Genomic DNA, 57,671 nt, shown 5'->3' on the forward strand with positions numbered 1-57,671 from the left:
AGGGCTACCGGCTGACCATTGGCCGGGCAGAAGATCTGCCTGGTCGCGGCCGAGCTGGCCGGGCCAAAGCTGCCGTCGATGAACAGCGTTTCGCCGCTGTGCAAGCGCGGATTCTGGTTGCTTTGAAGGCTCTTGGCTAATTGAGGTTGCAGGTTCATGTGTTCTCCAGAGAAAGTTTCGAAGGTTGTCGGTAGCGGCAGCGCCGGGTGCGGCAGTTGCCCTAGCGCTCGGGGTCAGTGATGGTTCCGTATTTCAGCGCGTTCCAGAAATCGCCGCGCACGTAGCGCTGTTCGGGCTCCGGATTGTAGTCCCAATGGTGCACCTTGCCCTGCTGCAGCGAGTTGGCGACCACCCGGCGGCTTGACTGGCTGGCCAGGATCTTGGACTCCAGCCGGGGCAGGTCGTACCGGGATTCCAACGCGCCGCGCATTGCCGCGACGACCTCGGCATGCTGCGGGTCGGTGGCTGCATTGCGCAGCTCATCGGGGTCGGCCGCCAGATCGAAGAGCTGCTCCGGGTCTCCCGGGCAGAGCACGAACTTGTAGTTCCCGCGGACGATGGTCAGCTGCGGACGCAAGGTCCCTTCGGCCAGGTATTCGATGACCACATCGCGGTCCCCGGCTCCGGCTTCGCCGCGCTGCGCGCGGCGCATCGATTCTGTCAAGGAGCTGCCCGGAAGCTGCGCCGCTTCCATGCCGGCCAAGTCCAGGAGCGTCGGCGCGAGATCGAGCAGGGACACCGGCTCGGCGAAGCGGCCGGTGGGCACCAGATGCGCCGGCCCGTGCATGATCAGCGGGACCCGCGAAGACTGCTCATAGGGGGACATCTTGAACCACAACCCCTTTTCGCCCAGCATGTCGCCATGGTCGCTGATCACGATGATCACCGTGTTGTCGTCGAGATCCAGTGCTTGCAGCTGGGCGCGGATGCGCCCGATCTGGTCATCGATGTAGCTCACCGCCGCGTAGTAGGCGCGGCGCGCCCGGCGCACGCCGTCGAGATCCGGATAGCGCTGGTCGAAGCCGCTCATCGCGCGCAGGCGATGGCTATGCGGATCCTGGGCGGGGTCGGGAACCTCGGGGTGCGCCGGGTCGGGAATCTCGCCGTCGGCAAACCGGTCCCAGTGCTCGCGCGGCGGCTCATAGGGATCGTGCGGGTGGATGAAGGAGGTGACCATCAAGAACGGCAGGTCCTCGCCCGCGGCCTGGTTGGCCCGCACCCGGTCGTTGAGATGGCGCAAGGAACGGAACGTGACCTCATCGTCGAAGTCCTGCTGCACACTTGCCTTGGACACCCCGGCCTCGAAGACCGCGGCGGCATCGTGGTACCACTGCAAGCGCTGCTCCAGCGGGCGGGTCCAATCCGGGATCATGTCCAGATCCGCCGGGTAGACATCCGTGGTGAGCCGCTGCTCGAATCCATGCTGCTGGTCCGGGCCGATGAAGTGCATCCGGCCAATGAGGGCCGTGTGGTATCCGGCCCCGCGCAGCCGGTGGGCGAAGGTGGGAATCGAGGCGGCGAAGTCGTCGCCGTTGTCGAAGCAGCCCAGATCCGAAGGCATCTGTCCGGTCATCATCGAGGCGCGTGACGGGGCGCACAGCGGGGTGTTACAGTAGGCGCGGTCGAAAACCGCCCCGGATTCGGCCAATGCGTCGATATGCGGCGTCTTGGCTGCCTGATCTCCGTAGGCGCCAAGCGCTTGGGCGGCCATCTGGTCGGCTTGGATAACAATGATGTTAGGTCGTTTGATTGACATCGTTTTTCCTTTCGTAGTAACTGAAATTGGAGCTAGTTGATGAGTGCATGCTGTGGAGCCCAGCGATCGGGGAATACCCCTCCTGCGCGGCCGGTGCCGGCTGCGGCCCAGCAGGCAAGCCAGCTGGAGACCCTTGCGGCCCGGGCTCCGGAACAGCTGCGCCTGCTCGGATTGGCCGGCGGCAGCTTCCTGATGGGCAGCGAGGACGAACTGGCCTACCGGGCAGATGGCGAAGGCCCGGTGCGTGAAGTCGCCGTGGCGCCCTTCGCCATCGCCGCCACCGCGGTAACCGTCGCGGAATTCGCCGTTTTCGTCTTGGCCACCGGATACCGCAGCGATGCGGAAGTCCACGGGGATTCCCTGGTCTTCGACGGGAACTTGTCGAACGAAACACGCAGGCTTGCAACGCCCGACGAGCATGCCCCGTGGTGGTACACGGTCGCCGGGGCCAACTGGCAGCGACCCGAAGGTCCGGACTCGGATGCCCTGAAGCGGGCAAGCCATCCGGTGACCCACGTATCCCTGCGCGATGCCCGAAGCTACGCGCAGTGGGTCGGCGCCCGGCTGCCCAGCGAGGCGGAGTGGGAATTCGCCGCCCGGGGCGGGCTGGAGCAGCAGCCTTATCCCTGGGGCGCCGAATTCGAGCCCGGGGGACAGGCCCGGATGAAGACCTTCGCCGGAGAATTCCCGCATGGCCCCACCAGCCCGGTCGGCACCGTGGAGGTGGCCGCATATCCGCCCAACGGATTCGGCCTCTACAACATGACCGGCAACGTGTGGGAGTGGACCTCGGGGACCTTCTCCGCTGAGGATCCGCGTCCCGCCGTGCGCGGTGGTTCGCACATGTGCCACGCCTCGTATTGCCGGCGATACCGGACCTCGGCACGCACCGCCGTCACCGCCGACACCTCGCTGGCCCATACGGGATTTCGCTTGGCCGCCGACGTGAATTGAGCTGCGCCGCCGGCAATCGGCTCAACGCCGCGGTTCGCCGCCGGGTTTTTCCGGGGAGTCCACCACCGGCTGCAGTGAAATCTCCCCGGTTTTCGGATCCCAGCCGTCGGCCCACTCGCCCGTGGCGTAGCTGTACCCCACCGGCTGTCCGTTCTCGTCCGTGCGCTGATACCACTCGGTGTATTCCTCGCTGGTGGAATCCACATCGGCACCGGCTCCTTCGCCGGGCGTCGTGGCGACCACGTGCAGGGCGAAGTCGTCCCCGTAGCGGTCGACACCTTCGAATACCGCGTTGTTGATCGCATTTTCGGCGTAGTGGTGCCGCAGCGCGAACGGATCGGTCCGCAAATCGCGGAACCAGGCGACGATGATCAGCAGCATGATGAAGGCAAATGGGACCGCGCTGACGATGACCAGTTGCTGGAGCCCTGCCAAGGCGGAGGAATCACCGAGCAAGAGCATGACGACGGCGATCCCGGACATCACCAGGCCCCAGAAGACCACGATCCACCGGCTGGGTTCCTGATTGCCCCGGGAGGTCAAGATGCCCATCACCACCGAGGCCGAGTCAGCGGAGGTGATGAAGAAGATCGCCAGCACCACGATGGCCACGTACGGCAGCCACTGCAGGTACGGCAGATTCTCGATCATGGTGAAGAACACCTGCGGGGCGGGCATATCGGCGCTGAACCCCGGCATTCCCTGCTGGTACATCCAGATCGAGGTGCCGCCCATGATGCCGTAGGCGACAAAGAGCAGCGACGAGGGAATCAGGATCGTGCCCAGCAGGAACTGCCGGATGGTCCGCCCCCGCGAGATGCGTGCGATGAACGAGCCGACGAATGGCGACCAGGAGATCCACCAGGCCCAGTAGTACACGGTCCAGACGGACTGGAACTCCTGGGTTTCTGCGCCCCAGGACAGCGAACGCCCCATCAGCTCGAACATCGAACCGAGATATTCCATCAATGACGAGGGCAGCAGATTGAGCAGAAACAGCGTGGGGCCAAGGAACAGCACCAGCCCGACGATGCCCACGGTGAGGATGATGTTGATGCTCGACAGATACCGGATGCCCCGCGAAACCCCGGAAACCGCCGAGATGATGAAGGCAACCGTCAGCAGGAGAATCAGGATGACCAGCATGTTATTGGTCAGTTCACCCGCGCCGGTGACGATGGTGATGCCGGTGCCGATTTGCATCGCCGCAATGCCAAGGGCCGCCGCGGTGCCAAACAGGGTGGCCACGATCGCGAACACATCGATGAGCTTGCCGGCGAAGCCTTCCGAATATCGCTGGCCGAATAAGGTGCGGAAGATGGAGGACATGAGCAGTGCCCGGCCGCGGCGGTACGCCGCGTAGGCGATGGCACCGCCAACCAGCGCGTACATGGCCCAGGCATGGAAGCCCCAGTGGAAGTAGGTCTGCGCCATGGCGCCGTGCATGGCCTCGGTAGTTTCCGCTTGGTGCGTCAACGGCGGAGGGGCAATGAAATGCGTCAGCGGCTCGGACGGGCCGAAAAACAGTACTCCGATGCCGATGCCGGCCGCAAAGAGCATCGCGACCCAGGAGAATGTGCTGAATTCCGGCTTTTCACCGTCCTTGCCGAGGCATATTTTTCCATAGGGAGAGATCGCCAGGCCTATCAGGGAGACCAGGGTGATGATGGCGACGGTATTGAACAGCCAGCCCAGGTTGAGCGTGGACCAGGAGAACGCGGCGGAAGCTATATTGGCAACGCCGGCCGGATCGAGGATTCCCCACACGACGAATCCAATGGTCAGTGCCCCGGTGAGGCAGAGGACAAACTTGCTGACCTGGTAGCGACGACGCTGTTCGTCGATTCCGATACCCGGAACAAGCGCCGGGTGGATATTATGCGGATATCCGGGTCGGCGAAAATCGAGATTGGGCAACCGCCGCCGAGACTTTTTCCGTTTTCGGTCCTGCGCAGTTTCCGCCCCAGGGGTGGGCCGGGTTTCATCGGTTTTGGACATGGAAATTCTACCTTTGGTGATGCAGGGGCACCCCGGCGGCGTGGGAACAGGCATGGCGGATGAGAGAGCGAACGACATGACTGATCGGCCAACGGGGGCGCGGTGCGATTAAGGAGCTGGGATGAGTGAGCCGGCATCGAAGCCATGCTCAAGTGGAACCAAGCCATCGAGGCCTGGTTCTAAAGTGCCTACACGGGTGCCGTGTGGCTACGGCTCGCAGCCCCACCAGCCAATGGCATTGGATTCCCAGGAATCATTCTCGTAGCCTGCGGTTCGCCGAGGAGAGTTTATGCGAAGCTTCTCAGCTGCATTGATGCTGGACAGATTGCGCGCAACAGAGATCGACCAGTCCGTGGACTGTGTGTGGAAATCGACGTGGCGCATGACACAAGACCCTAGACGTGGCGCATCACGGAGTCAAGGAAGCCCGGAAAAATCTTCGTACCAAGAAGCCGCGTCCGGCCCTCGATCGGTTCCTGCGCCAGCGGATGTTCCGGCGCGGTGCCCGATCGGACGCACTTATCCACAGATTTTTCTGGCGCATCCCGGCAGGCCGCGCATCGGGGCACACTGGTCTGCATGGACACCACCGACCTGGATCAGGCCCTCGACGGGTACGGCCAGCTGCTGGAGACGCTGCAACCGGCCGACGCCGAGGCGTGCCGCCGGATCGACGGGGCCGCGCTGCGGGCGGTCATCGAACAAGAGACCCAGGTGCTCATCGGATTGCGGCGGGCGTTGCAGGACACCGCAGACCCACGCCTGGCCCTGGAACTTCTGGCCGCCGCGAAGCGGATCCAGGATGAATGCACCCGGATGAGCCTGGTGGCCGCGGATCGGCTGGCCGCCACCAACGCGCACCAGCTGGAAGCCGAAGAGCTCAGCGAACTGCGCGTCCAGCCCGCCGACACCACCCGCGCCGCACGCCGCGCTTCCGGGCGCTCCTGCTTCAAAGACCCTGCAGAGCTGCTGGCCAGCTGGCTGAAGATCAGCTACGCCAGGGCCAGGCGGATGATGCTCGACGCCAGCGACCTGATCGGGCGTCGTGATCCCGCAGGGCAACCGGTGCCGCCGCGCTTCCCGCATCTGGGCCAGCTGCTCGATGATCCGAAGGTCAGCCCCGAGGCGGTCTGCGAGACCAGCAAGAAGATCTCGCGCCGCGAACCGGAAGACACCACCTTTGAAGGCACCCCGACCGAGCCGACGCTGCTGGACAACTCCGGAATCGCGGTTGAAGAACGTGCGGCACAGATCCTGCACGATGAGCTGACCGAGAAGGAAGCCGAGAAGAAGATCGGCAGCCTGATCACGATCGCCAGCTCTCATCCCGAGACCTCCACCGCTGCGGCGCTGTGCCGGGGCATGTATCGGCGGCAAACCAGCAACCCACAGGTCGTTGAATTCGTTTTGCGCGTCGGGTTGCTCGAAGCCGAAATGCTCGACTCGCTGATCGCCCAGGCGAACAACCCGAAAACCCAGGCCGGCCAGCGCGCACGGCAAAACCCGGGTCATTCCGGGACGGCGCAGGGATCGGACTCCCTGCCCGAACAGCCCCAGCTGCCGGACTTCCTGCCTCCCGAGGCGGCCGGTGCCCGGTGGGAACCGGAGGCGCCGCAGATGCGGGTGAGCCCACCGGAACGAGCGTTGAATGCGCTCCTGGAACTGCTGGGCACCTCCGGAGAGGACGCCGGGAGACGCCGCATCGAACCCGAGGTCATCGTCCACATGAAGCTCGATGATCTGCGAAACCTGGCCGGGGCCCACGGGCGAACGGCCCATGGAATGGATCTTCCGCCGGGGGAGCTGAGAAAGCTCCTATGCGATGCGAAGATCATTCCGGCGGTGTTCGGCGGGCGCGGTGAACTTCTGGACTTCGGCCGAGCTAAGCGGCTGGTTCCGCCGAGCCTGCGCAAGGCGGTGCTGGCGCGGGACCGTGGATGCCTGGTGCCTGGCTGCACCACGCCTCCGGAACGGGTGGAAATCCACCACATCAAATCCCACGCCGACGGCGGGGATACGAGCCTGGAAAATTCCGGGCCAGGCTGCGACGCGCACCATACGGCCTATGACCTCGGAATTATCAAGGTCATCTTCCAGGACGGGCTGCCGTGGGTGATCCTGCCCAAGCACATCGACCCGGAGCAAAAGCCGCGGCGCAATACCTACTGGGGCGAGGACGGCTAGCCGGAGTTCCCTTGCGCCGAACCGCGGCCTGGTCAATACGAGACCGAGCCCCACGAGCCGGCCGGCTGAGGCAAGGCAACGTCCGCCCGCTGCACCCTGATCTATGCGGAACTGCTACGATGAGGCACCCCAAAGCAAAGGAGCCTCCCGTGGGCAAGGTGGTCATGTACGGCTCGGTGTCGGTGGACGGTTTTATCGCGGATGCGAACGACCAGCCCGGAGCGCTGTTCGACTGGTTGACCGGCGGCGAAGTCCCGTTGGACGAGAGCGGCGCATTGAAGGTGTCGCAGGCATCCTACGACTACACCCGGCCATACTGGGACCGGATCGGGGTGACGATCGTCGGCCGCCACGTCTTCGACATGACGGATGGCTGGGACGGGAAGCCGCCGAGCGGGGTCGAGCACATGGTCGTCGTGACGCACCGGCCGAAGCCCGAGGGCTGGGATCCCGAGGCGCCTTTTCACTTCGCCGACGGCGTCGCCGCAGCCGTGGCCAAGGCGCAGGAGCTCGCCGGTGAGCGCATCGTCGAGGTCTCCGCTGGCGATGTTGGCGGCCAGGCGCTGGCCGCGGGCCTGGTCGACGAGGTGCGCATGGACGTCGTTCCCGTCGTGTTCGGCTCCGGCAAGCGCTACTTCGGGCCGGCCCACGCCCAGCACCCGCTGGAGGATCCCGACGCGGTGATTCAGGGCGACCGGGTGCTCCACCTGTGCTACCCGGTGCGCCGTTAACCGAGCGTGCTGCAACGACAAAATCCCGGGGCGCTGGCGAATTCAATCGCTAGCGCCCCGGGATTTGCACGGAGTAGCGCAGGCAAGCTGCGCCGGCTAGGTGCCTAAGGTACCCAGGTTCTGGAACTTCTGCTGCCGGCGCTCCAACCTGTATTCGTCGGGAATCACCCGGGCCAAGGAAACCTCGGCGGCGATCGCCGCACAGAGCTTCTGCGCGAATTCACGCGGGTGCCCGGCGGCCTCATCGAGCTCGTCGACCACGTGGTCGACCAGCCCGAAAGCGCACAGCGAGCCGACTCCGATGCGTTGCGCGCGGGCCATCTGCGGGGCCTGCTCGATGCTGCGGTGGATGATGGCGCTCGCGCCTTCCGGCGGCAGCGGCGAGAGCCACGAATTCTGCGCGGCAATGGTCCGGTCGGCCGGGAGCAGCGCCAGCGCGGCCCCGCCGGTGCCTTGGCCAAGCAGCACCGATACCGAGGGGGAGCGAAGCCCGATCAGCTCGCTCAGCGACCGGGCGATCTCGCCGGCCAGCCCGCCTTCTTCGGCCTCGGCCGAAAGCTCGGCCCCGGTGGTGTCGATGATGGTCACCAGGGCCAGGCCGAGCTCCTGGGCCAATTGCATGCCGCGGCGTGCCTCGCGCAAGGACGCTGGGCCCATGCTGGAGGTGCTCAGGTGGCGTGGACGCTGCTGGCCAAGTACCACGCATCGCTGGTCGCCGAAGCGCGCCAGCGCGAGAATCAGGCCGGGGTCCTTTTCGCCCTGCCCGGTCCCGTTCAGCGGCAGTGCGTCATCGGCGGAGGCGAGAACCATGCGGGTATCCGGGCGGCGCGGATTGCGGCTGATCTGCACCGATTCCCACACATCAGGCGTGCTGCCGGGCACCGTCCGGCCCAGCGGCGCGGGCAACGAAGTGCTCACCTCGGTCGGCTGCAGGATCCGCAACGCCCGCAGCACCAGCTCGGGCAGTTCCTGCGGGGCGACCACCGCGTCGATCAGCCCCTTGCGGAAGAGGTTCTCGGAGACCTGCACTCCTTCGGGGAACTTTTCCCCAGATAGCGCCTCATAGACGCGGGGTCCCAAGAAGCCGAGCAGCGCTTCGGGTTCGGCCACGGTGATATGTCCCAGCGAACCCCAGGAAGCCATCACCCCGCCGGTGGTCGGATGGCGCAAATACACCAAATAGGCCAGACCGGCTTCCTTATGCCGGCGCACCGCATCGGTGATCGCAACCATGCCGAGGAAGGCCAGGGTGCCTTCCTGCATCCGAGTGCCGCCCGAGGCGGGTCCGGCGAGCAGGGGCAGCCCTTCGCTGGTGGCCCGCGTGATCGCGGCGACGATGCGTTTCACCGCGGCTTGCCCGATGGACCCGGCCAGGAATTTGAACTCCGAGACGATCACCGCCACCGGCCGCCCTTGGATCATTCCCTTGCCGGTGAGCACCGATTCATCGGCACCGCTCTTGAGCCGCGCGGCGTCCAGATCCGCCGCGTAGCTTTCGCTGAGCTCGGGCTGGTGCGGGGTGCTGTCCCAGGATTCAAAGGAGCCTTCGTCCAGCACGATGCCGAGCAGTTCGGCCGCGCCGAGGCGAGCGGTTTTGGTGTTCATGACCGTTCTTCCCTTCCGGCGTCCAGCCATTGTTCGATGTCCGCGGCGTCGGCGTTCAGCAACGGTGGGGCGCTATGCCTGGTTTTGGTGGTTTCCGCGCTGGTGGCGGGGTCGAAGAAACGCAATGGCGGGCCGGGGAGGCTGATCTTGCCCAGCACCTCATGCTCGACCTCGACGATGAGCCCCTGGGATTTGACCTGTTCCCATTCGTAGACTTCCTCGATGCTCCGCACCTTGCCCGAGGGGATGCCGGCCGAGTCGAGCAGGGCCAGAAGTTCGGTTGCCCCGTAGCCGGAGAAGGCCTGCTCGATGAGCGGGTTCAGCTGCGACCGGTGCTCCACGCGGGCGGCATTGCTGGCGAAGCGGGCATCGTCGGGTGCCAGGCCGAAGGTCGCCGCGAATTTCTGCCAGAGTTTTTCGCTGCCGACGCTGATCTGCACCTTGCCTCCGTTGCAGGGGTAGAGGCCATAGGGGGCGATGGACGGGTGGTGGTTGCCGATGGCGTGGGGGTTCTGGCCGGCTACGGTGGCCCGGGTTCCTTGGAATGCGTGCACCCCAACGATCGAGGCGAGCAGCGAGGTGCGCACCACCTGTCCGCGTCCGGTCTGCTCGCGTTCCAGCAGTGCCGCCAGGGCGCCAAAGGCGCCGTACATCCCGGAGAGCAGATCCGCGATGGGCACCCCGACCTTCTGCGGATCCTCGGGGCCGGAACCGGTAATCGACATCAGCCCGGCCTCGCCCTGCAGGATCTGGTCGTAGCCGCTGCGGTGGGCCTCGGGCCCGTCGTGGCCGAAGCCGGTGATGGACATGATCACCAGCCGCGGATTGAGCTCGTGCAGCACCGCGGTGCTGAATCCGAGCCGCTCCAGCACCCCGGTGCGGAAGTTCTCCATCAGCACGTCGGCGTGCTTGATCAGCTCAACGAGCTTTTCCTTGTCCGCCGCGGCTTTCAGGTTCAGCGACAGCGACTGCTTATTGCGGTTGCAGGAGAGGAAATAGGTGGCTTGCGGGTTGTCCTCCGGTCCGGCAAAGGGCGGACCCCAGCCTCGGGTGTCGTCCCCGGTTTCGACGGATTCCACCTTGATCACCTTGGCGCCAAGGTCGCCCATCATCATTCCCGCATGGGGCCCGGCCAGCGCCCGGGTCAGGTCGAGCACCACGTATCCGTTTAAGGGACCGGCGGTGGTTGACTGCATTTTCTCGGCAACGGCCGTCGTAGAGCTCAAGGCTCCTCCTAGCAAATCTTGGATTGAATGGGGAGTGCGGGCTTAGAGCCAGCCCGGCAGCACCAGCGTGGCCCAGGCCAGCAGCGGTCCGACGAGGACAACGATGCCGCCGTAGCCGAGGACCTGCTTGTAGAAGCGGTCCTTGTCCGTGCCTTCCGGCGCATTGGCCAGCACCAGCGCACCGTTGGTGGAGAACGGGGAAACATCCACCACGGTGGAGGCGATGGCCAGCGCGCAGATCAGGCCGATAGCGCTGATGGATCCGGTGTTGAGGAAGGGGATGGCCAGCGGGATCAGCGCCGCCAGGATGGCGGTGGAGGAGGCGAAGGCCGAAACGAGTGCGCCGATGTAGCAGATCAGCAGGCCCGCCAGCAGCGGTGCGCCCAGGGTGGCCACGGCGTTGGAGGCATATTCGATGGTTCCGGCTTCTTGGAGCACACCGACGAAGGTGAGCATGCCGCAGATGAGCAGCACCGTGGACCAGCTGATCTTGTTGACCGCGCCCTTTTGCCCGGCCGGGTTGACCAGGGCGAGGAAGACCGCGATGGTGATGGATACGAATCCGACATCGACCTTGAAGCCCAGGGCGATCACGGCCAGGGCGATCAGCCCGATGATCGTCATGGTCTGTCCGAAACGCTGGCCGGGCGCCTTGGGCGCTGCGCCGTCTCCGGCCGGATCGCGTGGCCCGTAGGTGCCCGATCCGCTGCCCTTGAAATCGACGTCGGCCCCGCGGGTGCCCACGGATACCGACAGGCGTGCCTCCGCGACGCGTTCGGCAATGGCGCCGGCGCGCTGTCCGGCGAGCTTCTTGCCGCCGAGCACCAGGAAGAGCACGACCGCGATGACGAGGTTGAATACGAAGCTGGTCAGGAACAATGCGGTGGGGCTGAAGGGGAAGCCGGCTTCTTCGATGAGTCCGTTGACGATGACGCCGTAGACGGCGATCGGGGAGAAGCCGCCGGCCTGCGCGCCGTGCACGATGAGCATGCCCATCATCAGCGGGTTGATCTTGTATTTCTGGGCGAAGGTCAGACCGATCGGCGCGATGATCGCTACCGCCGCCGGGCCCAGGGCGCCGATGGAGGTGATGGCCGCGGTGATGGCGAACATGACCCAGGGGATCAGCGAGATTCGATTGTCGACGAGCTTCACCGCCTTGTCCACCAGGACGTCGATGGTGCCGTTATTCTGCGCGATGGCAAACAGATAGGTGACGCCGACCAGGGTCAGGAACAATCCTCCGGGGAAGTTCGCGAGGATGTCCTTGGCATCCATGCCGAGAAAAACCGTGCCGAGCAGAAATGCTCCGACGAAGGCCAAAGCCCCCATGTTGATCGGGAACATCGTGGCAATTATGAACATCACCGCCAGCACGATGATGGAAACAAGCGCGACAGACATGGGAATTCCTTTTATTGAAGGTTGCGTGGTCGTTGATTTGCCTGTGATGGGCATCACTGGCTCACTGGCCTAGCCTCCTAGACTCTCGGTGTCTTGTCAAGCGAATTTTCGGTGTAGGTTTGAGCTATAACGCATTCGTGAGGAAGGAATCAAGGTGGCTGAAGCCAAGAAGCCCAGGCAGTTTGCAAAGGTGCAACGCCCGCGGCTCTATGAGCAACTGATGCAGCAGATCCTGACTTTTGTGGAAGAAGAGCAGCTCGGCCCCGGCGACCATCTGCCGGCGGAACGCGAATTGGCGGAGCAGCTGGGCGTTTCGCGGGCGACTCTCGCCCAAGCGCTGGTGGCTTTGGAAGTTCTCGGAGTCATCGATGTGCAGCATGGCACCGGAGCGGTGCTGATGTACCGGCCCAGCGTCGCCACCGTGCTGCGCGATCTGCGGGCGCACAAAAACCGCTTGCCGGATATCGTCGAGGCGCGCAGCACCTTGGAGGTCAAGCTGGCCGCGCTGGCCGCCGAGCGCCGCACGGAGGCCGACCTGCAGAAAATTGACCAGGCGCTGGAGGTGATGGCCGCAGAAATCGGCGATGGCGGACGCGGCGCGCGCGGGGATGAGCTGTTCCATGAGGCGATCACGGGAGCGGCGAAGTCATCAGTGCTGCAGAAGCTGATGACGTTCATCGCCGAGATGGTCCTTGAAACCCGCATCGAATCCCTCGGGCAGCCCGGTCGTCCCGAGCGTTCGCTGGAGTCCCACCACAAGATCGCCGACGCCATCCGCGCTGGTGATGCCCAAGGCGCCGCCGATGCCATGGGTGAGCATATTGAGATGGTGTCCGATGTGGCATTGCTGAAGGACGATAACTAGTCGCATCACAGGTGCCTTCGGCCCGTGGGACGGACGTGCCCCGGTGCCTCGGCTCTAGTATTCCTGCATGTGCGCGGCGATCTGCTGAATTAAGGCGCTGACCAGGGCAGGTTGTCGCCGCCTTGGCATCGTGAGGATCTGCGCGGTGCGTTCGGCCAACGCCGGATGGTCGATCGGGATGAATTTCAGGCCGTGGCTCAGGCCGTCGCGGCGGGCGAAATGGCTCAATAGAGTCACCCCGGCTCCGGAGCGCGCAAACTCCATTGCCGGGTTGATGTGATCCGTGGTCAGCACGATTTTAGGTGTGAGGCCTGCCATGGACGTGGCTATGTCGAAGAGCTCGCGTTGGGTGATGCCTTTCGCGGGCATGGACATCGGATAGTCGCATAGCTCGGCCAGCGACACCTCGGTGCGAACCGCCAGGGGATGCCCGGTGCTGACGACGGCATATGCCGGCGCAGGGCAGGAATGCTCGACGTTGACGCCGCGCTGCGGCCCCAGCGCAAAAATTGTGGCGAGGTCCGCCGTTCCTTCGATGACTTGCCGGGTGGCCTCCGCGGAGGGCAAGACGCTCAGGTGAACCGAAACCTCGGGGTGCTCCTTGCAAAAGGCCGACACCGCCCGCGGTGTCAGCGATGCCGCCAGCCCCTCCGAGCTGACCACCTCGATGATCCGCGATGCCCCGATGGACAGTTCGCTCAGATCATGGGTCAGCTGCTCGCCCTCGGCCAGCATGCGACGGGTATGCGCCAGCAACAGGACTCCCGCATCCGTCAATTCCATTCCACGGGCGTGGCGGCGGAAAACCGCGGACCCGACTTGATGCTCGAGCTGGGTGATCTGGCGGCTAATGGCCGAAGCGGAAACATGCTGGGCTTCGGCCGCTTCGGAGATGGAGCCGGTGCTGGCCACTTCGTGGAAATAGCGCAGCGCGGTCGGCAACGTTTGCATTCCTGGGAACTCCGCTCGACTAGCATTTTGCGTTTAACTCAAACCTCATGCAGGAAACGGCACTGGTGCGCACGTAATTCATCTCCTACTGTGATCTACAGTACCTCACTGGGATAAGGGAGAAACCATGCAGAATAGACGAGATTTACTGGCTACTGCGGATCAATATGTCGACTCGGGCCAGCTGTTCGAGGATCTGTCCGAACTAGTTGCCTGCCCTACCGTCAGCACCGACGCAGCCATGAGAGTTGCAATGAACTCATATCTTGATGAGGTATTGCGCGCCAGGCTGGAGCGCATGGGTTTCACGGTGCAGTTGGATCTCGACTGGCAAGGTTCGGGCAATTCCTTCCTTCGCGCGGTGCGCACCGAACACCATCAGCACCCAACGGTGCTCTGCTATGGGCACGCCGATGTGGTTGATGGCCAAGCCGGCCAGTGGGACGAAGGACGCGAGCCCTTCGTCCTGAGCGCCGAGGGCGACAGATGGTACGGACGCGGAACCGCAGATAACAAGGGCCAGCATTTGGTGAACCTCAAGGCACTGGAGATGGTCCTGGCCCAGCGTGGCGCGCTCGGGTTCAACCTCGTCTTCCTCTTCGAAGCCGGCGAGGAAATCGGTTCGCCGCACCTGCAGGAATACGCCGCCGCCCATCGTGGTCAATTGGCCGCAGACGTGTTCATCGCCTCCGACGGTCCCAGGCTGTCCGCCGAGCGGCCCACGATATTTCTCGGCGCGCGCGGTGGAGCCACCTTCGAACTCAGCGTTCCGCTGCGTCCGGGCGGCTACCATTCGGGCAATTGGGGCGGGCTCTTGCGCAACCCCGCGACCACCCTCGCAGGTGCCATCGGAGTGCTCGTCGATGGCCATGGGCGCATCCAGGTGCCGGAGTTGCTTCCTAGCCAATTGCCTTCCTCGGTGCGCCAGTCGCTCGAAATGGTCAAGGTGGGCGGTGGCGCGCAGGATCCTGAACTGGATCCCCATTGGGGCGACACCAGCCTGAGCCCCGCTGAGCGGCTCTATGGCTGGAATACCTTGGAGGTACTCGCCCTTCGCTCCGCCGATATTTCCCGGCCGGTTAATGCCATTCCCGGCGAAGCGCGCGCGGTATTGCAGCTGCGCTTTGTGGTTGGCACAGATATGCATGAGCTGGAGGGAGCGATTCGCCGGGCGTTGAACGAGGCCGGGTATCCAATGGTGCAGCTGAAAATGGGCCAGTGCTTCGCGGCGAGCCGAATCGACCCCGATAACCCATGGGTGCGCTGGGCCAGCGATTCTGTCCAGCAGACCACGGGCATGCCCACCGTGGTGCTGCCGAATATCGGAGGCTCGCTGCCCAATGAGGTCTTTGAAGCAACTCTGGGCCTGCCGACGTTGTGGATCCCGCACTCCTATCCGGGGTGCCAGCAGCACGGGCCCAATGAGCACGCCCTGGAATCGGTGCTGCGGCAGGGATTGAAAATGATGTGCGGACTCTTCCATGACCTGGGAACTCGCAATGACCTGCCACGCACGGTGGCGTTGACCAATGAGAAGATTTAGGACCCAGCATGGAAAATCACCAGCAATCACCAGTTGAGGAACAAGCCGGCCTGCATCAACGGCCGGAGCGTGCCGCCTCCGGCGCGCCGCAACGCCGCCAGTCAGCAGCCCGCGGGATTGCCGCGGCCACCGTTGGAAATGCGCTGGAATGGTACGACATGTCCATCTACGCGCTGCTGGCCATCTATATCGGCCACAATTTCTTCCCCTCGGATAATCCGGCGGTAGAAGTCATCCAGGCCTTTGCGGTCTTCGGCGTCTCCTATCTGATTCGTCCGCTGGGCGGGCTGGTGCTGGGGTCGTATGCGGACCGCAAGGGGCTGAAAAAGGGGCTGATCCTGACCATCAGGCTCATGGTGCTGGGCACGGCGATCATTGCCCTGATGCCGGGCTATGACACGATCGGGATGCTGGCCCCGCTGGGACTCATCGTGGGCCGGCTCGTTCAGGGATTCTCCGCCGGCGGAGAGTTCGGCGCGGCCACCTCCTACCTGCTGGCGCAGAACAAGGAGCGCAAGGGATTCCTCGGCAGCTTTCAATTCGCCAGCCAGGGGTTGGGTGCCTTGATGGCCGCGATCACGGTGGTCGTCTTGACGAGCATTTTCACCACCGAGCAAATGAACGAGTGGGCCTGGCGCATCCCGTTCTTCATCGGCCTGCTGGTGGGACCAGCCGGCTGGTGGATACGGCGTCACGTCGACGAAGCACCGTTGCCGGAACGCCCTGCCACCGGCCCGCAGGGCGCAGTGCCCGCGGTGCATGCTCCGGTACGCGAGCTCTTTCGCTCCAATAAGGTCTCGGTGCTCATGGCCGGCGGCGGGCTCGCCATTTCCACGGCGCTGAACTTTGTGCTGCAGTACATGCCGACCTTCGGCATCAACCACCTGGGGATGAGCCCTACGATCTCGTTCTCCTCGCTGATTATTTCCGGGGTCATCCTGACCTTCGCCACCCCGGTGGTCGGGCACCTTTCGGATCGCTTCGGCAGGCTGCGCATCATGGTTCCGGCGGCGCTGGCGATCATGGTGCTGACTATCCCGTTGTTCCTCTGGCTGATCGCGGGCCAGACCTTCCTGGTGCTCGCGGTCGTCATGACGATCCTGGGGCTGCTGAAGGCGTTGTATTTCGGTGCGCTGCCCTCGGTGATGGCGGACGTCTTCAGCGATTCCACGCGGGCTACGGGACTTTCGTTCAGCTATAACGCGGCGGTGGCGGTATTCGGCGGATTCACCCCGATGATTTGCGCTTTCCTCATCGAGGCCACCGGGCAGCCGATCGCACCAGGTTATTACCTGGCGGTGCTGTCCATCGTCAGCATCGTGGCGCTGGGCTCGGCATTCCGTTTCCGGGCGGTGCGGTAGGGCGGGTGGCGCACGAACCCCTGTGTGGCGCCCCGGCAGCCTGAAGGGGAATGAGGGGCAACGGCAAAACCCCGGGGCGCCAGCGAATCTAATCGCTAGCGCCCCGGGGTTTTCACGTAGTAGCTCAGGGAAGCTACGTCGGTGGGTTCCTAGACCTGGTTTCCGAGCTTGAAGCCCTTGGAAGCCTGGCCGCGGTAGGTGCCGGTCTCGTCCTTCTCGCGGGTGTAGGAGAAGCCGTCGGCGCCGACGGTCACCGCCATTTCCGAATTATCGGTGCGCTCGATGATTTCCTGCACGTTGCCGTCCAGGTCCAGCACCTTCGAGGCTTCGGTGTACCACGATGGAACTACTGGGTTGCCCCACCAGTCGCGGCGCTGGTTGTCGTGCACATCCCAGGTGATGACCGGGTTGTCCGGGTCGCCGGTGTAGTAATCCTGGGTGTAGATCTCGATGCGGTGGTCATCTGGATCCAGGATGTAGAGGTAGAACGCGTTGGACACACCGTGGCGGCCCGGGCCGCGCTCGATGCGGTCCGAGATGCGCAGCGCGCCCATCTTGTCGCAGATCTGGATGATGTTGTGCTTCTCGTGGGTGGAGAAGGCCACGTGGTGCAGGCGCGGGCCGTTGCCGCCGGTCAGCGCGGTGTCGTGCACGGTGCCCTTGCGGTGCATCCAGGCGGCGTAGGTGGTGCCTTCTTCGTCCTGGATGTCCTCGGTGACGCGGAAGCCCAGGTCTTCGAGGTACTTGCGGCCGCGCGGCACATCCGGGGTGACCTGGTTGAAGTGGTCCAGGCGGACCAGCTCGCCGGCGGAGTACAGGTCATAGCGCATGTGCAGGCGCTCGACGTGCTCGGTCTCGAAGAAGAACTCGTACGGGAAGCCCAGCGGATCCTCGACGCGCACGGCATCGCCGATGCCGCGCACGAAGCCTTCGCTGCGGCGCTCGGTGCGGCAGCCCAATTCCTTGTAGTACGCCTCGGCGGCGTCGACCTCGGCGGTGGAACGCACACGGAAGGCCATGGCCTTCAGCGCGGCCACCGGGCCGAGGGTCAGCACCAGGTTGTGGTGGATGAACTCCTCGAAGGAACGCAGGTAGATCTGCGTGTCGTCCTCGTAGGACACGTGCAGGCCGAGCACGTCCACGTAGAACTTGCGCGAGGCGGCCAGGTCGGTGACGACCAGTTCGGCGTAGGCGCAGCGCAGGATGTCCGGCGCTGGAACCGAGGGGGTGGCGATGGGGTTGGAAATCTCTTTGCTCATTGTGTTGCTCCTTTGCGAATGGGCAGGGTAAGTAATTAGGCGCCGAACTTCGGGGTGTGCACGTCTCCCAGGGTGATGTGCACGGCCTGCTGGTCGGTGTAGAAGTCGATCGAGCGGTAGCCGCCCTCGTGGCCCAGGCCCGAGGCCTTCACTCCGCCGAAAGGCGAACGCAGGTCGCGCACGTTGTGCGAGTTCAGCCACACCATGCCGGCCTCGATGTCCTGCGCGAAGTTGTGGGCACGCTTCAGGTCGTTGGTCCACAGGTAGGCGGCCAGGCCGTACTTGGTGTTGTTCGCCAGCTCCAGGGCTTCTTCCTCGGTGTCGAAGGGGGTGATTCCCACGACCGGGCCGAAGATCTCTTCCTGGAAGATGCGTGCATCGGGTGCGACATCGGCGAACACGGTCGGGGCGACGTAGGAGCCGTTTTCCTGGCCTTCGGGCAGGTTCTCCGGGCGGCCGCCGCCGGCGACCAGGCGGCCTTCGGACTTGCCGATTTCCACGTAGCTCATGACCTTGTTGTAGTGCTCCGGGTGGACCAGCGCGCCGACCTGGGTGGTTGGATCGTGCGGATCGCCGACCTTGATGTTCTTCGCCCGGGCCGCGTAGGCCTCGACGAACTTCTCGTAGATGCCGCGCTGGACCAGGATGCGCGAGCCTGCGGTGCAGCGCTCGCCGTTCAGCGAGAACACGCCGAACAGGGTGGAGTCGATGGCCGCGTCGAAGTCTGCATCGTCGAACACGATGGCCGGGGACTTGCCGCCCAGCTCCATGGACATGCCCTTGAGGTTCTCCGCGCAGTTGCGGAAGATCAGCTGGCCGGTGGAGGATTCGCCGGTGAAGGAGATCAGCGGGACCTTCGGGTGCTTGACCAGTGCGTCGCCGGCTTCCTCGCCGATGCCGTTGACCAGGTTGAAGACACCGGCGGGCAGGCCGGCCTCTTCGAAGATGGTGGCCCACAGCGAAGCGGAGAGCGGGGTGAACTCCGCCGGCTTGAGCACCACGGTGCAGCCGGAGGCGATCGACGGGGCGAGCTTCCAGGATTCGAGCATGAACGGGGTGTTCCAGGGGGTGATCAGCCCGGCGACGCCGATGGGTTTGCGGTTCACGTAGTTCAGCTGCGAGCCCGGGACCTTGAGCGCATTGTCGTGCTGGGCGACGATCAGGTCGGCGAAGAAGCGGAAGTTCTCCGCGGCGCGCTGGGCCTGGCCCTTGGCCTGGGTGATCGGCAGGCCGGTGTCGAAGGTTTCCATCTCGGCCAGGCGGTCCTGCTGGGCAACGACCGCGTCGGCGATCTTGTACAGCACGTTGGCGCGTTCGCGTGGCTTCATCTTCGGCCATGGGCCGTTGTTGAAGGCCTCGGTGGCGGCGGCGACCGCTGCGTCGATATCGGCCTGCTGGCCGGCGGCGGCGGTGGCGTAGTCCTGGTTGGTGACCGGGTCCAGGACGCCGAAGGTTTCCCCGCCGATGGAATCGACGAACTTGCCGCCGATGTAGTGCTGCAGGTGGGTCGGCAGGTTTTCCGGAACGAAGTGCTTGCTCATGGATGTTTTCCTTTCGCGTGGCTTTCAACTGTGAAAGTCATGAAATTGTGAAATCTTTTTCGGTGGCTGGGCGGAGGCTAGATGACCGAGGGGGCCATTCCGGCCTGGTCCAGATAGGCGTTGAGCGTATTGGTGCGGTGGGTGCGGGCGGCCTCTTCGATTTCCCGGGGGGAGGCGTGGGCGCGGATGAGTTCCAACAGGTGCTGGTGCTCTTCCACCGAGGCCCTGGCGCGGTGCGGGATGTGGGTGAAGGAGCTGGCTCGCATGGCCGCGAGCCGGCGCCAGCCGCGCTGCACCAGGTCCAGGATGTGCGGGTTCGGGCACTGGCTGTAGAGCTGCTGGTGGAACTCGTTGTTCAACGCGGTGAAGGCCACCGGGTTGAAGTCCTCCAGGCACTGGCGCATCGCGTCGTTCAGCTCCTGCGCCCGCTTCAGCCACGCCTCGTCCATCGCCGCCGCCGCAAGTGCGGTGGCGGCCGGTTCGATGACCGCGAGGGTCTGCATGGTGTGCAGGTACAGGGTGGAGTCGACCTGCGCGACGGTGGCGCCCACATTGCGGGTGAAGTGCACCAGACCTTCGGCTTCCAAGCGTCGGATGGCCTCGCGTACCGGGACCACCGAGCAGCCCAGTTCTTCGGCGATGGTTCCCAGAACGAGTCGGTAGCCCGGGGAGTAGGCCCCGTTGACGATCCGTTCGGAGACCAGCGCGTAGGCGACCTCTGACTTGGAATTGCTCATTACAGTTCCCAGCTGGCCAGATCCGGGGATCCGGCGTCCTTCCAGGCGTTGTACTTGGTCTTCCACTCGGCGTTCATCGGGAACAGGCCCTCGATGCCGTGGCCGCGCTGGACCATGGCGAAGATGAACTCGTCGTTGGATTCGGTGATCATCGCTTCGGCGGCGACCTCTTCGACCAGTGCCGGCGGGATCACCACGATGCCGTCCGAGTCCGCCACGATGACATCCCCGGGCTGCACCGACACGCCGCCGCAGGCCACGGTCAGGTCCTTGTCCCAGGCCACGTGCTTGCGGCCGAGGACCGCGGGGTGCGCTCCGTTGTAGAAGACCGGGATCTCCAGGTTGCTCACCGCGTCAAGGTCGCGCACGCCGCCATCGGAGATGATCGCCGCGGCGCCCAGCTGCTGGCTGCGCAGGGCGAGGATGTCGCCCAGGGTGGCCGAGCCGGTTTCCCCGCGGGCCTCCATGACCAGGATTTCGCCGTCGCCGAGGGAGTCGATGGACTGCTTCTGCATGTTGTAGCCGGCGCCGTGGGCCTTGAACAGGTCCTCGCGGTTAGGGATGTAGCGCAGGGTGCGGGCGGTGCCGATCACGCGCTTCATGCCCTTGGTGGCGCCGGGGACTTCGATGTTCACGTTGTTCAGCCCGCGCTTGCGCAGGGTGGCGGACAAGGTGGCGGTGGCCACCGCGGCGAGCTGCTCGCGGACCTTGTCGGTGAGCACCGACTTGCCGGTGACAAGCGCTGGCATGCCGGCGGTTTCGCGGTCGCCGTAGGCATCTTCCTTGTCTTTGTCGGTGACCTTTGGCTGGTTGCCGAAGGCCGCGAAGGTCTGGGTGCCCTCGACCGCGGTGGTCTTCAGCCGGCCGGTGGTGGCGCCGGAGAGCAGGTCGGTGACCTCAACCTCGACGACGTCGCCCGGGAAGAAGACGGTGGAGCCGGCCGGGGTGCCGGTGAGGATGACGTCCCCTGGCTGCAGGGTCATCTGCTGGGAAAGATCCGCGACGATCTGCGCGAAGGAGAAGAGCAATTCCGAGGTGTCGGCGTCCTGGGCGATCTGGCCGTTGACCCAGGTCTGCACGCGCAGCTTGGCTGGATCCAGCTCGGCCGCCGCGAGGGCGGTGGGGCCCATCGGGGTGTAGCCGTCGCCGGACTTCGAGCGGATGTTCGAGCCCTTGTCCGCGTACTTGATGTCGTGGACGCCGAGGTCGTTCGAGGCGGTAACCGAGCCGACGTAGCTCCAGGCTTCCTCAACCGAGACGCGGCGGGCGGCCTTGCCGATGATCAAGGCGATTTCGCCTTCGAAGGCGAGTAGCTCGGTGCCGGCCGGGCGTTCAACGGTGGAACCGGTGGTCGCCAGCGAGCTGGTGGCCTTCATGAAGTAGCTCGGGAACTTCGGGGTGCGGCCACGCTGGGCTGCCCGCGAGGAGTAGCTCAGGTGCACTGCAAGGACCTTGCCAGCCTGGGCGAAAGTTTCTTCGCTCACCGGGATCGGATTATTCATCTTTGATTTTCCCACTTTCGTCGTACATCAAATCGTATACGATCAGTGTGCGCTGAATCTCAGGCACTGTCAAGTCGCGGAGCCAAGTTGTTTGGTGGGTGGTGGTTGGCGGCTCTTGGCGAGGTGGATTTTTCCCGTGATTCCGCGGAGGATAACTCCGATTCTTCACCTGGGCGGGCGGTTAATCAACCACTTTTCTAGGCACGAATGGGTTGTAGAAATAGGCGCAAGTCAGTGCGATGGAGCGAGAGATCGTATATACGATCCGGTGCCACTTTGTGGGTTCAACAGGATAGCCTGAGAAATCGACGTTCCCGATCAAGGCCCGCTCGGCTGGATGTTTCATGGCGGGTTGATTAACTAGACATCACCAAGGAGAGAATTTTAGGTGTTCATAAGGCCCTCAAATGTGACGAAATACGGATCGCAGCCCACGAGGCCAATAAGCGAATCCATAGCTGAAGCTGTTGCTCTGGTCGTTGCCAGCTCAGTTGTTATTTTCGGGCTGATAAGTATAAATCTGGAAGGCGGCGAAATTGACCAAACTGTGCCAGTCGCGCGCGAATTCGGTGCCGCTATCCTCGATGAGATCGGATGGATCTGTGGTTTCTATCTAACTATCCTCATCGGCTTCTATGTGGTCACGATAAGTGGCCAGATCCGAGGTATCTCGGAGCGAGCGACAAGGACAAGCCGGACGCTTGGGCTATACGCCACATTTATCGTAGGGGCGATCGTACCGGCATTGGTGCTTTGCGTAATGGCCGCTATTGGCGACCCTGAAAAATTGGGAAAACTCGTGGTCGCGGTCCCTGCGCTAGTTGTGTTGATAGTAATGTCCCTGACGCTGAGCGGTTTTGCAGTGAACGACAAGAAAGTGCAACTGAAAATTGCCGAGATTAGGCTGAAGAAATCAATCGAAGACGGGATCGAATATAGAGAACGGTCCAAGATCAAAACATGGAAAGTTCTCGTTTTTGAACCTTTGGTTTTGAGTTTTATTTTATGGATTTGCTGCTTGATTTTTTACCGTCCCGAATTTTCGATCGGGGTGGTGGTCCTGTTCGTATTGCTCCTCGTGCTATCGGGAGGTTATATGCTGTTGTGCTTCGGCCTCTTAACATCTTTTTCTCCACGCAATGGCAAAATTGACAAGTATGCAACAGTCGCCATCGCACTGCTATCGGCGCTGTTTTCTATACTGTTGATATCTATTTTCGTGGAGGCGGCTGGCATTTTTCCAGCGATCATAGTTCTTTTTACTTTCATCGTTCCCCTGGCCATGCTGATATGGCCGAGAGCGATACCTGGCGGATTTCTATACGATTGGAGCCTCCGCGCGGTAGCTTCTCGATATCTGGCCAAGAAAGCCGCACTGAATAGGGCTAGTGCGCGGTTGCAAATTAGGAGCATCATTTCGGAATCGAACTCATCCGCAGGCTGATCACAGACCGACGAGCTTGTGCTCGCTCCCAGGCAACAAGTTACTCGGCACTAGAATTGTCCGCTTGAAAAATCTTGGAGCTGATACGACGAGAGATCATTGTGTATGACAGGGGCTCCAAACTGCACGACAAGTATGTAGTTTGGAGCCCGCCAATTAGGTGTGCGAATTAAATGTTTGCGGTAACGGCCGCGGCGCGCTCGTCCGCTTCGCGCAGGGCACGCTCCACACGGTCCACGTCTCGCACGGCGCCCTTATCTGCGGACAATGCCATGGCGGCATAGGCACGCAGTGCGGGGGAGACCACGCGCTCGCGGTTCGCCGGGCGGTAGCCGGTGGTGGCCAGCAAACGCTCGCGGCGCTCGGCCAAAACATCATCAGCTACATTCAGCGTCAGGTCGCGGGTCGGGATGTCGATGGAGATCGAATCGCCATCCTCAACCAGGGCGATGATGCCACCGGACGCCGCCTCGGGGGAGACATGTCCAATGGATAGTCCCGAGGTGCCGCCGGAGAAACGGCCATCGGTGATCAGCGCGCAGGACTTGCCCAGGCCGCGGCCCTTGAGGAAGGAAGTCGGGTAGAGCATTTCCTGCATGCCCGGGCCGCCCTTGGGGCCTTCGTAGCGGATGACCACCACATCGCCGGCCTTCACCTGTTTGTTCAGGATCTTCTCTACGGCTTCGTCCTGGGACTCGCAGACTACCGCCGGACCGGTGAAGCTCCAGATGGAGGGGTCCACGCCAGCGGTCTTGACCACGGCGCCATCCACGGCAATGTTGCCGCGCAGCACAGCCAATCCGCCGTCCTGGGAGTAAGCGTGCTCCACCGAGTGGATGCAGCCTTCGGCTGCGTCGGTATCCAGTTCTTCCCAGCGCGCGGACTGCGAACCGGCGGTGGAGGAACGTATCCCGCCCGGAGCGGCGTGCCACAATTCGAGGGCCACGTCGGTGGCTTTGCCGCCGCGGATATCCCAGTCGTCCAGTACCTCGCCCATGGTGGCGGCGTGCACGGTGTTCACCGTGTCATCGAGCAGTCCGCCGCGGCGCAGTTCGCCGAGGATGGCAGGGATGCCGCCGGCACGGTGGACATCTTCCATGTAGTAGATCTTCCCCGCGCCGGCGGAGTTCGGCGCGACCTTGGCAAGGCATGGTACGCGGCCGGAAATTTCATTGATTTCTTCCAAGCCGAACTCGACGCCAGCCTCGTGGGCGGCGGCCAGCAGGTGGAGAATCGTGTTGGTGGAGCCGCCCATGGCAATATCCAGGGTCATCGCGTTGCCGAAGGCCTCGATGGTGGCGATATTGCGTGGCAGTACCGTCTCGTCGCTGTCAGCATAGAAGCGGTTGGCGATATCCACGATGGTCCTACCGGCGTTTTGATACAGCGCCGTGCGTGCGGTGTGAGTGGCCAGGGTGGAGCCGTTGCCTGGCAGAGCCAGACCCATGGCCTCGGTGAGGCAGTTCATCGAGTTCGCGGTGAACATGCCCGAGCAGGAACCGCAGGTAGGGCAGGCGGATTCCTCGATCCGAAGCAGGTCTGCATCGGAGACGTTCTCGTTCACTGCCTCCGAGATGGCGTCCACCAGATCCAGCGTGCGTACGGTGCCATCGACCAGGGTGGCGCGTCCTGATTCCATCGGGCCGCCGGAGACGAACACGGTCGGGACGTTCAAGCGCAGGGCTGCCATGAGCATGCCCGGGGTGATCTTGTCGCAGTTGGAGATGCAGATCAGCGCGTCCGCGCAGTGCGCATTGACCATGTACTCGACCGAATCGGCAATCAGATCGCGGCTGGGCAGCGAGTAGAGCATGCCGCCGTGACCCATGGCGATGCCGTCATCCACGGCAATGGTGTTGAATTCGCGGGGGATGCCGCCGGCCTCGATGATGGCGTCGGAGACGATGCGTCCCACGGGCTGCAGGTGGGTGTGGCCCGGAACGAATTCGGTGAAGCTGTTGGCCACGGCGATGATCGGCTTGCGGCCGAGATCCGCGCCGTTGACTCCGGCTGCGCGCAGCAGTGCGCGGGCGCCTGCCATGTTTCGGCCGTGGGTAATGGTGTGCGAGCGATAAGTGGTCATTCTAAAATCCCATCATAGATTTGTTCCCTGACCCAGACGGCGTTGATACTAGTAGTACTACTACCATGATAAAAGGACCAATAATGGACGCTGGTCAGCGGCGCAGGGAAGAACTTGCAGCCTTCCTCAAAGACCGCCGAGCCCGGGCGGAGCGTGCCTCGCATGGACTGCCCGAGGTGGGGAGAAGCCGAGTGCGCGGGCTGCGACGCGAGGAGGTCGCCACCCTGGCCGGAGTTTCGGTGACCTGGTACACCTGGCTGGAGCAATCAAGGGATATCAATCCCTCACGTCAGGTACTGGACTCGCTGGCTCGGCTCTTTCGGCTGACTCCGGTGGAGAGTACTTACCTCTTGTCGTTGGGTGGTCACGGCGAAAGCGTTTCGGACGTGACTAGTGAGGTGACCCCCGCCCTGCAGCGATTGCTCGATGCCTTGGACTTCCCTGCATTCCTGATTGCCGCGGACTGGACGATTATCGGTTGGAACGCGGCCTACGCAATGCTCTACCCGCGGATTGCATCTCTTGAAGAGACTGACCGGAATCTTCTCTGGTTGGTGTTCACTGATGATCAATTACGCGAAATGCTCCCAGACTGGGAAGCGCAGAGTCGAAGCTTCGTGGGCAGCTTCCGTGCCGAAACCCGGGGCTGGCTCAGCCCTTCGGGGGATAGCGGCATCGTGGCACGCGTATCGGAAGCTTCACCGGAGTTCGCTGCAATCTGGAAGGAGCGTGATGTAGCCGGATTTCGCACAGGGGAGAGGTTGTTTAGGCATCCTTGCAAGGGGATGACAAGTTATGAACAGCACAATTTCATACCCGTTGAAGCATCGGATTTAACACTTATCTTCTACGCACCAGCTCAGTGCTAAATACGATTTGTAGGTACCTCTTGATCTGGCTGCTCACGTGTAATCTCCTCAATTCGTGGGCACTGAGATCAAAACTTCGTTGACAATCGATCTCCATACTTTGTGTATCCTCAGAACAGAGGTACTGACTGAGGCTTTTCAGCACAATGTTAGTCTCGTTTGAACAATGTGCGACTAATAATTAAATCCGATTCGTCGAGATTGGATAAAATGTCAATTATTCGATTTTGTGCGATTGGCTTTCCGAAATCAGACTTAAATAATAGGTATAGTTCTTCGACAGCAGGCAGTAAGGGATCGCGGACTTCATTGCTATCTTTGAATGACAGTCTAACGGCCTTTAGAATATGCGGGATTAGATCAATTCGTAACCGAAGATTAACCAAAAGAAATTTCAACAATAGTTGAAGATTACTCGATTGTGACTCAGGTGAGTCGCCTGCAAATTCTAAAACCCCTTTTGCGGCATAGAAAGCAACGATTTCTAAGTCCTCTTCTCCGTTTTCAGCGTTATTTTTGATGAACTCTTGAATGAAGGCATAAGCCTTCATCGGATTATTCCATACAGCCGCAAAACTCAAGTATGAAGCTGCTCCTGCAGCTTTCCAAGAATCTATCCTCGCCGCTTCAATCCACGTAGAAATGTCAGGGTTCATGTCAACGTGAAAATTTGCGACCAAGGTTGCCTCTGCCGCATCAAGATCTGCCTCATCAATCTCGCCTATTTTCGACAAATAGCGAAGTAGCGCAACGGTGCCAAATGTTGGAACACCTAAAAGTGTCGCGAGAGATCGAAGCGATGAATCGTCACACCAAAATGCAGTCCGATTGACTAGTGCTAAGTCAAGTGCGCTGAGCCATGCGGAACGAGGAAGGTCGTTATCCACGAATGAAATCTGTGGCCATGACTTTCTGTGAGCTCTTTCCAGAATGGAGACCGTCGCCTCAATATGACTGTAACGCTTCTCGGCTTCGTCATCAGATATCGAGTGAAAATTTAGTTTTTGCGCTTCTTTGTTCCAGCCGACTGTCATGGTTGAGCGTCGCTGAAGGCTTAACCTTGCCTCGAGAGCATCTTTATAAATTGGTGTCGTAGTTTTTAGTACAGAAAACTTACCTATAAGGGTATCTTGTATTTTATCGTCCAATAAAGCAAGGGTTGATGCAGCTGTTGTGTCTAATGAAACATGCTTATTTAATGCTTCTGAAATGTTCGTTTCTGATACAATTTGCTGCTCATTGTCTGAACTAAATATTCGTCCAGCGGCACGTAGAATACAAGCTTCGGCTAAAGTCTTATCATATAGTAATGTCACCATTCCTAAGGGAAGCTTTCCTTCGCAGATCTGTCTTTCGTACTCCACAAGATCCTGATCTTCTTGTTGGTTTACAAAATGATTCTTCATGACGTCAAGTAGATCTTCGATGGACTCTGACTTGAAAGAACGCAGGGTGCTGCTTTCCGGATTTTCTGAGACGTAAGAACTGAGTTTTTCTTGTAGCTCCTCTAGATCTTTTTTGGGTGCTTTATCGGCCGATACTAATGTATTAGCCAGTAAAATCCCGACCAGTTCTGTATCTTCCTTACGTTCTTCAATTAGCCTTAACGCACTGCGAACGAACGAGGGTCTATCGTCGAATTGTGATGAAAGGAAGATCCATAGTCGGGCATCGTGATGGTTGCGAGGGTCAAGTGCTGTACCGAAGTGATTTAGGGTATTCCAGGCAGGGGAATAATTTCCATCCCGGGCCAATGCATGTATGAGAACCCAGCGGGAATTCTGATCTTTAGGATTAGCGGAGACCATCTGGCGAGCCACACTAAGAGATTCCTCGTGCATGCCTAATTTTTCTAAAGACTCAAAGCGAACACGCAGGGCCCGTTCGTGTCCAGACGATCCGCGCATGCACATACTGACAGCTTCATGAGCAGTCTTCTCGGCCAACACGTAGTTTTCGGATCTAAAATAGGCTTCGGCTGCCATGATCATAAGTTGAGCAGAATCCCACCGCAAGGAGGCCGCCTTTAGTAATTCAGCTGACTCGTGATGCATTCCTGATGTTGCTAGGTGTTCTGCCAGTAAAGAATCCAGTAATTCTGATTTGCCGGCTCTCGCGCGCAGCAATATGATTTTATTGTCCGGATCAGACATAATTTCATGTATTTCTCGTATTTGGCTGATCGCTTCAGGATATTTGGCAGCTAACTTCTCTATATCCGGTAAGCCCATCCCTAGTGGGCTAAGCGCATTGGCGGCCCGGATAAGGTCGAAATCGTTCGTTGCTAATTCGAAAGACTTGAACCAGTAGTCGACAGCTTCGTCGAGCCTTTTTGAATTGAATGAAGCCCAACCGTCAATGTAAGAAGTCGCGAAAGGATTATCTAGTTGGGAGACAATATTCTTCGCGAGTTTGAAGTTATTTTTACTAGCTGACACGAAAGCGGCTTCCAGCAAAATTCTAGAATCCTTGGCTTCAAGGTAGGTGGCCTCGCCAATGGGAGGAGCCTGGGTGATCTTCCAAGCCCTGTCACTATCGTTGCAAAGCATATATGCGTGTATTGCCACAAGAGCAGGTTCTGAGCTGTCCCCTGACCATAGTCGCCGCTGATTCCTTGCTAATAACGCAAGCTCACCTGCTTGTATGAGATCTCCAGAACTATTTTCACTGTTCCCGTGCAAGCTGCGCCATATTAGGTTGCTTGCGGCCGTAATCGCTAGCACATCTGAATTGTTGTCTTGATCGATCGATTCAACAAGGAGCGCTATCGATGAATTTATGTCGCCCTCTTCGGCAAGGCATACTGAGATGATTTTGGACTTGAGCATCCGATCATTCATCTCACTTGCATCCCATGCATCCAAGAATTGTCTAGCCTTCTGAAAATTTCTTTGGGCTAATTGGCAGCAGGCGTTAGCCAACGAATGATCGAAGTGGAAGTTTCCCATCTCGTTTTTTAGGTTATTAATTGCTTCAGTATTCATGGGGTGCAATAGTAAGGCGGCTCGCGCAAACCAATAATCCGGCCTGGTAACACCTTTGGAAACGGCTACCTTAATAAATTCAACTGCAGCGCTATGATTCCCATAGTCTTCAGCTAGAGTACCAAGCCATGCCCAAACAGAGGCCGGTGCATCTTCTAATTTGCTCGGTGGAATTCGGCTCCAGTTCGATAGAACTTTGGCTCGTTCTTTGTCATCGACTAAGGATACGACTAATTCTGTTAGATCTGGCCAAAGTTTCTGTAATTTGGTACCTTCGTTAACGCGCCAGGGATGCAGTTTCGATAAGGAAAGTTTGAATAGATCATTAGAATCAATCTTATCAATTATTAATCCCGTGGAATGCGTGACTATTTCTCTGGTGGTCTCACTCTCATTGCCGAGATGGTTTAGCATCATGTTGGTTCCCATGACCATTGCATCATTTATGGGTAACTCACGCTGATATTCTTGGTAAGTCAAGAATAGCACTTGCCTTGCGCGTGTCTTTCGATTTTCCGGGGATTCACTTTCAATGATGAAAGCCAAGCTGTTCAACGCCGAATCGATCTGGCTGGTGCTTCCCTCTGCAATTTGTTGTTTCACGTCTTCTCGCTGAAGCCATTTTTTCAGGGCCTTACGGGAAACTGTGATTTCCTGTTGGGAACTCAACTTTGAAACAGCTTTTGCTACACGTGCAGATAGTCTTTTCTTCTTGAGTGTTTTCTTAGCTGCGTCGGATAAAGATCCGAAAACTGTCTTTGCTAGAGAAGACAAAATCGCACTACTGATTGGTTCCAAAGTGCTAGTCGAACCTTCCATTAATATACGACTGACGCTTTGTTTGGTTGCATAAATTTCAGTCGAATAGTTGTTCTGTGGCGATACTTAGTCGTTTGGGCTCAGTTTATCGACGATTGACCGGAAATAAAAGATGGGGGCGTCACCCGTGCGGGAAAAGAGTTGACTCATGCTGGATCAGTTTATGCAAATGGCAAACTTTATCCGAGGAATTCAGTGATATTTTCACTTTAAAAACTCTAGGGCCTTCTCCCGGAATTCATGGCTAGTTACCGCATTCGCATGATTGCGTCCAGCGAGCCAGAGCACCTCGTTGGCGGTACCCGCATCTTTCAGGAGTCGGCGCAGATGGGGCATGGTCGTGGCGAGCTCATCGCGATCGCCGGCGACGAGCAAAGTCGGTATCGAAGGCACCTTGGCGGCTGGATCGTACGGCTCGGATTTGATCGCTTCGATCAGCTCGAATAACGCGGTGAGATTGTTGCTTGGTTCGGCAGCGGCAATCTTCATGATTGTGGCGGTGTAATCATCATTGATTTCTTCGCCGGTAGCCTGGTTGGCGCGTGCCTGATCCAAGGCGAAAGCGGCCAGCGGATCGCCGGCGCCGGGGCCGCCGATCACCAAATGCTCCACCAGATCCGGGTTGTAAGCGGCGAATTCCCACGCGAGGCGTGAGCCGAGAGAATAGCCGATCACGTCAACCGGACCCTCATCGCGATCCATGACGATCGCTGCCAATGCCTGGCGAATCTGGCTCGGTGCCCAGCTGCCGCTATTGCGGCGGGGACCCTCGCCGTGGCCCGGTAGGTCAATGAGCAGTACGTTACGTCCGGCATCGGTGAAATATTTCAGCCACCGCGAACGCACCCAATTCAATTCGCCGGATGAGGCGAAACCGTGGATGAAAAGCACGGATGGGCCGTTCACCTCAGCGTTTGCGGGAATCACTCGAAGATTAAGATCCAGGGTCATGCCTTCGATCATAGGTCATTTTGACCCGGGACTGTGATCTGGAACTAGCGCGGCAATGCTGTTAATGTCAGAATGACTCTAACCAATTCTGCAGCACTGGAAATGAGGCAAGGCATAGATGTCATCGGCACCCGGATGGGCCAACGTCGACGAGCGGCGCAATCTGCCGCCCGCACTCGCCGTCTCCACCGTGATCCTCGGGATCCGGGAGGGCCAGGATGGCGGACCGGACAAGCTCTGCCTGCCGCTGGTGCGCCGGATCCGCCAGCCGCACGCCGGAAGGTGGGCGTTGCCCGGCGGTCCGGTGGAACCCCGCGAATCCCTGGGCCAAGCCGCCGGACGGAGCCTGGCCGACACCACCGGACTGCGGCCCAGCTACCTCGAGCAGCTCTACACCTTCGGGGATATCGACCGCTCGCCCACCGGGCGGCTGGTGACCATCGCGTACTTCGCGCTGCTCAACGCCGACCAGGTGGGGGCCACGGTGCGCGACGAGAACGTGGCCTGGTTCGATATCGATGACCCGCAGATCGCCCAGCTGGCCTTCGACCACCGCAAGATCGTGGACTATGCGCTGTGGCGGCTGCGAAACAAGACCGAGTACGGGCAGATCGCCCACCGGCTGCTCGGCGAGCGGTTCTCCCTGGCGGCCCTGCGCGGAGTGTACGAAGCGATTCTGGGACGGCGCCTGGACCCGGCGAACTTCCGGCGCACGCTGAAGAGCACCGCGACCATCGAGGCCACCGACGAATACCTCGCCGGCGGGCAGCACCGCCCGCCGCGGCTCTACCGCTATGTGGGCCACGGGCCGGATCCGCTGGAAGTCGACCCGCAGCAAAGCTAAGCCCCCCCGACTCATCGATTTTTTGGCAAGGAATGGACAACACACCATGAGCACGCAACTCACCGAAAACAACTCCGGATCCGTGGCGCAGAACATCACCCGGCTGACCCTGCTGGCCCCGGGCTCCACCTGCTCCACCGAACTGGCCTCCAATCCCTGGGACACCCCGGCCGGATACGGTCCGGGCGCCTCGCAGGAGGACCAGATCCCGTCCGGCTACCCGGTGCAGGGCAGCCTGCCGGAGGAATACCTCAAGGCCAGCGATGCCGAACTCGATACCCGCATCCGCGCCGCCAAGGAAACCCTGGGAGAGCGCGCGGTGATCCTCGGGCACTTCTACCAGCGCGACGAAGTGGTGCAGTATGCGGACTTCGTGGGCGACTCCTTCCAACTGGCCAATGCGGCGCTGACCCGTGACAAGGCCGAGGCGATCGTCTTCTGCGGCGTGCATTTCATGGCCGAGACCGCAGATATTCTCTCGCGCCCCGAGCAGGCGGTGATCCTGCCGAACTTGGCCGCGGGCTGCTCCATGGCCGATATGGCCGACGGCCCCAGCGTCCAGCAGTGCTGGGATGAGCTCACCGAGCTGTACCGGGATGAAGAAGATGACGGCCGGATGCCGGTGATTCCGGTGACCTACATGAACTGCTCGGCCGAGCTGAAGGCCTTTGTGGGACGCAACGGCGGGCTGGTGTGCACCTCCTCGAACGCCGCGACGGTGCTTGAATGGGCCTTCGAGCGCGGGCGCCGGGTGCTGTTCTTCCCGGACCAGCACCTGGGCCGCAATACCGCCAAGGCCATGGGGGTGCCGCTGGAAAACATGCCGATGTGGACCCCGCGCAAGGCGCTGGGCGGAAACAGCGAAGAAACCATGCGCGAGGCGCAGGTGATCCTCTGGCACGGGTTCTGCTCGGTGCACAAGCGCTTCAACACCAACCAGATCGCCAAGGCCCGTGAGGACTACCCGGGCGTGCGCGTGATCGTGCACCCCGAATGCCCGATGGGGGTGGTGGATGCCGCCGATGAGGCAGGGTCCACCGATTACATCCGCCGGGCTATCGCCGAGGCCATCGAGCCGACGGTGTTCGCCATCGGCACCGAGATCAACATGGTCAACCGGCTGGCGGCCGAATACCCGCAGCACACCATCTTCTGCCTGGATCCGGTGATCTGCCCCTGCTCCACCATGTACCGCATCCACCCGGGCTATCTGGCTTGGGTGCTGGAGGAACTCGTGGAAGGACGCGTGGTCAATCAGATCCGGGTGCCTCAAAACCAGCAGGCAGACGCCAGGATCGCCCTGGACCGCATGCTCGCGGCCAAGCCATGAATGAAAGCACCGGGAAGCGGATCGTCATTATCGGTTCCGGGGTCGCCGGGCTGAGCGCCGCACTGGAAGCGGTGCGCCTCGGCTTGACGGTGACGGTGCTGACCAAGGATGCGCTCGGGGACGGGAACAGCAAGCTCGCCCAGGGCGGGCTCTCGGCGGTGACGGCACAAGGTCTGGCCGCCGGGGACAGCGTGCAGACCCATGTGGCGGACACCTTGAAGGCCGGGGCCGGGCATTGCGGGCACCATGCCGTGCAGGAAATGTGCGGCGCGGCCGGGAGCCTGGTCGCCAGCCTGGAAGAGTACGCGGTGGCCTTCGACAAGAACACGGATGGAAGCTACCAGCTGGGGCTGGAGGCGGCGCATAGTGCGCACCGGATTCTGCACGTGGATGGGGATGCCACCGGTGCGGGGTTGATCCAGGCGCTGCGACGGGCCGTGCGCTCCGCCCAGGCGGCCGGGCAACTGGAGATTATCGAGCATGCGCTGGCCGCCGAGCTCGAATTTTGTGCCCAGCGGCTCGGCGCGGTCCGCTACCTGCACGGCGATGAAGAGCTAATGCTGGAAGCCGACGCGGTGCTGCTGGCCACCGGGGGATTGGGCGCGCTCTACCAGGCGAGCACCAACCCGAAGGGCGCCACCGCGGACGGGATCGCTCTGGCCGCCCAGGCCGGCGCGGTGATCACCGACGCCGAATTCATCCAATTCCACCCGACCCTGGTGGACCCCGAAGCCTACCCGGGAGCCGGAATGATCAGCGAGGCGGTGCGCGGCGAAGGCGCAATCCTGGTCACCGAAACCGGTGACCGCTTCATGCCGGGGATGCACCAGCGGGCCGAGCTCGCCCCGCGCGATGTGGTCGCCCGGGCGATCCACGCGCAAAACCTTGCCGGGCACCGGGTATTTCTCGACGCGCGGGGCGTGGAAGCAGAGCGCGGAGCCGGGTTCCTGGCGCGGCGTTTCCCCTCGATCTCCGCGCGGCTGAAGGCCGCCGGGCTGGATTTGGCCGCAGAGCCGATTCCCGTGGTGGCCGCCCAGCACTATGCCATGGGCGGGATCCACACCGATACCCACGGACGCAGCAGCGTGCCCGGGGTCTATGCGGCCGGGGAATGCGCGAATACCACGGTGCACGGGGCGAACCGGCTGGCGAGCAACTCGCTGCTCGAAGCAATGGTCTTCGCCCGCAAGGCGGTGGCGGCCATGGCCCAGGACGAGCCCGGAAGCGCCTGCGAGCTGGATAACGTGGAGCTCGGCGCATTGCCGCCGGTGCGCACCGACGCGCCCCTGGAACTGCCGCAGCTGCAGGCGCTGGCCAGCGAGCACCTCGGCGTCCACCGCACCGTGCAGGGTCTGCAAACCTTGCTCCGGGTGCTGGGCTCCAGCGCCCCGGTGGCCCAGGGGCGGCGCGAACTGATCGAACTGGGCAACCTCTGGATCACCGCGCGGATAGTCGCCCAGGCGGCCGCCGCGCGCGGCACCAGCCTCGGCGCGCACCATCGGCTCGACGACGCGAGCCCGGGCGAGCACACCACCACACGATACGGCTGGGTTCTGGATGCTGCGCAGCACACCGGCAGCCGGCCACAAAGCAAGGAAATCAACGCGTGAACCAGCCAATCCACCCGGTGCCCACCGCGGCCATTGACCGCATCCTCGAATTCGCCTTTTCCGAGGATAATCCGCGCGGGGATCTGACCGCGGATACCATCGTGCCCGCCGGGGCCAAGGCCACCGCCGCGGTGCGGGCGCGCGAGGCCGGGGTCATGGCCGGCGGCGCCGTCTTCGCCCGGGCGATGAAAATGGTCAACCCCGAGATCCACGTGGTCCAGCTCGTCAAGGAGGGGCACGTCTTCGAGACCGGGGACAGGCTGTTGACGGTGGCCGGTCCGGCCGCCTCGGTGCTGACCGCCGAACGGGTGGCGCTGAACCTGCTGCAGCGGATGAGCGCGATCGCCACCGCCACGCGTCAGCTGGTGGACCTGGTGGCGCACACCAACGCAAGGATCGCCGATACCCGCAAAACCACCCCGGGGCTGCGCGTGCTCGAACGCTATGCGGTGCGCTGCGGCGGCGGAGTGAACCACCGCGACAACCTCTCCGAGGCGTTCATGGCCAAGGACAACCACCTGGCCTTGTTGGATGACGGCGAGGAACTGACCACGGCGTTGAAATCGGTGCGCGCGCGGCTGGGGCACACCACCGCCATGGAGGTGGAGGTGGACTCCATCGACCAGCTTCCGGCGGTGCTGGCGGCGAAGGTGGATGTGATCATGCTGGATAACTTTGCGCTGGCGGATCTGCCGGCGGCCATCAAGCTGATCGACGGGCAGGCGATCATCGAGGCCAGCGGCAATGTGCGCGCCGAGACGGTGGCGGGCATCGCCGAGACCGGGGTGGATATCATCTCCTCCGGGGCGATCACCCACTCGGTGCAGGCCATCGACCTGGGGCTGGATATGGTGGTTGCATGATCGACATGGATGCCGCCTCCACCGCTCCTCCGCGCCAGGAGGTGCTGGACCTGGTCACCCCGCTGCTGACCAGCAACTTCGGCAATCCCGCCTCGCTGCACGAGCTGGGGCACCAGGCCAAGCGCGCCAACGACTGGGCTCGCACGCAGGTTGCGGCCGCATTGGGCGTCACCGAGCCGGAAATCTACTTCACCTCCGGCGGTACCGAGGCGGATAACACCGCGATCATCGGCGCCGCGCTCGCAGCGGCGCGCGGCAAGGTCGTGGTGACCAGCTCCATCGAGCACCCCGCGGTGCTCGAGGCCTGCGCCTATCTGGTGAACTTCCACGGATTTGAGCACCGGATGATTCCGGTGGATGCGTATGGGATGGTGCGCCTCGATGAGGCGGCGGCGCTGATCGACGAGCAGGTTGCAGTGGTCTCGGTGATGGCGGTGAACAACGAGGTGGGCACGATCCAGCCGATCGCCGAAATCGCCCAGCTGGCTCGGGCGGCCGGGGCGCTCATGCACACCGACGCGGTGCAGGCCGCCGGCTGGCTGGATTTGGCGCAGCTGGCCGCGCAGGTGGATGCCTTGAGCCTGTCCGGGCATAAGATCGGAGCGCTCAAGGGCAGCGGAGTGCTGTACTTCTCCAAAGATCACGCGCTGGTGCCGCTGCTGCACGGCGGCGGGCAGCAGGGCGGGGTGCGTTCGGGCACCGAAAATCCGGCCGCCGCGGTGGGCATCGCCCGCGCCCTGTCGCTCTGCGCCGAACAGCGCCTGGCCGGAGTGGGGGATAGCTATGGCGACTATCTGATCGAACGCATCAGCAAGGGCCTCAACTCCGAAGAAGAAGGCCTGGTCCAGCTGACCGGGCATCGAGAGCAGCGTGTGGGCGGGATCGTCTCCTTCGTCTTCCCGCGCACCGCGGGGGAGACCGTGCTGATCGAATTGGAACGCCGCGGGGTGCTCTGCTCCTCGGGTTCGGCCTGCTCGGCCGGAAGCACCGACCCCTCGGCGGTATTAACCGCGATGGGCTACGAAGCGGAACTGGCGCACACCGCCGTCCGGCTGTCCTTCACCCGGGGGATCAAGGAAAACGAAATCAGCCAGGTAGCCAGCGCCGTGGTGGCCACGGTCAAGGCGCTGGTTGGCTAAGTCCCCGAAGCAGGACCGGGACGATATAACAGTTCGCTTGTTGACCGCGAACTCAGGGCAACGGCAGCGGCTGCACGGTGCCCGAACTGTGCGGGATTCGTTGGGCGCGACTAGCGCTCGGCGATGAAGCGCTTGGTCACCGCCAGATCCCTATCACCCAGCCCGGCGTCGATGACCTCGTCCACCGCCTGCCGCAGGGCAGGCAGCAACACTGCGTGCGTACTGGTAGCCTCGGCGAGCTCCCGCGCGCAGTCGAGGTCCTTGCGCAGATACTTGATGACCCCGGATGGCGAATCATCCCCGCTTACCAAGCGATCCCTGCGGCTGTCCAGCAACCGCGAAGAAGCGTAGCCGCCACCTAGCAATTCCCACATGGCCGCGAGATCCAGTCCCGAGCGTTCAGCCAAGACGGAGGCCTCTCCCAAAGCGAAGATCGTGGCGCTCACCACCAGCTGATTGCATGCCTTGGCCGCCTGGCCCGCACCGAGCTCACCCAGCCGTACGGCAGTGCCGCAAGGTGCCAGCATTTGGGCGGCCCGGTGGCAGTGCTCCTCGACGCCGCCGAGCATGATCGACAACGTCCCTGCCTTCGCCCCGTCCTCTCCACCCGAGACCGGCGCGTCAACCAGGACTATGCGCTCGCCGTGCGTTCGGTGCAGTCGTCCGGCCAAGTTGCGCACTCCCGTAGCCGAGCAGGTGGAGCCAATGGCCAGCAACAAGGCCGGCGCCGCAGCGGTACGGCGCTCCAGGCCCGCCAACAGTCCGTCAACCGCGTCCAGGCATTCGATGATCTGTGGCAGATCGGGGAGCATCAGCAGGATTTCATCGCAGGAAGCTGCCAGATCCGCAGGGGTTTCGCACCAATGGATACTCCCCGAAACCTGCGAACCTTCCGAATCGAGGTCGGATAGAACTTGCCTCGCCGGACGGCTTGAGGTGACATATGCGTCCCCATGCCCGGCCGCAAGCAGGCGGGCCATGGGCCAGCCCATGGCCCCCAGCCCGATAACTCCCACGCGGTTTGGCCGTTCTTCGGTCACAGCATTCATGGGCTAATCCTCTGTCTTTAGGCGCCGCAGCTAACTCTCGACACACGTGGTCAATATGTAGAACTCTGTTCAATATACTGTCTAAGCGGTTATGCTGTCATCTAAACGGAAGGATGAAGGAACCATGAATCCAATGAAACAGAAGCTACGGGTGGGCATCGCCGTAGATTTGCCGGACGCAGACCTCGAATTGATCAGCGAAATTGAGCCCCGGCTCGACCTGATCCATGAACCTGGGCTCTATCGTCCGCATCGCTGGAACGGCGACTGGGAAGGCGACCCGGATTTCACCCGGACACCAGCGCAGAACGAGCGCTACACCCGTATGCTGAACTCGGTGGACGCGCTGTTCGGAATCCCCGATGTCAACCCGGCCCTGCTGGGCGAGACGGTGCGCGCCAATGGGGATCTGCGCTGGGTGCACACCACGGCCGCCGGGGGAGGCGCGCAGGTCAAGGCCGCCGGGCTGACTGCCGCAGAGCTGGAGCGCGTAGCCTTCACCACGAGCGCCGGGGTGCATGGATCTACTTTGGCCGAGTTCGCGCTCTTCGGGGTGCTGGCCGGGGCCAAGAACCTGCGCAAGCTTCAGGCAGACCAGGCGCAAAAGCTGTGGCCGGCCGAACGCTGGCGAATGCGCCACCTGGACGAGATGACTGTTCTGGTGGTGGGCCTCGGCGGCATCGGTGCCGCGGTGGCCGAGCGCTTTAAGGCCTGCGGCTCCACCATCTGGGGAACCTCGCGCAGCGGGAAGGCGGTGCCCGGGGTGGACCGGCTGATCGATCCGTCCCAGCTGGCGCAGGCCGCGGGCAAGGTGGATGCCATTGTGGCCACCCTGCCGGGGACCGCAAGCACCGAGGGACTACTTGGCTCCGAGGTCTTTGCCGCGGTGCGGCAGGGAACAATTCTGGTGAACGTGGGACGGGGCACCGTGGTGGACGAAGCGGCCCTGATCCCCGCTTTGGACGACGGGCGGATCGGCTTCGCCGCGTTGGACGTGGTGGCCCACGAACCGCTGGTGGCCACCAGTGCACTCTGGGATCATCCCAGCGTGCTCATTAGCCCGCATACGGCTGCGCTCAGCGATCAGGAGACTAGTCGGATCGCCCGCCTGTTCGCGCAAAACGCGACGTGCCTGCTGGACGGAAAGCTGTTGCGCAACCGGGTGGATACCGTAGAGTTCTACTGATGACAAGCGTAAATGAGGCGGAGAGCGAAGCAGCTGAACGTGCCACGCGTGACCCCGCGCCCGCGGTCAGCCGTGCACTGGGCATTCTGGGACTTCTGGCCGAGTCTGATGGGCGGGCGTTGTCGCTGAGCGAATTGGCCCGCACTCTGGGCATCGCCAAATCGTCCTGCGCCAATCTCTGCCAGGCCCTGGAAGATGGCGATATGATCCGGCGCACCAGCGAGGGCTTCGGGCTGGGCCGCCGCACCGCAGAACTCGGCGGCGCCTATTCGCTGCAATTCAACCAGGTGCGTGAATTCTTCGGCCTGATCTCCTCCTCGCCAACCTTGCGCGGCGAGGTAGTGCAGATCGCCATGCTGGACGGCGCCGATGCGCTGTACCTCGCCCGCCATGAGGGTCGCGCCCCCTACCGGTTCGGCACGCCGCTCGGATCGCGCCTGCCTGCCGTATTCAGCGCCGCTGGCAACGCCCTGCTGCTTTCGCTAGATGCCCTGGAGCTGGAGCAGCTGCTCGCACCAGTCTTGCCGCTGCGCAGCGGGGTAGACGGATTGGAATTGAACCTCGACGAGCTGCAGGGTCGACTGGAGGTGGCTCGCCAGCGCGGCTACGCCGTGGACGAGGGGCATTCCACCGTTGGCGTGCTCGGAGTTGCCGTGCCGCTGCCGGCTTGGTCGCCCGGGGATCCGCCGCTGGCCCTAGGGGCTGCGATACCATCCGACCAAGCTGATCAGGTGCGCATCGCCGCCATTGGAACCGCGCTTCGCGAGGTCGCCGCGCGGCTGGAGAACCCTTGGCGAGCACGCACCGCACGCGACTGAGCTAACTACGCGGGAATGTCCGCATTGCCGTCAAAGAGCAACCCTGTTGCCCCTTTTAGGGGCGGCGGGGTTGCTCTTTTTTGACCGTTCGGCGGCTCGGATCGCAAAAACGTCGTTCAATGGGTTGTACGACGTTCGCTATGCTGATATCTTCGATGCACAGGAAGAAGTGATGCGACTCACTCGTCGAAGGAGACCTCCATGAACACCACACCAGCCACACCCACCGGGTCGGACGGACCCGCCGCGGATCCGAACTACGCCAAGAACCTGCAGCGGGCCACGCTCGCAGCCAGCATCGGCAGCGCCCTGGAGTATTTCGACTTCGCGCTCTACGGACTGGCCACCGCACTGATCTTCAACGTGCTGTTCTTCCCGCAGGCAGATCCCGCCATGGCCACGGTGGCGGCCTTCGCGACCTTCGGCGTCGGATTTGTCGCCCGCCCCTTCGGCGGCCTGTTCTTCGGAATGCTCGGCGATCGTCTGGGGCGCAAGCTCGTGCTGATCATTACGATCATGCTCATGGGCGGGGCCTCCACGCTGATCGGCGTGCTGCCCACCTACGAAACTGCCGGGATGTGGGCGCCGGCCCTGCTGGTGCTGCTGCGCCTGCTCCAGGGCTTCGGAGCCGGCGCCGAACAGGCCGGAGCTACCGTATTGATGGCCGAATATGCTCCGCCGGCGCGCCGAGGATTCTTCTCCGCGCTGCCATTCATCGGAATCCAGGCCGGTACCCTGCTGGCCGCGGTGGTCTTCTCGCTGCTGACCATGCTGCCCGAGGAAGCCCTGATGACTTGGGGTTGGCGTGTGCCTTTCCTCGCGTCCTTTGCCTTGATCATCCTGGCGGTACTCATCCGCGCCAAGCTCGAGGAGACGCCGACCTTCGTGGAGATGGAGAAGCGGGACCAGGTTTCCGAGCACCCGCTGCGGGAACTATTCCGCAACGGGCTGCCCGGCGTGCTGGTGGGCATCGGCCTGCGCATGGGGGAGAACGGCGGATCCTACATGTTCCAGGGGCTAGCGCTGAGCTTCTTCGTCACCGTTGTCGGACCGGAAGCCGACAAGGGCTTGCTGACCTGGGGCGTGACCATCGGTTCGCTAATCGGAGTGTTCACCGTTCCCTTCGCCGGGGCCCTTTCGGACCGCTATGGGCGGCGGATCATCTACCGTTTCGGTGCCGTCTTCATGCTGGCCTATTCCATCCCGGCCTGGTGGGCCCTGACGCTGGGCAACCATGCACTGGCCATCGCCGTGATCGCAGTGGGTATCGGGGTGGCCGTGTGCACCATGCTCGGCCCGCAGTGCGCCATGCTGCCCGAACTCTTCGGCAGCCGCCACCGCTACCTGGGTGTGGCCATGGCCCGCGAGCTTTCCGCGGTGCTGGCCGGCGGCCTGGCCGGTGTGCTCGGCGCGTACCTGATCGCCATCACCGACGCGAACTGGCTGGTGCTTGGCCTCTACATGGCTGCACTGGCCGCAATCACCGTTGCCTCCACCTTCCTGGTACCCGAAACCCTGCGCCGGGACCTGACCCGCACCGATGACGCGGTCAAGATTTCCTCGGTGGAAGCCGGAGACGACGTCTGGCTGGCCGGGAGCCAAGGTGCGGGAGCCTCTGTGGTCACCGCGCACACCTCCTTCACCGCAGAACGCACGGTCTCCGCGGGAGAGAAGCATTGAGCCCGGCGGCGGAGCACGGCTTCGACCTGGGCGGAAAGCTCGCCCTGGTGACCGGAAGCTCGCGCGGCATCGGCCGTGCGCTGGCCGCAGGGCTTTCCGCGGCCGGAGCCACCGTGATCGTGCACGGGCGGAACGAGGGTGCGGTACGGGCCACCGCCACGCAGATCGCCGCCGGAACCGGGCGGCCGGTGCACACCACGGTCTTCGACGTCACCGACGAGGCTGCGGTGGAAACCGCGCTGGCTGCGCTGGCGGCCGAGCATGGAGTGCTGGACATCCTGGTCAACAACGCCGGCATGCAGCTGCGCGCACCAATCACCGAATTCTCGCTCAAGGATTGGCACACCCTGATCGAGACGAACCTGACCAGTGCCTTCCTCATGTCCCGCGCGGTGGCATCCTCGATGGCCAAGCGCGGGAGCGGACGCATCATCAACATCGGTTCGGTCCAATCCCAGCTGGCCCGTCCCGGAATCACGCCCTATGCGGCAACTAAGGGCGGGATTGTGATGCTCACCCGCGGGTTGTGCGCCGAACTGGCCCCGCACGGCATCACCGCCAACGCCCTGGCTCCGGGCTATTTCAGCACCGAGCTGACCGCCGGCCTGGTGGCGGACGCGGAATTCTCCGCCTGGGTGGCCCAGCGCACCCCGGCCGGACGCTGGGGGCAGATCCAGGAGCTGGTCGGGCCGCTGGTCTTCCTGGCTTCGGACGCGGCCACCTTTGTCAACGGCCAGGTGCTCTACGTCGATGGCGGGATGACTTCCGTTGTCTAGTCCCGAAAACCTGGCGGTGGTAGCGCACGCTGCAGATGATGTGCGCCTGGAAATCCTTCCAGAGCCGGTTCCGGCAGCAGATGAAGCGGTAGTGGAGATCGCCTACGGCGGGATCTGCGGCTCGGATCTGCATTACTGGAAGCACGGTGCGGCAGGCGCCTCGATCCTGCGCGAGCCGATGGTGCTGGGCCACGAGGTGGTGGGCACGGTGCATGCCGCCGCTGCCGATGGCTCCTCGCCTCCGGCAGGCACGAACGTGGCAGTGCACCCGGGCACCGCCCATGCCGACGGAGAGACCCGCTGGCCACAGGACAAGCCGCATCTGGCGCCCGGTGCCACCTACCTGGGCTCGGCGGCCCGCCTGCCGCATACCCAGGGCGCCTTCGCCCGGCGGGTGGCTCTGCCCTCGCGGATGCTGCGGGTGCTGCCAGCAGGTCTGGAACTGCGCACTGCGGCTCTGGCCGAGCCTGCCTCGGTGGCCTGGCATGCGGTGCAGCGCGCGGGCTCGGTGGATGGCCGGAGCGTAGCGGTCATTGGCGGCGGGCCAATCGGCCTGCTCTGCGTGGCCGCGGCCAAGGCCCTGGGCGCGTCGCGGATTGTGCTCAGCGATTTGGCGCAGGCCCCGCGGGATCGCGCGGAGCAGCTTGGCGCCGACGAAACCATTGACGCGACGGACGCGCAGCAGATCGCGGCGCTTGGCGCCGACGTGGTCATCGAGGCCTCCGGTTCGGTGCCTGGGTTGGCCGCGGCCATCAGCGCGGCACTGCGCGGCGGCACGGTCATCATGGTGGGCCTGCAACACCAGGGCGAGGTCGCGGTGCCCATGGCGCATGCCATCGCACGCGAGCTGGATCTGCGTGGAGCCTTCCGCTTCAATGACGAGATGGACCGAGTGCTGGCGGCGCTGGCAGATGGCTCGCTAGACGTGGATGGGATCGTGACTCACACCTTCGCGGCCCGGGACCTCCATGGTGCGCTGAAGACGGCGCTGAACAGTGAGGAATCGGGAAAGGTGCTGCTGGACTTCCGCGGCTGAACGGCGAATGTTGCTGGCTCCCAAGTGGTGGTGACCCCACGGCAAACGCCGCGAGGACACCACCACTTTTATATACTGCCGCCGGTAGGCCCCACGGTCCCAGAGGAACAAACGGAGTTGGCCGAAAATCTCATGGTGACGATGCACTGCCTGCGCGGGGCTTTCGTGACCCGCTGAATGGCCCCCTGATGCTTGCCTTCGTACCGAAATGCGGGGCATGGGACTGGAAGCGGAAGCTCCGCTATGTTTCCATGACTTCATGAGGATCGTGCTGGTCGAGGGGGAAAGCGACGCGGTGGCGGTGCGGACGCTGGCCGCAAGGCTGCAGATGCCCGTCCCGCGGGTGCTGCCGGTGGGCGGATCCAAGGGCGCCCGCCGTGCCGCCCAGCAACTGGCAGGCGCGCAGTTGTTCGGCTTGGTGGACGCCGCCGAGCGGCGCGACTTCGAACGCGTACTGGCAACGGTGTTCGTCTGCGACCCCGATCTGGAAGACGAATTCATCCGGGCGCTCGGACCGCTGGGCGTCGAATCGGTGATCGCCGGGCAGGGAGAGCTGGGGTCCTTCCGCCGCTTGCAGGCCCAGCCCTACCAGCGGAACCAGCCCGTGGAACGGCAGCTGGCCAGATTCTTCGGCGGGCGCAGCGGCAACAAGGTGCGCTACGCGCGGCTGCTGGCGCAGGCGGTGCCGCTGGAGGACATCCCGGCTGCGCTCGCGGCCTTGCTTGAGTGTCTTGGCTGCTCGCATGCTCCGGAGGAAGCCTGAGCACTCGAGTACGCCGCAGATCCACCTTGGAGACTGTGGATACTACCTGAGGTAAGTTCCCGAGACCCAGCCCGTCTTCGACTTGTACTTCACCGGGTACCAACCGGACTTCTTCGACCCGGTGACTTCGACCTTTTTGCCCTTCGGGATGGTCAGGATGATCTTTTTCTTGGTGCTGTTGCCGGTACGCATATTCAAGTTCGCCGTCGTCTGCTTGGCGCTGGTCTTTTTCTTTGGCGTGCTTTCGCTCTTCGGCTTGGACTTCTTCGGCGCGGAGGTATTGGCCAAGTACGTCCCGGAGACCCAGCCGGTCTTCGACTTGTAGGTCACCTGCAGCCAGCCGGAGGTGCTCTTGCCCGTGGCCTTGACGCGCTTGCCCTTCGGGATCGTGAGGATGACGCGGTTGCCCGTGCCGGCGTCGGTGCGCATGTTCAGGTTTGCGGTGGTCTTCTTCGTCGAACCGGTATTCTTCTTCGGCGCCGGTTTCTTCTTGGTTTCGGTCTTTGGCTTCGAGGTCTGCGGCATCGACACGTTGCTCAGGTAGGTCCCGGAGACCCAGCCGCTCTTGGACTTGTAGCTGACCTGGTACCAGCCGGATTTCTTGGAGCCGGTGAGCTTGATGGTCTTGCCTCGCGGGATCGTGAGGACAACTCGATTGCCGGTCCCCACTCCGGTGCGCATATTCAGGTTCGCGGTGGTTCGCGCGGTGCCCTTGCCGGACTTGGGAGGGTTCTTCTTCGTGGCGGCCACACCGTGGAAGTGCTCGAAGGTTTTGGCGCCCGAATTTGTGTAGGACTTGGCCAGCGAGGTGCCGACATAGCGGAAGTGCCACGGCTCGTACGCGTATCCGGTGACCGATTCCTGGCCTTTAGGGTAGCGCAGGATGAAGCCAAACTTGTGGGCGTTCTTCTTTGTCCATTTGCCGACGGGAGTGTTTTCGAAGCAGGACTGCAAGGCGCAGGCGCCATTGCTGTTACCTACGTCTGCGGCTAGTCCGGTCTGGTGCTCGCTGGTGCCGGGCCTAGCGGAGATGCGTTCGGCATACTTCTTGCCATACATCCTGGTGTATTGATTGAACAGCTGCGCTTGGCGGTCATAGGAGCGGTAGCCGCTGATCAGCTGGATGCGGACCCCGGACTTCTTGGCGTCCTTGACCATCTTGTTGTAGGCCTTGGCCGCCTCCGGGTGCAGCCGGATGCCGGTGCCCTGCACCTTACTGGTCTTCGGTACGTACTTCGCTGGCTTCAGCGGGTAGCTCTTATTGACGAAGACATCGAGGTGGCTTGGATTCCGGTCTAGCTTCCTGGCTGCGGCCACGGGCAACGAGGCGGGGTTCACCGCGGACTGTACTGCGCTTGGTTGGCCGGCGGCCATGGCCGGTCCGGGCAGTACTCCGAGCGCGAGGACCGTGCTGACGGAAAGAGCCATTAAAAGCTTGGTGCGAGAATATTTGGGCATCTCGTGTCGCTCCGTAGTCCGAGTGATGATGATTCATTCGACCATCCTTGACCATGTGTGGGCAAGGGTTCAAGTGACTTATTGCGCAAAGTTCGTCTGCCGATTGTTGTTTATTGCGGCGAGTGACAAAACTAAATTCACCTATAGGGCATGGATTTAATCGGCCTGATGCCACGTGAGCGTGAGATCCTGTGAACTATCGAGTCTTCATCGGACCCACAATTTTGGTAAGTTATCCATCATGCAGATCAGGCAAGAAGTCTTCGATGACAGGGCGGGAATCTACGCTGTGACGCATGCGGCCTTCAGCAAGGACGACCATCTGGTCGAGCCGATCGAGGTCGGATTAGTGCAACGGCTTTTTGATTGCAACGCCTATTCGCCGACCTTTTCGCTGGTGGCGACGAACGACAAAACGGTGATAGCGCATGTGATTGCCACCTGGGGTACGGTCGATGGGAAACACAGCCTGCTGGGCCTTGGGCCCCTTGCGGTAGCACCCGAATACCAGAATATGGGCGCAGGGACCGCGCTGATGCAGGCCATCTCGGACCGCGCGGAAAATGAACGCATTTCCGGGATCGTGTTGCTGGGCGCGACGAAGTACTACCAGCGCTTCGGCTACGAGCCGGCCATCGCCCGCGGCATTATTCCCACGCAGCGTTCGTGGGGAGATAACTTCATGGTTCGCGTTTTTGACGAGCGAAGCCTGCCCGCCGGACAGTATCGGTACGCCTCCCCGTTTGGGTGTTGAGCTAACTCTTGAGTTCCAGGGTCCGGGCTAGTTCGCCCAGGGCTCCGGGCACCACGGAGTAGTAGGCCCAGACTCCGCGTTTCTCACGGTGCAAGAGGCCCGCGTCCACCAGGATCTTCAGATGGTGGGAGACCGTGGGCTGCTTGAGTCCCAGCGGTTCGGAGAAGTCGCAGACGCAGGTTTCGGCCTCGGCGCTGGAGGAAATGATGGACAGGATGCGCAGCCGGTTTGGATCGGCCAGCGCCTTGAAGCGCGCGGCCAAGAGCTCGGCATCGGAAGCGTTCAGTGACGGTTGGCCACTCTCGGGCACGCAGCATCCGGGGCCCTGGGAAAGGTCGGTGCGGTTGGTTTCGAGTACGACGTTTTGTGGCATCCTTGTGTTTCTTCCTGAACGGCTACGGGCAGATCGATCATATTGACAACCTTCGATGCATCTCATCATACTAGGTATATCGATATTCTTCGATGTCTATGATTTGGATGTACTCGTGAGTCAATCTGTAGCGCCCGTTGACACCGCCAAGGTGGCAGCAAAAATGTCGACCCTTGATCGCTATCTAGCCGTCTGGATCCTCGCCGCAATGGTCATTGGCCTTGCCTTGGGGCGCGTGATTCCCGGGCTGGGTGAGGCGTTGGACTCCCTGCAAGTTGCCGGGGTTTCACTGCCTATCGCCATCGGTTTGCTGGTGATGATGTATCCGGTTTTGGCCAAGGTGCGCTATGACCAGACGCATCGGGTAATCGGCGACAAGAAGCTGATGATTACCTCGCTGCTGATCAACTGGATCCTTGCCCCGGCATTCATGTTCGTGCTGGCCTGGGTATTCCTGCCCGATTTGCCCGAATACCGCACCGGCCTGATTATCGTCGGTCTGGCGCGCTGCATTGCCATGGTGCTGATCTGGAACGACCTGGCCTGCGGCGACAGCGAAGCGGCCGCGGTGCTGGTGGCGATCAACTCGGTATTCCAGGTATTCGCCTTCGGCGTGCTCGGCTGGTTCTACCTGCAGGTGCTGCCGGGCTGGCTGGGACTGGAAACCACGAGCGCGCAATTCTCCGTCTGGGCCATTACGCTCTCGGTGCTGGTCTTCCTCGGCATCCCGCTGCTCGCCGGATTCCTCACCCGCACGCTGGGCGAAAGGGCCAAGGGGCGCGAATGGTACGAGTCGCGCTTCCTGCCAAAGATCGGCCCGTTGGCGCTCTACGGCTTGCTGTTCACCATTGTGCTGCTCTTCGCGCTGCAGGGGGACACCATCATTTCCCGTCCGTGGGATGTGGCCCGCATGGCCGTGCCGCTGCTGACCTACTTCGTGGTGGTCTTCGGGGCCAGCATGCTGATCGGTTGGGCGCTGAAGCTCGGATACGCGCGCACCACCACCTTGTCCTTCACCGCGGCCGGCAACAACTTCGAACTGGCCATCGCGGTGGCCATCGCCACCTTCGGCGTCACCAGCGGCCAGGCGCTTGCCGGCGTCGTCGGACCGCTGATCGAGGTGCCAATCCTGGTTGCCCTGGTCTACGTGGCGCTTTGGTCGCGCAAATTCTTCCCCACCCAAGTCCTCGCCAACTCGGCACCTAGCAAAGGCTAAGATCTTGTCTACTCCTCTAAAGAAGCCATCGGTCCTGTTCGTCTGCGTGCACAACGCCGGCCGCTCGCAGATGGCGGCAGCATTCTTGTCCAACCTCTCGGATGGTCGCATCGAGGTCCGCTCGGCCGGCTCGGCTCCGGCCGCGGAAATCAACCCTTCCGCCGTGGCCGCGATGACCGAGGTGGGCATCGACATGTCCGCCGAGGTGCCGAAGGTGCTGACCACCGAAGCAGTCAAGGAATCCGACGTGGTCATCACCATGGGCTGCGGAGACACCTGCCCAGTCTTCCCGGGCAAGCGCTACGAAGACTGGGTGCTTGAGGACCCGGCCGGGCAAGGCATCGATGGAGTGCGCCCGATCCGCGACGAGATTCGCGCACGCATCGAAAACCTCATCACCGAATTGCTCGAAAACAAAGTCTAGAGTTTGTAGCGAAGGAGCACCATGGAATCCCAGTTCCCCGTCGTCGTCATCGGCGCCGGCCCCATCGGCTTGGCGGCCGCAGCGCACCTGCTCGAACGCGGACAGGCGGTTCGCGTCCTGGAAGCCGGAGCAAGCGCCGGAGCCGCCATCAAGCAGTGGGGGCATATCAAGCTGTTCTCCACCTGGCGCTACAACATCGACGAGGCCAGCCGCCGGCTGCTCGAAACCCCGACCGAGCACTACGCTGGCGACTGGCAGGCGCCGAATCCCAAGCGCCTGCCCACCGGTGCGGAGCTGGTCTCCGAATACCTTGAGCCATTGGCCGCCCACCCGCAGCTGCGCGAAGCCATCGGCTACGGGCAGCGAGTCACCTCGGTCAGCCGGGTGAGCGCCGAGGGCGGCGGGCTGGACAAGGGACGTTCGGCCGCGCGCGACGAATCGTTGTTCCTGGTCCGGGTCGAAACCGCGGACGGCGCAACCGAGCTGACGGCGCGTGCGGTCATCGATGCCTCCGGAACCTGGGAAACTCCCAACCCGATTGGCCGCTCGGGTCTCCGCGCGTTCGGTGAAGAAACGGCGAGAAGCGAAGGTTTCATCACCTCGCCCTTGCCGGATCCCTTGGGCGCCGATGCGCAGCGTTTTGCAGGCAAGAGGGTGCTGGTGCTCGGAGCCGGGCACTCGGCCGCCAACACCTTGATCCTCTTGGGACGGCTGAAGCAGCAGAATCCGGAAACCCAACTTCTCTGGGGACTGCGTGGGCAGGCTAACCCGGTTCGCCTCTACGGCGGCGGATCCGCCGATGAACTGCCGGCTCGTGGCCAGCTGGGCACAAGCCTGCGACGCCAGGTGGAGACCGGACAGGTGACCTTGCTCGAACACGTCTCGGTGCGCGAGCTGCACTCGGCAGAAAGCTTGCAGGTGTCGCTCGCCGATGGGCGCGAGCTCGAGGTTGACTTCGTGGTGCCTGCCACCGGCTTCCGCCCCGACCTGAGCATGCTTTCCGAGCTGCGCCTGGATCTGGACCTCGCGGTGGAAGCACCGCGTGAACTGGGCCCGCTGATCGATCCCGAGTTCCATAGCTGCGGCACCGTCTCGGCCCACGGCGAACGAGTACTGGGGCACCCGGAGAAGAACTTCTACATTGCCGGCATGAAGAGCTACGGCCGCGCCCCGACGTTCCTGTTGGCTACCGGATACGAGCAGGTTCGCTCGCTGGCCGCCGCCCTGTCCGGAGACCGCACCGCGGCGGATCAGGTGGAACTGGATTTGCCGGAAACCGGAGTGTGCTCCACCGACACCGGCAACTCCTGCGAGGTGCCGGCAGCCTCCGCCGCCGGAGCGAGCAGCTGTTCCGCAGAATCGGCCCAAGCGCCTGCGCAGGAGGACTCCTGCTGCTCGGCTCCTGTGCCGGTGAGCTTCGGGATAGCCACCGGAACCCAGCATGGATTCGCCGAACTGGTTGAGCGGACTTAACCGCAACCGTTGACGTGCGGAGGGCTGCCGGGTAAGGATGCAGTATGGAAACTAATCTGCCGTCCGAACCGCTGTCCTTCGACGTCACCGGCCGCATCTCCACCTCGTGCCACGAGGTCTACGAAGCCGTGGCGGATCCGGAAAAACTATCCGCCTACTTCACTACCGGGGGAGCGCAGGGACGCTTGGAAACCGGCGCCGAAGTCAGCTGGGATTTCCACGATTTCCCGGGCCGCTTCCCGGTGCAGGTGCTCGAAGCCATTCCGGACGAGCTCATCGTGTTGAAATGGGCGGGCGAGGGTGTCGCCGCGGACGACGGAATGAACACCGTCACCTTCGAATTCGAAGCGATCGACGATGCTGCGCGAACCAAGGTGAAGATCACCGAGTCGGGATGGCTCTCCTCGCCGCAGGGGCTCACCGGGGCCTTCGGCAATTGCGAGGGCTGGACCGGGATGCTCTGCGCGATGAAGATCTGGCTGGAGCATGGAATTAATCTGCGCGAAGGTTTCTACAAGTAATTATGGCTACTCCATCAGGGGCCGGATCTCCACGCTCCCGTAGGGCAGATGCGGCATGCGCCGGGCAATTTCCTGGGCCTGCGCTTCATCGGAGACCTTGATCGCGTGCACGGCGAATACGATTTCCGCTTCAGTGTCCAACTCGGCGTTGCTTTCCTGCGAGCACACCGAGCCGCGGTCCTGGAGGGCATAGGCCGAGATCAGGATGTCTTCGGAGCGCAATTGGGCATCCAGCGATTCCCACTGGAGCATTTCCGCATCGAACTCTTCGCTCGGCGGTTGCGGGCCGCTGCCCGGAAGATAGCGGTGGATCAGAAGGTGCGTTGCGATGTTCATGAGAACTCCTGCACGTCGGTTGGTTGCTGCCACAGACGATACCGGATCGGGCCTGCATGTACAGGGGGAGTTGTTCCGATTGGGCAAATCGTCGCCGGGAATTCACTTCTCGAGGAATGCCGGGATAAATCTCAGCATGTCATTAGCGCTGGGGACCTAAGCTGAGTGGATACGCCAAAGGGCTGCCGGTACTTAATTGGTAGCCCTTTTGGCATGAACTTGCAGTCCCTACTCCACGGCGTTGCGCAGCTTGGTGCTCAACCGTTGGAGCTCGATGAATTCTTCTTCGCTCAATGCCTCGCCCATCAGCCGATGCAGCTGCTTGACGTGAGCCCGGCCGATGTCCCGCTGCGTGGCCAGGCCCGCTTCGGTGAGCCTGATCCGGCTCGCCCGCTGATCGGTGGGATCGGTGCACCGGGAGACCAGCCCGCGCTCTTCGAGGCGAGTGATCATCCGGCTCAGGCTGGGCTGGGAGATCAGCAGGTGCTTATTCAAATCCACCAACCGAGTCTCGTTCTCCGGTGCGTGGCGCAGGTTGAACAACACGTCGTACTCCCGGATGGAGAGCTTGGCGAATTCGGGCATCGCGGTGATCTGGCGCATCACCGCGACCTGCGCCCGGAACAGCGCCTCCCACGCGTCGGTGGTGACCTTCAACGAGGCCTGGGTGCTACTGGTCCCGGTCACTGACTTCTGGCTCCTTCGGGGCGTTGGCTTGCTCGGCTTCCAGTTTAGCCTTGCGGGCAGCCACGCGGCCCACGTGGGTTGGGGCATCGGCGATATCCGGGGCCGCCCGCGATGCCATTTCCTTCTTCAGCTCCGGCAATACGTACTCGCCGAACATATCCAGCTGGTTCAGCACGGTCTTCAGCGGCAACCCGGCATGGTCGATGAGGAACAGCTGGCGCTGGTAGTCGCCGAAGTACTCCTGGAAGCTCAGGGTCTTCTCCAATACCTGCTGCGGGGAGCCGACGGTGAGCGGGGTCTGCGCGGTGAAGTCCTCCATGGATGGGCCGTGTCCGTAGACCGGGGCGTTGTCGAAGTACGGACGGAATTCCTTGACCGCCTGCTGGGAATCCTTGGCCATGTAGAACTGGCCGCCCAAGCCGACGACCGCCTGGTGCGCCTTGCCGTGGCCGTAGTGCTCGTAGCGCTCACGGTAGAGGTCGATCAGCTGCTTGTAGTGCTCCTTGGGCCAGAAGATGTTGTTGGCGAAGAAGCCGTCCCCGTAGTAGGCGGCGATCTCTGCCACCTGCGGGGTGCGGATCGAGCCGTGCCAGACGAACGGCGCCACGTCGTCCAGCGGGCGCGGGGTGGAGGTGAAATTCTGCAGCGGGGTGCGGAACTTGCCTTCCCAGTTCACCACGTCTTCATCCCAGAGTCGGCGCAGCAGGTCGTAGTTCTCCACGGTGAGGTTCACCGAGTCCTGCATGTTCTTGCCGAACCATGGGTAGACCGGACCGGTGTTGCCGCGTCCCAGCACCAGGTCCACGCGTCCGTTGGACAGGTTCTGCAGCATCGCGAAGTCCTCGGCGATCTTCACCGGGTCGTTCGTGGTGATCAGCGTGGTCGCCGTGGAGAGGATGATGCGTTCGGTCTGCGCGGCGATGTAGGCCAGCGTGGTAGTGGGCGAGGAGGAGAAGAATGGGCGGTTGTGGTGCTCGCCGATGGCGAAGACATCCATGCCGATCTCTTCGACCTTCTTGGCGATGGCTACCGAAGCGTCGATGCGCTCTTTTTCGGTTGGCATCTTGCCGGTGGTCGGGTCGCGGGTGATGTCGCTGACTGAAAAGACTCCGAATTGCATGTCCGCTCCTAAGCTGTCGAGATACGCTGTGTGCTTACCTCTAATTTATATGCGTATGCATGTAATAACAAGTTGATGCGTCAAATATTCCCTGAGGTGGAGTATGGCGTCGGACACGCGCCTGTGCGAGAGTTCGGAAAATTGCGCATTCGAAGCAGTGCCACCCTATGCGGATTGAATGCTTGGTAGTTGCCGGCGAGTGCGGGTTGCGGTGGTGGGTGGCGTGTTGACCCGAGGATCTGCAGTCCGCATTATTGAACCGCAGTAGTGGCCAACTTGCCCATTGCATCGTTGCGTGCCATCGGGGCCGTCGGCTGAAGCTTGGGCTGACCCTCATCCGTTAGTTGGTTATGAGGTGAATTCTAGGCATCGCAATGTAGCTATTTGCACTCACTGTATGCGATAATGTTTATAAGTAGCTACATTAGGAGCTTAAATGCTTGAGGCTCAAAAGCTCGGTGCAAGCCTGCAGGAATGGCGCATTATTCTTGGGTTGACTCAAGAACTGGTTGCCGAGCGGGCCGGCATCTCCAGGAGCACGCTGATCAAACTAGAACAAGGCGCAGGAGCAAAACTCGAAACCTTCCTTGTAGTCGCCAAGGTTCTCGGCATTGTCGACCGTATAAATGATGCTGTCGAGCCACTCAACACCGACTTGGGTCGTGCCAGATCACGACTGCTTAGTCGCCAGCGTGCACCAAGGGGGAGTTCATGAGCCGGCGGAACCGCATAAAAATCAGGCGTGTCGAGGTACTGACTGGCGAGACTGCAACGGGCACTTTGACGATCGAGTCCGATGCCCTCTCACCACTGGAGCATATAGCCTTCACGTACTCCGACTCCTGGCTTGCCTCTGACTGCTCCTTCGCTATCTCGCCCGAACTTCCGTTGATAAAGGGGCCGCAGCGCCCCACCTTGGGACGGGAGATGTTCGGCTCGTTCATGGATGCTGCACCGGATGCATGGGGTCAGCGACTCCTCCATGAGGAGGCACGGCTGCATTCCAAGGCAACTGGCGTACCAGCACCGAGGAATACGCAGATATCCCGGCTCTTCATGGTCAACGACCAGACGAGGCAAGGCGCACTGCGGTTCCGGGAAAACGGAAAATTCCTCTCCAGCTGGGGACAATGGGCGGGTGTTCGCGACCTGCCAGTGCTTGCCGAACAGTCACGCGCTTACGAGGAGACCGGGTACATAGACGAGCAAAACAGCTTGCTCATCGGGGCTGGATCATCTCCTGGAGGTGCTCAGCCAAAAGCTTGGGTTCGCGACGCGGATGGGTCGATGTTGCTCGCCAAATTCCCAAAGACCTCGGACCTGGGCAATGTCCAGCTCTGGGAAATGGTAGCGATACGCCTGCAGCAGCGAGCTGGAATCGAAGTCCAACCTTCCCGGCTGATGAGGCTGGATGAATACCACCAGATCTTCCTCACCAAGCGTTTCGACAGGTCGGGCGATGAGCGCATACCATACATGAGTGCACGCACGGCCCTCCAGCTAAACGACGGCGAGCACCCAAGCTATGTCAAGCTTGCCCGTGAAATTTCGATGGTCTCATCCAATCCCGTGGCAGATTCCAAGGAGATGTTCAGCCGAGCAGCGTTCGGCGCTATGGTCAACAATATCGATGACCACATGCGAAATCACGGCCTGCTCAAGATTGGCAGGGGCTGGAGGTTATCGCCGTCGTTCGACGTGAATCCCATGCGGACAGGCACCTCCGACACTCCTCTCGTGCCGGGTGGGGATACCTTCGACCGGAACGTACTCGAACTGCTGGACCACCTTGACTCGTTCCGGCTCACCCGTACCGAGGCCGTCACGCGTCTGCGCCGGATCAATGAAGCTGTCTCCCATTGGGCCGAGGAGGCGATCAGGCTCGGTGCCGAGGCCGACGCGGCCGAATCAATGCACCGCGCCTTCGAGGGCTCGAACCGCAACCGAGTCGCGGGCCTCAAAGACATTTCGCCACCCACTGCCATCAGCCTCGGGGAAGCGGCTGGAGAACCCGGAGATTCCGGCCAGCCGAAAACCGGACAGGTGTGGATTAAAGCCCACCACCGCGCAGGCAGGTACGTCCCAGGACACTACAGGTCCCGCCCTAAGTAGCAGCAGCACTGGATGGACGGGCAGCTTCCACCGGTCGCCGCTCGGCGCGCTGGGTTGCAGGAATGATCTATCCATGACGTCCTACGAGTTTTCTCCGGCCGAACTTCCGCCGATGTCAGCTAGGGATCCTCGGACCAGCTGAAAGTGCCAACAGCGAAGGCGTTTCGCGGGGTGGTTCAGCCTCGCTGGGAATCCACTTGGTTTGTCAAGGGAATCCCGATAATGCGGACGGACGGTATAGGGATAACTGGCACGAAACCCGAGCAGTTCTGGGAAAGTCGGCGGGCCTTCATCCCTGGTCTTCCAGAACGGATGAACGACCAATGGCCTGAATCCGAATAGCTCCTCTTCGGCATGCTTGAATATAGGTCGACCATTGTTGCCATATCATCTGATGGCGTTTAAATCCCTGCCGCAACCTCGACGAACTCAGTTTCGATGAACGTGTCGAGAAGGCCGCATGCTGCGATGAGATCAACGGGCTGCTGCGTCGTGAAAAGCCACCTTTTGGGATGAGCGGTGCGTTCAACATTCTCCGCCCCTGCCGGCAGCCTGCGAAACATGTCGTGAGCCGCTACGGGTGGACAACACCCGCGCGATAGGCAATCAGCGCGGCATCCACGCGGTTGCGCGCGCCGAGCTTAAGCAGGATCGCGGTCATATGCCCCTTGACCGTCGCCTCGGTGAGCACCAGCCGGGCGGCGATCTCCGCGTTGGTCAGGCTCGATCCCACCAGCGCCAGCACCTCGCGTTCGCGCACGGTCAGCCCTTGGACCAAAGTGCGGGCGCGGGCCAGCGAGGCGGTATCGATGCCGCGCACCTTGTCGATCACCCGACGGGCAATGCGCGGGGACAGCGCCGCGGCGCCCTCGGCCACCGCATGGATGGCTCCGAGTAGTTCCTCGGGCCCCGAGCTTTTGAGCATGAATCCGCAGGCTCCGCCGGACATGGCCCGGTCGATGTAGTCTTCCTCGCCGAAGGTGGTCAGGATCAGCACCTTGGCCTCCGGGGCCTGGGCCAGGATCGCTTCCAGGGCGCCCAGCCCATCGAGCTGCGGCATGCGGATATCCATGAGGATTACCGACGGCGCCAGGCGTTCGGCCAGTTCGATGGCGCGCGCCCCGTTCTCCGCTTCGCCGATAATCGAGATGCCCGGGTCGCTGGCGAGGATCGCGCGCAGCCCGGCGCGGATCAGGGCGTCGTCATCCACCAGCAGGATGCTGACTGGGGTATCCATGCTCATCTGCAGCTCCTTTGGTTAGCCGGCGGGGTAGAGGTGGTCGGTGGAGACCAATACGTCATCGGTGAAGCACAGGCGGAACATCTCGCTGCCCAGATCCAGCAGGCCGGTCCGCGCCGCATAGTAGCGGCACTGCGCATTCTCCGGCGGCGCCGGTTCGTCGATCACGGGAAGCGGTTCATCCAGGCCCGGGGCGCGGACCAGCGAAGCTACCTCGCCCGAGTCCATGCCCACTTTGAGCTTCTGGTACTCCGACGGGTGCAGGGCCGTGGCTTGGTAGGTGGCATGCTGCAACAGCAGCAGGGCCGCGGAAATCACCGTGACGGCGAGGATCGGCAACAGCACCAGCATCGAGGTGCTGGTGCGCTTCACGGGAGAGTGCATCCCGGCAGGCGCCGGGGGCGAGGATGACTGGGCAATGCAGGCGCGCAGTTCGAAGCGCTCCTTCGTGCGGTGCACCGCCAGCGAACCGCCGGCGGCTTCGAGGGCGCCGCGCAGCGAAGCGATTCCGGTGGCCCCGGGCCGGACCGGCGGGACAGGGCCATGCAGGGGATTGGAAATCCTCAGCACCGCCTGCTCCGAGCGCGTATCGAGTTCCAGCTCCACCTCGGCGTGCGGCGCGTACTTCGCCGCATTGGTCAACGCCTCCTGGGCCACTTGGCGCAGCACGGCGGCCCACCGGATGGATCCGGGGGCCTGCGGCGAGGGACCATGCCGGGTGAAGTTGATCTTCATGCCCTTGGCCCGGGCTTGCTCGACCAGCTGCTCCAGCGATGAACCTGCCGGACCCAGCGGCGCTTGGTCGCCGTCCTCGTGCAGCACCCCGATGATCTGGTGCAGATGCTCGATGGACTCATCGGCCTGCTCGCGGATCCGCGCCGCCTGCGCATAGGCCGGCGTGCCCTTTTCCAGGGACACCTGCAGCCCGCTGGAGGACAGCGCCAGCAGCGCCAGATCGTGGCCCAGCTGATCATGCATGGCTTCGGCGATGCGCGCCCGTTCGCGCAGCTCGGCTTGCACCACCACATGCCGGCGCTCCTGGCTGCGGAACAGCACCGCATTGCGCCGCGCCCGGCCGGCCCACCAGGGCAGCAGCGCAAAGAGCACCAAGCCGGTGAGGATATTCAGCGCAAAGGTCAACAGGCTCAGGTGCGAGGACAGTGCCAGCGTCACCCCGGCGGCCAGCGTCCCCGCCCCAAGGGCCAGCAATCCATGGGCCAGGGAGGAAACATGCCGTCCGGCCAGGTAGCTACAGGCCGCGGCCAGGGGAGCGAGCACAACCCAGGCCCCGTTCGTGGAGATGGGGACCAAATAGGCGCAGAGAGCCAGCAGCAACAGCAGAACCAGCTGCTTCCACGAGGTAGTCATGAACAACATGCTACGCAGAATCGCCGCGGGCAGACACCGACCAAGGTAGGGGTTCGGTGCCGCGAGAATGCAGACCTCCAGCCGGTGCGCGGCGGCAGCGGCGAATCCTAGGGTGGAGAGCAGAACTAAAGGAGCACACCATGATCGCATTCGAAGCGCTGAGCAAGGACTTCGGCGCCACCCGCGCAGTCAATGCGCTGACCGCAACCATAGAACCCGGGCAAGTGACCGGATTCCTCGGCCCCAACGGGGCCGGCAAATCGACCACCATGCGCATGATCCTCGGACTGGACGCACCAAGCAGCGGGCAGGCGCTGGTCAATTCGGTTCCCTACGCGCAGCTGCGCTACCCGCTGCATACGGTAGGTGCGCACATCTCCGGCACGGCGGGGCACCCCGGGCACACCCCGCGCACCTTCCTCAAGTCCCTGGCGCAATGCAATCGGATCCCGGCATCCCGGGTGGATGAGGTGCTGGCCGAAGTCGGCTTGCAGCCGGTGGCCGGCAAACGGATCGGCGGATTCTCCCTCGGCATGCGCCAGCGGCTGGGAATCGCCGCCGCCCTGCTGGGCGACCCGCAAATCCTGATCCTGGACGAGCCAATGAACGGGTTGGATGCCGAAGGCATCTCCTGGATCCGGCAGCTGATGCGCACCCGGGCCGAGCGCGGCGGAACCATCTTCGTCTCCAGCCACCTGATGAGCGAGGTGCAGCAGGTCGCGGACCAG

At 62.5% G+C, this 57,671-nt stretch carries 48 protein-coding genes (1 of these 48 running past the window's edge); 27 read left to right on the forward strand and 21 right to left on the reverse strand.

What is annotated here, in order from left to right; genetic code table 11:
* Positions 1-220 precede the first annotated feature (220 nt).
* A complete protein-coding gene (gene betC / locus CQ019_RS16315) occupies positions 221-1,756 on the reverse strand; it encodes a choline-sulfatase (RefSeq protein WP_105570138.1) in 1,536 nt (511 codons plus the stop codon).
* A gap of 39 nt (positions 1,757-1,795) precedes the next feature.
* Here betC and CQ019_RS16320 point away from each other — a divergent pair, with 39 nt between their 5' ends.
* A complete protein-coding gene (locus CQ019_RS16320; protein WP_105570139.1) occupies positions 1,796-2,710 on the forward strand; it encodes an SUMF1/EgtB/PvdO family nonheme iron enzyme in 915 nt (304 codons plus the stop codon).
* 21 nt (positions 2,711-2,731) lie between these two features.
* On the opposite strand, the gene CQ019_RS16325 is transcribed toward CQ019_RS16320, so the two are convergent.
* Complete coding sequence (locus tag CQ019_RS16325) at positions 2,732-4,708, reverse strand: BCCT family transporter (RefSeq protein WP_096284676.1); 1,977 nt, start codon at positions 4,706-4,708, stop codon at positions 2,732-2,734.
* A gap of 579 nt (positions 4,709-5,287) precedes the next feature.
* On the opposite strand from CQ019_RS16325, the gene CQ019_RS16330 reads away from it, so the two are divergent.
* Together CQ019_RS16330 and CQ019_RS16335 are read left to right on the forward strand one after the other, a co-directional pair.
* Positions 5,288-6,892 (forward strand): HNH endonuclease signature motif containing protein, encoded by a 1,605-nt coding sequence (locus CQ019_RS16330; RefSeq protein ID WP_105570140.1) that lies wholly within the window; start codon positions 5,288-5,290, stop codon positions 6,890-6,892.
* 149 nt (positions 6,893-7,041) lie between these two features.
* Entirely contained in the window at positions 7,042-7,623 is a 582-nt protein-coding gene (locus CQ019_RS16335) for a dihydrofolate reductase family protein (protein WP_105570141.1), read from the forward strand.
* Positions 7,624-7,719: 96 nt separating this feature from the next.
* Here CQ019_RS16335 and CQ019_RS16340 read toward each other — a convergent pair whose 3' ends face one another.
* From CQ019_RS16340 to CQ019_RS16350, 3 genes are all read right to left on the reverse strand, one after another.
* Positions 7,720-9,228, reverse strand: coding sequence for a carboxyl transferase domain-containing protein (locus tag CQ019_RS16340; protein ID WP_105570142.1), 1,509 nt, complete (start codon positions 9,226-9,228; stop codon positions 7,720-7,722).
* Positions 9,225-10,424 carry a CaiB/BaiF CoA-transferase family protein gene (locus tag CQ019_RS16345; RefSeq protein ID WP_105570143.1) on the reverse strand — a complete coding sequence of 400 codons (1,200 nt, stop codon included), beginning with the start codon at positions 10,422-10,424 and terminating at the stop codon, positions 9,225-9,227. Before CQ019_RS16345 ends, CQ019_RS16340 begins: the two co-directional genes overlap by 4 nt.
* Positions 10,425-10,496: 72 nt before the next feature.
* On the reverse strand, positions 10,497-11,858 hold the full coding sequence (locus tag CQ019_RS16350; RefSeq protein WP_105570144.1) for an SLC13 family permease: 1,362 nt from the start codon (positions 11,856-11,858) through the stop codon (positions 10,497-10,499).
* Positions 11,859-12,012: 154 nt separating this feature from the next.
* Between CQ019_RS16350 and CQ019_RS16355 the strand changes: the two genes are divergently transcribed.
* Complete coding sequence (locus CQ019_RS16355; protein WP_258133727.1) at positions 12,013-12,723, forward strand: FadR/GntR family transcriptional regulator; 711 nt, start codon at positions 12,013-12,015, stop codon at positions 12,721-12,723.
* Positions 12,724-12,777: 54 nt separating this feature from the next.
* Here the strand turns inward: CQ019_RS16355 and CQ019_RS16360 are convergent, their stop codons facing one another.
* Positions 12,778-13,674, reverse strand: coding sequence for a LysR family transcriptional regulator (locus tag CQ019_RS16360; RefSeq protein ID WP_105554367.1), 897 nt, complete (start codon positions 13,672-13,674; stop codon positions 12,778-12,780).
* A 127-nt stretch (positions 13,675-13,801) separates the two neighbouring features.
* Here CQ019_RS16360 and CQ019_RS16365 point away from each other — a divergent pair, with 127 nt between their 5' ends.
* A complete protein-coding gene (locus CQ019_RS16365) occupies positions 13,802-15,217 on the forward strand; it encodes a M20 family metallopeptidase (protein ID WP_105554368.1) in 1,416 nt (471 codons plus the stop codon).
* 8 nt (positions 15,218-15,225) lie between these two features.
* Positions 15,226-16,578 (forward strand): MFS transporter, encoded by a 1,353-nt coding sequence (locus CQ019_RS16370; RefSeq protein ID WP_105554369.1) that lies wholly within the window; start codon positions 15,226-15,228, stop codon positions 16,576-16,578.
* Positions 16,579-16,727: 149 nt separating this feature from the next.
* Here CQ019_RS16370 and hpaD read toward each other — a convergent pair whose 3' ends face one another.
* From hpaD to CQ019_RS16390, 4 genes are all read right to left on the reverse strand, one after another.
* Positions 16,728-17,837, reverse strand: coding sequence for a 3,4-dihydroxyphenylacetate 2,3-dioxygenase (gene hpaD / locus CQ019_RS16375; protein ID WP_258134068.1), 1,110 nt, complete (start codon positions 17,835-17,837; stop codon positions 16,728-16,730).
* 35 nt (positions 17,838-17,872) lie between these two features.
* Positions 17,873-19,378 (reverse strand): 5-carboxymethyl-2-hydroxymuconate semialdehyde dehydrogenase, encoded by a 1,506-nt coding sequence (hpaE, locus tag CQ019_RS16380; protein ID WP_105554370.1) that lies wholly within the window; start codon positions 19,376-19,378, stop codon positions 17,873-17,875.
* A gap of 77 nt (positions 19,379-19,455) precedes the next feature.
* The gene (locus tag CQ019_RS16385) at positions 19,456-20,115 is read right to left on the reverse strand and encodes a GntR family transcriptional regulator (protein ID WP_105554371.1); all 660 of its coding nucleotides are present in this window, start codon (positions 20,113-20,115) and stop codon (positions 19,456-19,458) included.
* Positions 20,115-21,617, reverse strand: coding sequence for a fumarylacetoacetate hydrolase family protein (locus tag CQ019_RS16390; protein ID WP_105570145.1), 1,503 nt, complete (start codon positions 21,615-21,617; stop codon positions 20,115-20,117). The genes CQ019_RS16385 and CQ019_RS16390 overlap by 1 nt, the downstream gene beginning before the upstream one ends.
* A 409-nt stretch (positions 21,618-22,026) precedes the next feature.
* On the opposite strand from CQ019_RS16390, the gene CQ019_RS16395 reads away from it, so the two are divergent.
* Complete coding sequence (locus CQ019_RS16395; protein ID WP_105570146.1) at positions 22,027-23,061, forward strand: hypothetical protein; 1,035 nt, start codon at positions 22,027-22,029, stop codon at positions 23,059-23,061.
* 169 nt (positions 23,062-23,230) lie between these two features.
* Here CQ019_RS16395 and ilvD read toward each other — a convergent pair whose 3' ends face one another.
* Entirely contained in the window at positions 23,231-25,144 is a 1,914-nt protein-coding gene (ilvD, locus tag CQ019_RS16400; RefSeq protein WP_105570147.1) for a dihydroxy-acid dehydratase, read from the reverse strand.
* 83 nt (positions 25,145-25,227) lie between these two features.
* Here ilvD and CQ019_RS16405 point away from each other — a divergent pair, with 83 nt between their 5' ends.
* On the forward strand, positions 25,228-26,013 hold the full coding sequence (locus tag CQ019_RS16405; RefSeq protein ID WP_105570148.1) for a helix-turn-helix transcriptional regulator: 786 nt from the start codon (positions 25,228-25,230) through the stop codon (positions 26,011-26,013).
* A 149-nt stretch (positions 26,014-26,162) separates the two neighbouring features.
* On the opposite strand, the gene CQ019_RS16410 is transcribed toward CQ019_RS16405, so the two are convergent.
* Both CQ019_RS16410 and CQ019_RS16415 read right to left on the reverse strand, forming a co-directional pair.
* Positions 26,163-29,795 carry a lipopolysaccharide assembly protein LapB gene (locus tag CQ019_RS16410; RefSeq protein ID WP_146113387.1) on the reverse strand — a complete coding sequence of 1,211 codons (3,633 nt, stop codon included), beginning with the start codon at positions 29,793-29,795 and terminating at the stop codon, positions 26,163-26,165.
* 225 nt (positions 29,796-30,020) lie between these two features.
* Positions 30,021-30,767 (reverse strand): alpha/beta fold hydrolase, encoded by a 747-nt coding sequence (locus tag CQ019_RS16415; RefSeq protein ID WP_181148569.1) that lies wholly within the window; start codon positions 30,765-30,767, stop codon positions 30,021-30,023.
* Positions 30,768-30,885: 118 nt separating this feature from the next.
* Here CQ019_RS16415 and CQ019_RS16420 point away from each other — a divergent pair, with 118 nt between their 5' ends.
* From CQ019_RS16420 to CQ019_RS16440, 5 genes are read left to right on the forward strand one after another with little or no spacing between them, the layout of a single operon-like run.
* Complete coding sequence (locus tag CQ019_RS16420) at positions 30,886-31,611, forward strand: NUDIX domain-containing protein (protein ID WP_105570151.1); 726 nt, start codon at positions 30,886-30,888, stop codon at positions 31,609-31,611.
* Positions 31,612-31,657: 46 nt separating this feature from the next.
* Positions 31,658-32,941, forward strand: coding sequence for a quinolinate synthase NadA (nadA, locus tag CQ019_RS16425; RefSeq protein ID WP_105570152.1), 1,284 nt, complete (start codon positions 31,658-31,660; stop codon positions 32,939-32,941).
* On the forward strand, positions 32,938-34,551 hold the full coding sequence (locus CQ019_RS16430; protein WP_105570153.1) for an L-aspartate oxidase: 1,614 nt from the start codon (positions 32,938-32,940) through the stop codon (positions 34,549-34,551). The genes nadA and CQ019_RS16430 overlap by 4 nt, the downstream gene beginning before the upstream one ends.
* On the forward strand, positions 34,548-35,414 hold the full coding sequence (gene nadC / locus CQ019_RS16435) for a carboxylating nicotinate-nucleotide diphosphorylase (RefSeq protein ID WP_105570154.1): 867 nt from the start codon (positions 34,548-34,550) through the stop codon (positions 35,412-35,414). Before CQ019_RS16430 ends, nadC begins: the two co-directional genes overlap by 4 nt.
* Positions 35,411-36,553, forward strand: coding sequence for a cysteine desulfurase family protein (locus CQ019_RS16440; protein WP_105570155.1), 1,143 nt, complete (start codon positions 35,411-35,413; stop codon positions 36,551-36,553). The genes nadC and CQ019_RS16440 overlap by 4 nt, the downstream gene beginning before the upstream one ends.
* A 110-nt stretch (positions 36,554-36,663) precedes the next feature.
* On the opposite strand, the gene CQ019_RS16445 is transcribed toward CQ019_RS16440, so the two are convergent.
* Positions 36,664-37,602 carry an NAD(P)-dependent oxidoreductase gene (locus CQ019_RS16445; protein WP_105570156.1) on the reverse strand — a complete coding sequence of 313 codons (939 nt, stop codon included), beginning with the start codon at positions 37,600-37,602 and terminating at the stop codon, positions 36,664-36,666.
* 133 nt (positions 37,603-37,735) lie between these two features.
* Here CQ019_RS16445 and CQ019_RS16450 point away from each other — a divergent pair, with 133 nt between their 5' ends.
* From CQ019_RS16450 to CQ019_RS16475, 6 genes are all read left to right on the forward strand, one after another.
* A complete protein-coding gene (locus CQ019_RS16450) occupies positions 37,736-38,788 on the forward strand; it encodes a D-2-hydroxyacid dehydrogenase (protein ID WP_258134070.1) in 1,053 nt (350 codons plus the stop codon).
* Positions 38,788-39,606 carry an IclR family transcriptional regulator gene (locus CQ019_RS16455; RefSeq protein ID WP_105554383.1) on the forward strand — a complete coding sequence of 273 codons (819 nt, stop codon included), beginning with the start codon at positions 38,788-38,790 and terminating at the stop codon, positions 39,604-39,606. The genes CQ019_RS16450 and CQ019_RS16455 overlap by 1 nt, the downstream gene beginning before the upstream one ends.
* Before the next feature lie 201 nt (positions 39,607-39,807).
* Positions 39,808-41,286, forward strand: coding sequence for an MFS transporter (locus CQ019_RS16460; protein ID WP_105554384.1), 1,479 nt, complete (start codon positions 39,808-39,810; stop codon positions 41,284-41,286).
* The gene (locus CQ019_RS16465; RefSeq protein ID WP_105570158.1) at positions 41,283-42,062 is read left to right on the forward strand and encodes an SDR family oxidoreductase; all 780 of its coding nucleotides are present in this window, start codon (positions 41,283-41,285) and stop codon (positions 42,060-42,062) included. Before CQ019_RS16460 ends, CQ019_RS16465 begins: the two co-directional genes overlap by 4 nt.
* Positions 42,055-43,098, forward strand: a complete 1,044-nt coding sequence (locus tag CQ019_RS16470; RefSeq protein ID WP_105570159.1) for a zinc-binding dehydrogenase — start codon at positions 42,055-42,057, stop codon at positions 43,096-43,098. The genes CQ019_RS16465 and CQ019_RS16470 overlap by 8 nt, the downstream gene beginning before the upstream one ends.
* A gap of 328 nt (positions 43,099-43,426) precedes the next feature.
* Entirely contained in the window at positions 43,427-43,861 is a 435-nt protein-coding gene (locus tag CQ019_RS16475) for a hypothetical protein (RefSeq protein ID WP_219844269.1), read from the forward strand.
* A 42-nt stretch (positions 43,862-43,903) separates the two neighbouring features.
* Here the strand turns inward: CQ019_RS16475 and CQ019_RS16480 are convergent, their stop codons facing one another.
* Positions 43,904-45,319 carry a D-alanyl-D-alanine carboxypeptidase family protein gene (locus CQ019_RS16480; RefSeq protein WP_105570160.1) on the reverse strand — a complete coding sequence of 472 codons (1,416 nt, stop codon included), beginning with the start codon at positions 45,317-45,319 and terminating at the stop codon, positions 43,904-43,906.
* 241 nt (positions 45,320-45,560) lie between these two features.
* Between CQ019_RS16480 and CQ019_RS16485 the strand changes: the two genes are divergently transcribed.
* Positions 45,561-46,073: a GNAT family N-acetyltransferase gene (locus CQ019_RS16485; RefSeq protein ID WP_105554389.1), complete on the forward strand. Its 513-nt coding sequence runs from the start codon at positions 45,561-45,563 to the stop codon at positions 46,071-46,073.
* A 1-nt stretch (position 46,074) separates the two neighbouring features.
* Here the strand turns inward: CQ019_RS16485 and CQ019_RS16490 are convergent, their stop codons facing one another.
* On the reverse strand, positions 46,075-46,446 hold the full coding sequence (locus CQ019_RS16490; RefSeq protein ID WP_105554390.1) for a helix-turn-helix transcriptional regulator: 372 nt from the start codon (positions 46,444-46,446) through the stop codon (positions 46,075-46,077).
* Positions 46,447-46,609: 163 nt separating this feature from the next.
* Between CQ019_RS16490 and arsB the strand changes: the two genes are divergently transcribed.
* From arsB to CQ019_RS16510, 4 genes are read left to right on the forward strand one after another with little or no spacing between them, the layout of a single operon-like run.
* Complete coding sequence (gene arsB / locus CQ019_RS16495; RefSeq protein ID WP_181148584.1) at positions 46,610-47,662, forward strand: ACR3 family arsenite efflux transporter; 1,053 nt, start codon at positions 46,610-46,612, stop codon at positions 47,660-47,662.
* A gap of 1 nt (position 47,663) precedes the next feature.
* Positions 47,664-48,086 carry an arsenate reductase ArsC gene (locus CQ019_RS16500; protein WP_374954811.1) on the forward strand — a complete coding sequence of 141 codons (423 nt, stop codon included), beginning with the start codon at positions 47,664-47,666 and terminating at the stop codon, positions 48,084-48,086.
* Between the two features lie 21 nt (positions 48,087-48,107).
* Positions 48,108-49,559: an FAD-dependent oxidoreductase gene (locus CQ019_RS16505; protein WP_105570163.1), complete on the forward strand. Its 1,452-nt coding sequence runs from the start codon at positions 48,108-48,110 to the stop codon at positions 49,557-49,559.
* Positions 49,560-49,603: 44 nt separating this feature from the next.
* Positions 49,604-50,080 (forward strand): SRPBCC domain-containing protein, encoded by a 477-nt coding sequence (locus CQ019_RS16510; protein ID WP_105554394.1) that lies wholly within the window; start codon positions 49,604-49,606, stop codon positions 50,078-50,080.
* A gap of 6 nt (positions 50,081-50,086) precedes the next feature.
* Here the strand turns inward: CQ019_RS16510 and CQ019_RS16515 are convergent, their stop codons facing one another.
* From CQ019_RS16515 to CQ019_RS16525, 3 genes are all read right to left on the reverse strand, one after another.
* Positions 50,087-50,416, reverse strand: a complete 330-nt coding sequence (locus CQ019_RS16515; RefSeq protein ID WP_105570164.1) for a YciI family protein — start codon at positions 50,414-50,416, stop codon at positions 50,087-50,089.
* A gap of 228 nt (positions 50,417-50,644) precedes the next feature.
* Positions 50,645-51,103 carry a MarR family winged helix-turn-helix transcriptional regulator gene (locus tag CQ019_RS16520; RefSeq protein ID WP_105570165.1) on the reverse strand — a complete coding sequence of 153 codons (459 nt, stop codon included), beginning with the start codon at positions 51,101-51,103 and terminating at the stop codon, positions 50,645-50,647.
* Positions 51,087-52,223 (reverse strand): LLM class flavin-dependent oxidoreductase, encoded by a 1,137-nt coding sequence (locus CQ019_RS16525; RefSeq protein WP_105570166.1) that lies wholly within the window; start codon positions 52,221-52,223, stop codon positions 51,087-51,089. Before CQ019_RS16525 ends, CQ019_RS16520 begins: the two co-directional genes overlap by 17 nt.
* A gap of 436 nt (positions 52,224-52,659) precedes the next feature.
* Here CQ019_RS16525 and CQ019_RS16530 point away from each other — a divergent pair, with 436 nt between their 5' ends.
* Together CQ019_RS16530 and CQ019_RS16535 are read left to right on the forward strand one after the other, a co-directional pair.
* Entirely contained in the window at positions 52,660-52,938 is a 279-nt protein-coding gene (locus CQ019_RS16530; protein ID WP_096288557.1) for a helix-turn-helix transcriptional regulator, read from the forward strand.
* A complete protein-coding gene (locus CQ019_RS16535; RefSeq protein WP_105570167.1) occupies positions 52,935-54,335 on the forward strand; it encodes a type II toxin-antitoxin system HipA family toxin in 1,401 nt (466 codons plus the stop codon). Before CQ019_RS16530 ends, CQ019_RS16535 begins: the two co-directional genes overlap by 4 nt.
* Positions 54,336-54,909: 574 nt before the next feature.
* Here CQ019_RS16535 and CQ019_RS16540 read toward each other — a convergent pair.
* Positions 54,910-55,578, reverse strand: coding sequence for a response regulator transcription factor (locus CQ019_RS16540; protein ID WP_105570168.1), 669 nt, complete (start codon positions 55,576-55,578; stop codon positions 54,910-54,912).
* A gap of 15 nt (positions 55,579-55,593) precedes the next feature.
* Complete coding sequence (locus CQ019_RS16545) at positions 55,594-56,943, reverse strand: sensor histidine kinase (protein WP_181148571.1); 1,350 nt, start codon at positions 56,941-56,943, stop codon at positions 55,594-55,596.
* Positions 56,944-57,083: 140 nt separating this feature from the next.
* On the opposite strand from CQ019_RS16545, the gene CQ019_RS16550 reads away from it, so the two are divergent.
* Positions 57,084-57,671: the 5' portion of an ATP-binding cassette domain-containing protein gene (locus tag CQ019_RS16550; protein WP_105570216.1), read on the forward strand. 339 nt of this gene lie beyond the right edge of the window; 588 of the gene's 927 nt are visible here — the first part of the coding sequence; the start codon lies at positions 57,084-57,086; its stop codon lies beyond the right edge, outside the window.

The sequence above is a fragment of the Arthrobacter sp. MYb229 genome (assembly GCF_002975405.1).
GTDB lineage: Bacteria > Actinomycetota > Actinomycetes > Actinomycetales > Micrococcaceae > Glutamicibacter.

What these genes read in the sequence shown, in the direction of transcription:
- betC (WP_105570138.1), bottom strand. Translation starts at nt 1,756, where the DNA reads ATGTCAATCAAACGACCTAACATCATTGTTATCCAAGCCGACCAGATG.
- CQ019_RS16320 (WP_105570139.1), top strand. Translation starts at nt 1,796, where the DNA reads ATGAGTGCATGCTGTGGAGCCCAGCGATCGGGGAATACCCCTCCTGCG.
- CQ019_RS16325 (WP_096284676.1), bottom strand. Translation starts at nt 4,708, where the DNA reads ATGTCCAAAACCGATGAAACCCGGCCCACCCCTGGGGCGGAAACTGCG.
- CQ019_RS16330 (WP_105570140.1), top strand. Translation starts at nt 5,288, where the DNA reads ATGGACACCACCGACCTGGATCAGGCCCTCGACGGGTACGGCCAGCTG.
- CQ019_RS16340 (WP_105570142.1), bottom strand. Translation starts at nt 9,228, where the DNA reads ATGAACACCAAAACCGCTCGCCTCGGCGCGGCCGAACTGCTCGGCATC.
- CQ019_RS16345 (WP_105570143.1), bottom strand. Translation starts at nt 10,424, where the DNA reads ATGCAGTCAACCACCGCCGGTCCCTTAAACGGATACGTGGTGCTCGAC.
- CQ019_RS16350 (WP_105570144.1), bottom strand. Translation starts at nt 11,858, where the DNA reads ATGTCTGTCGCGCTTGTTTCCATCATCGTGCTGGCGGTGATGTTCATA.
- CQ019_RS16360 (WP_105554367.1), bottom strand. Translation starts at nt 13,674, where the DNA reads ATGCAAACGTTGCCGACCGCGCTGCGCTATTTCCACGAAGTGGCCAGC.
- CQ019_RS16365 (WP_105554368.1), top strand. Translation starts at nt 13,802, where the DNA reads ATGCAGAATAGACGAGATTTACTGGCTACTGCGGATCAATATGTCGAC.
- CQ019_RS16370 (WP_105554369.1), top strand. Translation starts at nt 15,226, where the DNA reads ATGGAAAATCACCAGCAATCACCAGTTGAGGAACAAGCCGGCCTGCAT.
- hpaD (WP_258134068.1), bottom strand. Translation starts at nt 17,837, where the DNA reads ATGAGCAAAGAGATTTCCAACCCCATCGCCACCCCCTCGGTTCCAGCG.
- hpaE (WP_105554370.1), bottom strand. Translation starts at nt 19,378, where the DNA reads ATGAGCAAGCACTTCGTTCCGGAAAACCTGCCGACCCACCTGCAGCAC.
- CQ019_RS16385 (WP_105554371.1), bottom strand. Translation starts at nt 20,115, where the DNA reads ATGAGCAATTCCAAGTCAGAGGTCGCCTACGCGCTGGTCTCCGAACGG.
- CQ019_RS16390 (WP_105570145.1), bottom strand. Translation starts at nt 21,617, where the DNA reads ATGAATAATCCGATCCCGGTGAGCGAAGAAACTTTCGCCCAGGCTGGC.
- ilvD (WP_105570147.1), bottom strand. Translation starts at nt 25,144, where the DNA reads ATGACCACTTATCGCTCGCACACCATTACCCACGGCCGAAACATGGCA.
- CQ019_RS16405 (WP_105570148.1), top strand. Translation starts at nt 25,228, where the DNA reads ATGGACGCTGGTCAGCGGCGCAGGGAAGAACTTGCAGCCTTCCTCAAA.
- CQ019_RS16415 (WP_181148569.1), bottom strand. Translation starts at nt 30,767, where the DNA reads ATGACCCTGGATCTTAATCTTCGAGTGATTCCCGCAAACGCTGAGGTG.
- CQ019_RS16420 (WP_105570151.1), top strand. Translation starts at nt 30,886, where the DNA reads ATGTCATCGGCACCCGGATGGGCCAACGTCGACGAGCGGCGCAATCTG.
- nadA (WP_105570152.1), top strand. Translation starts at nt 31,658, where the DNA reads ATGAGCACGCAACTCACCGAAAACAACTCCGGATCCGTGGCGCAGAAC.
- CQ019_RS16430 (WP_105570153.1), top strand. Translation starts at nt 32,938, where the DNA reads ATGAATGAAAGCACCGGGAAGCGGATCGTCATTATCGGTTCCGGGGTC.
- CQ019_RS16440 (WP_105570155.1), top strand. Translation starts at nt 35,411, where the DNA reads ATGATCGACATGGATGCCGCCTCCACCGCTCCTCCGCGCCAGGAGGTG.
- CQ019_RS16445 (WP_105570156.1), bottom strand. Translation starts at nt 37,602, where the DNA reads ATGAATGCTGTGACCGAAGAACGGCCAAACCGCGTGGGAGTTATCGGG.
- CQ019_RS16450 (WP_258134070.1), top strand. Translation starts at nt 37,736, where the DNA reads ATGAAACAGAAGCTACGGGTGGGCATCGCCGTAGATTTGCCGGACGCA.
- CQ019_RS16455 (WP_105554383.1), top strand. Translation starts at nt 38,788, where the DNA reads ATGACAAGCGTAAATGAGGCGGAGAGCGAAGCAGCTGAACGTGCCACG.
- CQ019_RS16460 (WP_105554384.1), top strand. Translation starts at nt 39,808, where the DNA reads ATGAACACCACACCAGCCACACCCACCGGGTCGGACGGACCCGCCGCG.
- CQ019_RS16475 (WP_219844269.1), top strand. Translation starts at nt 43,427, where the DNA reads ATGCCCGTCCCGCGGGTGCTGCCGGTGGGCGGATCCAAGGGCGCCCGC.
- CQ019_RS16480 (WP_105570160.1), bottom strand. Translation starts at nt 45,319, where the DNA reads ATGCCCAAATATTCTCGCACCAAGCTTTTAATGGCTCTTTCCGTCAGC.
- CQ019_RS16485 (WP_105554389.1), top strand. Translation starts at nt 45,561, where the DNA reads ATGCAGATCAGGCAAGAAGTCTTCGATGACAGGGCGGGAATCTACGCT.
- CQ019_RS16490 (WP_105554390.1), bottom strand. Translation starts at nt 46,446, where the DNA reads ATGCCACAAAACGTCGTACTCGAAACCAACCGCACCGACCTTTCCCAG.
- arsB (WP_181148584.1), top strand. Translation starts at nt 46,610, where the DNA reads ATGTCGACCCTTGATCGCTATCTAGCCGTCTGGATCCTCGCCGCAATG.
- CQ019_RS16505 (WP_105570163.1), top strand. Translation starts at nt 48,108, where the DNA reads ATGGAATCCCAGTTCCCCGTCGTCGTCATCGGCGCCGGCCCCATCGGC.
- CQ019_RS16510 (WP_105554394.1), top strand. Translation starts at nt 49,604, where the DNA reads ATGGAAACTAATCTGCCGTCCGAACCGCTGTCCTTCGACGTCACCGGC.
- CQ019_RS16515 (WP_105570164.1), bottom strand. Translation starts at nt 50,416, where the DNA reads ATGAACATCGCAACGCACCTTCTGATCCACCGCTATCTTCCGGGCAGC.
- CQ019_RS16525 (WP_105570166.1), bottom strand. Translation starts at nt 52,223, where the DNA reads ATGCAATTCGGAGTCTTTTCAGTCAGCGACATCACCCGCGACCCGACC.
- CQ019_RS16530 (WP_096288557.1), top strand. Translation starts at nt 52,660, where the DNA reads ATGCTTGAGGCTCAAAAGCTCGGTGCAAGCCTGCAGGAATGGCGCATT.
- CQ019_RS16535 (WP_105570167.1), top strand. Translation starts at nt 52,935, where the DNA reads ATGAGCCGGCGGAACCGCATAAAAATCAGGCGTGTCGAGGTACTGACT.
- CQ019_RS16540 (WP_105570168.1), bottom strand. Translation starts at nt 55,578, where the DNA reads ATGAGCATGGATACCCCAGTCAGCATCCTGCTGGTGGATGACGACGCC.
- CQ019_RS16545 (WP_181148571.1), bottom strand. Translation starts at nt 56,943, where the DNA reads ATGACTACCTCGTGGAAGCAGCTGGTTCTGCTGTTGCTGCTGGCTCTC.